The following is a 57,671-nucleotide window of genomic DNA, read 5'->3' as shown; positions in this document are numbered from 1 at the left end:
AAATCTTGTTTATAACGAGTTGACAGCTAATGAATTATGTATTGCATCACCATTAGCTCTACTCCACTCGCTCTCCCCACCCTTGGGGAGGAGTCGAGTGTGGGTAATATTAAATTGCATTGATGAAAGCTACGACAGCATCTCTATCGGCTTTCTTCAATTTATAGAACTTTTCAGCGGCAAAGTAGGCATCACTCTGCTTGCTATATGCATGCCACATGATAGCCTCTATTACGTTATGAGCGCGACAATCGTGTAATCTTGAGCCCTCACCTGTCTCTTGTGTCGACAAGCCGCGACCCCAAAGAGGTGTTGTTCTGCACCATCCTGTGCGGATATTATTAACCATGAAGAGGCGATGTTGCACCAAATCGGTGTATGGCCAGATAGTAGTGCCGCTATAATCTGGCAGACCATGGCCTATAGAAGCATATCTACGGCTGATAGGATCTACCCAACTGTTATCCTTTTTGATAGTCCATGAAGGACGATGGCAGGCAGTACAGCCCATTTGATAGAATAGTTCTTTTCCTCGTTGCACCTCTTTTGAGTCGAGGTTACGGGCCTGTGGCACACCAAGTCCCTTATGCCATACCGAAAAAGCATAGTAATCTTCGTCTTGCATCTCGTCCTGTCTGTTCCAAGGTGCCATATCTACGAAGTATTGTTTATACTTTTGTTTGTTTGCTTCGGTAGGAGTGTTGAGACTTAACAAGTCATTTACCAACTTCTTTATACCTGCTTTGGTGCCATCTCCATAGTAAGGATGAAGCAAAGATGACGGATTTTGGCCCTGCTCTTGTATCTCTTTGATAACACTTTCGTCTTCACTCATGGCCTTAGCCCATGCTGGTGTGGTGTAGAGATAGCGGCGATCACTGCGTGTAACGTTGGTGATGTTCCAGATAGCATTGGCACCTGGGCCGTCAAGTAGAGCCGCACGAGTCATCGCATAGGTAAACTTCTTGATGCGTTTTGTGCCATCTGCCAGCTTATACCATGCTGAAGCGGCCCAATCTTGGGCTGCAGTGTCCCACATACCCGGGTTGAGTTTCACGTGAGGATTGGCTGCTTCACGTGCATACTGCACCTTCATTGAATCTTGATCAATGGCATCAAGCAAGCCCGTTCCATACATACCAATCGTAGATTCAAGGCGTACCTCATAGTTGGTAGGCTTAGGATTGGTGTTGAAAGCACTCTGTTCGATGGTTACTTCGGGATAAGATAACTCATATTTCTCGCCATCAGGGAATTGAGTTGCAGACAAACCAGAAGGCATAGTGCCTGAAAGTTTCTTCCATTCTATGTGGATGCCGCGTTCGTCAACAGGTGCCTTGAAAGGATACATTGCCTTGGTTTGCGGCATACCTGTTACCTGACGGATGTATGAGTTGGCTGCATATTTCACGCCGTCAGGGTCGGTTCCTGCCGTTGGATGATAGATGACGAGCAGGTATCCATTGCCCATTTGGTCGGCATTATACTTGTTTTGGCGCTTGCCATGACCGTAAGAAGGGTGACAATACTCACAACCCGAACGCACATAAGCAGGACCTAAGCCCGCATAAGGACGTGTAAAGTAGGTGTAATTGTGCTCAAAGAAGGTTTCACCGCGCTTGAAAGTCTGGTATAATCCAGCTTCTTCTATCTCGGGAGATGGGTTACTATAGCAGCCCTCTTCATTCGAAGTAGTTCCCTTTTCGCCTCCAGGATACCACTCAGCCGAAGTAAAGTTGCCAATATTTTTACCGACATGATCATTTGGGTTGTAAGGCTTAGTACTATCATCTTCGCTACAAGCCGTTACCGCTAAAGCGATTGTGCCAAGCAGAAAAAGCCTTCCGAAATTCATTTTCATTATCATAAATATTTTTGTTTTACACATATTACGTTATAAAGCGATAAACACGGGCATGAAGAAAAGGCTCCTTCATGTCCGTATTACTTAGCGTCTGCCTCGGCAGAACTATCGTTTACTTATTGTTTTTGCCTATAAAGTCAGAGGCAGCAGTAAGTGCATCGTTCAGTTCTTTACATGCTTTGATTGCATTTGCGCACTGAGGATCCTTGATATTCTTAACGAATGGCACCTTGATTGCAGCGATTTGCTTCAATGCATTGGCTATAGCGTCTTCAACACGCTTACCAGTTGCAGCGTCATACTTCTTGAAATAGTTGCTGAAACTATATTGACTGCGCTTGCCTTGTACGCCACCATACCATACGTTTTCAATGCTATGGATGTTGTTTTGGAAGTCAGTTAGAGAGTTATAGCTATAAGGTGACTCGATATAACTTTCGTCTTTACCAGAGAATGGGTTATTAATCTTGGTATTACCAACCTCATCTGCAATACCAGCAGCACTATTATCACCACTCAATACTGAGCTAACAGCGATTTTAACTGTTGCATATTGGCTGTTAACTGGGTCGCCGGCATGCTTCATTTCATAGCCATACGAGTTACCTTTATCGGTAGTATAGCTCGTTTCCAACTCGTCAAGAACATCCTTATGTGCCTTAGTTGCATTCTCATTCCATGAGCATTCAAGACGATAAACGCTATTACGTAGGTCTTCAGCTACGGCTTTTGCATACTCAAGTTCTTGCGCTCCAGTGAAGATAGTGAAGTTGTTTGTACCATCATTATAGGTATCATGTCCATTCAGTTCAGCTGCTTTACGAGGTTGTCCGTCGCGGAAGAGGATGAATTCTATGCCATGGAAGCCGAGAATACTTTGGTCAGAGATCTTATATTTCTTATCAGCCTTGATATAGTTATAAAGTGATTGCAAATCGAGAGGCCATGAATCGATGTGTGGGTCGATAAGGAAGTGAGAGGCAGCACCAAGCAAGAAGGCCTCACTACGCTCGTAGTTACCGCGTGCTTCGAGGAAAGTCTTGCACACATCATTTACTTGTTGCTGTGTGATTGAACCCGGTTGAAGGGCTTCTAACTCTTTATAGAGCTTCTCACTCTCGTCAGCTAACGCCTTATATGTAGGGTTTACTGTGTTGTCTACATAGCTACTGAGTACTTGTTGAAGGTACTTGTCGCCCGCACTAAGCTCTCCTGACGGTTTAACATCATCGTCACTACTGCATGAAGTCATGCTCGTAGTCAGTGAACAAGCCATGGCAAATAGCATGGCATACTTGAAAATTTTCTTCATTTGTTTTTATTTTAAGTTAAGATTCCTTGTTATTCTTATCTAAATAGGTATATACCTACTTTATGATTCTTATCTTTTCTCATCCTTAAAGGAAGAAACCTTCGTAGGCAACTCCAAGAGAAACCGATGGCTCATTATTGTAAGCACTCTTCAAGAAGCGGTGAGAGTATTCGCCTTTCACTACGATTTGTTTGATTGGATAATAGTTGAAACCAAATGCAATGCGATTCTTTTCGGTATAAGGATACCTCAGTTGTGTGCCACTTGCCTTGTAAGAATTGTAATATTCGTAACGACCGAAGAGGTAAAAATGCTGTTGATCTTGACGAAGTTTAGCGATTTGAGAGAACAAATCCCAACCGGCTTCAATACCAGTAGCCATAGCTGTCTTGCTAACGGGGTCTGGATTGAATGGAGAAATCTTGGTTTGTCTTCCAGGAAGTAGCTGTACATGTTCTGCATCTCCTAAGTGTCCATAGTCAAAGCTACCACGAACTATCCAATTGAAACGATTGAATGTAAAGTCAATAGAGCCGATAGAAACGGCACCTTTGAGTTTAGAAGCTTTACCATTTGCATCGCGACCCAATGAATTATCAATGCTATGACCATAATATCCGCTTACACCGAGGCGCAAACCTGGTATAGAATAGTTGTCAATACGTAGGGCAACAGCATATTTATTGGCTGGTTCAAACTCGAAAGCAGAGCTTGCTCCCTTCTGAATCCAATTGTCACGACTAAAACTTAAGGCATTCAATCCAGCCAAGAATTGTAGTTGATACTTCCAATCTTGACCTACATGACCCCACAAACTAATACCCGTCTGGTGCCAAGTACAAGGAAGTATTGTTGCTTCTCCCTCTGGACGATAAACTGTAAAGAAGTTAAGTGGCTCATGATAAGCATTAGTCAAGCCAATAGGTACAACGATATGGCCGGCACGTAGATTGAACATGCGAGAGAAACTCTTTTGAATCCAAAACTGTTCCAACTCTACTTCTCCACCTTTCTCTACCTCGTGTTCCCATTCTCCGCTTTCTTCGTACTCCTTTTCATAGGCACTTCCGCTGCCACCATGCTCAAATTCAATCTCTGATCCCATAGTCCAGCCCTTGCCAAAGTCGTAACCTAAGTAGATTACTGCATGGGGAATATCAAACTTTCCATGACTCGGATCCTTCTTATATTTAGCAGCTTGGCTGTATTTATAAGGGTTATCACTGAAGAACTCGCGTGTATAGCCTACCTCACCATAGCCTCCTACGCTGAGTTTGTTACCCTTTACGTGGTTCATTACGGAATCAATGGCATTGACTTGTGCATGGGATTGCAATGTCAATCCTGCTAAAAGCACACCTGCCATTAGTCGAAACTTACAACTTTTCATTTATCTTTATTAATGTTTCTGTTCCTTTTATAATGAAAAGTGCAGACTATCTAATTGTGAACCCAGTCTCAAGAATCAGAAAAATGCCGAAAAACGGAATTCTCTTCTTTATGAATGATCCGGGAAAACAATTACCACTGCACTTATTCGACTGCAAAGTTATGAAATAATACGAGTGTATTCAATACCTAAAAATAGTGAAAATATCAAATCGTGTTTTTCATTCTTTTTAGGTATTGCACGGCATTCAAAAAGCAATTACTTTTGCAACCGAAACATATTAAACTCGAAAATGCTCTCGGGCATAATCAAAGAAAGGAATTAAAAATGAATAAAACTTGTGTGATTTACGGTTCATCAACCGGTACATGCCAAGACCTGGCTTCTCGTATTGCTTCTAAACTCGGTGTAGACAGCGCTGACGTATTTGATGTTTCTAAGGTATCTGCTGATCAGCTTGGTGCTTATCAAAACTTCATTCTTGGCACTTCAACTTGGGGAGCAGGTGATATGCAGGACGATTGGTTTGATGGTGTGAAGACATTAAAAGAGGCAGGACTCAGTGGAAAGACTGTAGCCATCTTTGGTTGTGGTGATTCTGAGAGCTACAGTGATACCTTCTGCAGCGGTATGAACGAGCTTTTCAACGCCGTAAAAGAGGCAGGTGCCAAGGTCGTTGGCCAGGTTTCTACAGATGGTTACACCTATGATGACTCTGAAGCTGTTGTTGATGATCACTTCGTTGGACTCGCTCTTGATGAGGTAAATGAGGATGATAAGACCGACGAAAGAATCGATGCATGGGTTAAAGAGATTCAACCTGAACTTTAATTCAATTGAAAATGCTACAGACTGAGGCTGTACCGACTGACTTAAGAGTGCTTTCCGAGCACATCTATCAATACAAGAAAGGTGTTAGAAACATGGTTCTTTACACCTTTCCTGAACGCTATCAACAGCAAGCAATCGGTAAACTTGAGCGCCAAGGGATTGATTATCTCATCCAGCCTGTAGGCAATAGACGCATTAATCTGTTCTTCGGAAGGAAGGAATGTATGGATGCTTTGCGAACGTTTGCAGGCCGTCCACTCAATAAACTCACGCCCGAAGAGGACTTCATTCTCGGCACATTGCTCGGTTATGACCTATGCAGTCAGTGCGAACGCTATTGCAAACGCAAGGCCTAAGCGCCTTGTTTATTTCAAAAGACTATAGTAACGATAGCGCTTGTCAACTTGAGAAAGCCCGACAAGGCCGTCATACAAGATATTAATTACCATTATCAATAAGAATAATCTTGTTCGCTACATAGATTTCATAATGTTTTTGTATAAAAGTAAAAGGGTTGTCGCGAGACAACTCTTTTTTCATTTTATGATGTCGAATGAAAGGAAACAAGAGGAAAAATGAATTATCATATAATTCAACAAAGCTGAAAAAATAACGGCAATAAAATCAAATTGTTTTATGCTTTGATAGAAATACGCGCATATTTTGAATCTTTCATAGTGCTATGACTACCAATATCTTATGACGATTTGGGGTTCATTAGCCTCCTTTTTTCATCGTTTTCCGTTGTGATATGACGCAAACAAGAGGCTAAAATGACGCAGATTACAAGGTGATATGGGGCAAATGCTGCTGCGTTTTGATAGGTTTCGTGATGCAAAATGTGGCATTTTGTATCATAAACTGCTGTTTTTCATGTGTTAACAAGCTTTTTCTTAACTTATTTCCTCCCACAAACGGCTCTCTTTTCTCTATTTGGTGAGGTCGTGAAGTGTTAAAAAACGGGATATAAAGTTTACAAAATAATAGTGTTTTCCATATCATCTGTTTTCCCACCGGAGCTTACATCATGTTATGTTTCCTATGAAATGAAAGCTTCAGGTGCAAAGCTTCATGTTGAGATTCACACCTTCTAATAAACGAAAAAGAGTAAAAGGAGCCCGCTTTTACCAAGCTTTGGCCCCTTTTACTCTTTTATTTCTTTATGTAATTATCAGCTTACAGCTCGAACTTATAACCTAATGTAAACTGGAATACGCTGTTCTTTGTGTTAACACCTTTGGCAATATTTGTTACACCGAAGTTGTAACGACCATCAAGAACGAAGTTGTTGTACTCGTAAGACAAACCAACTGGGATAGAAAGATCAAAGGTATTTGCTTTTAATTTGTCTTTAGCAACGCAGAAACCTGGCTGAACACCGAGCTTAACTGCAAGGTTTTTAACTACATAAACGTTAGCAACTACAGGAATGTTCAAGTAGCTTGGCGCCCAAGTTACAGAAGCTTTACCTAAAACAGGCAAGTCAACTGTCTGCTTATTACCCTGACTTGAGTAGAGAAGTCCTACTGCAATAGAGTAGATATCGCCTAATTGATATTCAGCTTCTGCACCAGCTGCCACACCAATTCTTGTGTCACCATGCGTCTTTGTGACATTAGAAACATTGAGACCCACCTTAGGTTGAATCGTCAATGCACCTACTTCGTGCTGTGCAAACATTGAAACAGATGAGAGCAACATAACAGCTGCCAATACAATCTTCTTCATAATTTTACCTTTTTAAATTTATATTTGATAATCTTTTCACTGTAAAAGCAGTGAGTTTTTTTATATTTTAGTCCTGATTACACTTGCAAAGATATGGTTTAAAAACATAATTTCAAAACTTTTCTTACTTATTTTTCGTTATGCTCTCTTTTTCTTTACTTTATGAGTTCTATTTCGTTCATAAATGATACGTATTTGGTGATGAAATCATAACAACGATATGCGCTTCGTTTTCCATTCTTTTTGTAATCTTTTCTCACACAAAGTTTTTTATCTTATCCACGAAAGCATCTTTCTTATCCCTATTGTTTATGAGCAAAAGTGTATTACATTCTTCCCTTTTATGCCTTGAAGGCTTGCGCATAAAGCCTCTCATAACCTTCACGCATGCTACGCATTGAAAAATGTTTTTCAGCAAATTGTCGTGCGATTGTCTGTATTTCGTGTCGATTGATGACGGGCAATACATTGTTAAACAGGTGCATATAGGTGTTTAAATCATTATGTTCCACACGCAGAGGCCAGTCATTTGGCAGTGTTTCATGCAGTCCTGGACACGCATTTATGATAGCCGGCAGTCCGTTGAAATTAGCTTCCAATGCAAGAATACTTAACCCTTCATGGCGCGAAGGCATAAGCAGGAAGTCGAAAGAAGCCAGAAATGAGGCCAAATTAAATAGGGGTTCGCAAATCGAAACATTAGTAAATCCACCCAATTCTGCCGTTAATAATGACGCCAAAGAACCTCCGCCAATGACATGAAAATGATAGATGGCACTGTCTTTTTGGCTTTTTATAATCTCAATCAGCGTGTCAATGCCCTTTTGTTCCTCAAATCTTCCAGCGAAAAGAATATTGATTTTCCCGGCTTTTAGTTGGGAATAAGGTTGCTGTTTGACGGGAGCCACACCATTATATATAATAGGTGGGCTGTCATGATAATGCTCTTGATAATTTGATTTGACGGCTTCTGAGATAGCAATATTGGCATTTTGCCGAATGAAAAAGGCCTCTATGCACCGTCCTGTGCGTTGCATGCCTGTCCAAAGTCGGGTGTTATGAATCGTTCTTACTATCTTACAACGCTTTAATGCCCATGGAAACAAACGAAAAAAACAATAGATTGACAGGTCGGGCATCTCGGTATGACTATGCAAAACCTGTGGTTTATATTTCAAAAAGAGCCATAAAAACCACAACGGAAAGGTCAAAGCAGCCAATCGTTCGAATAGATAGTGGAAATGAATCTCAGGAATCCAGCCCCTATGATAAGTGATATTGTGGTCTCGAAGCTCCTTTATGAGCACGTCTGTAAAGTCACTATGCGCCCTAATGAGTTCCACAACATGATACGCTATGCCTTCCGTTGGCGACTCAGCGATATTGATTGCAACCCGTTCTGCGCCTCCAACATCGAGGTGAGAGATAATATGAAAGACTATCTTTCGATGCATATTGCAAAATTAATGCTTTTCTTTTGAACTTCAATCAAATAGTCGTAATTTTGCGATTAAAACGAAATTAAAATGGCAGAGAACTTGAAAGAGAAGACCATTAAAGGGCTTTTCTGGGGTGCAATGAATAGTGGCACGACGCAATTACTTAACTTAGTCATTGGAATCTCACTCGGACGACTCATCGGTCCAGCTGAATATGGCATTGTTGGCGTGCTAAACATCTTCACGTTGATAGCGGGTAACCTGCAGAGTAGTGGCTTTTCACAAGGCTTAGTGAATCTAAAGTCGCCGCAAGCCAGCGATTATAATTCTGTCTTTTGGTTCAATATTCTCTCCAGTTTCGGCATTTACGCGGTGCTTTTCTTTGCTTCTCCGCTCATTGCGGCATACGTTCATGACCCTAATATGACAAAGCTTGCGCGCTTTGTCTTCTTGAGTTTCGTCATATCTTCATTCGGAATAGCCCACAATGCCTATATGACGAAGAACATGATGAATAGAGAACTCGCCATTGTTGGCGCCATTGCGCTCGTTTGTTCGGGCGGAGTTGCCATCACGTTAGCCTTTTTAGGCTTCTCCTATTGGAGCTTGGCATGGCAACAAATCATCTATATTGCGGTGTTGAATCTTGGTCGTTATTACTTCGTTTCATGGCATCCATCCCTCCATTTCACGTTCGAGCCCGTCAAACGCATGTTTAACTTCAGTGTGAAAGTACTCATTACAAACATCGTTAACACTGTAAGCAATAACATATTAACCTTGATTTTCGGTGGACTTTACCCCTTAAAGGTCGTCGGAGACTATTCCCAAGCCAACAAATGGAACACAATGGCCAACTCGTTTGTAGCCAATGCAGTCGGTCAAGTGGCTCAACCCGTGTTGGCTTCTGTAAATGAAGAGCGCGGAAGAGAAGTCAGAGTGTTTCGCAAGATGATGCGTTTCACGGCCTTTTTATCGTTCCCTGCCATGTTCGGCTTAGCCATTGTGTCACGTGAATTCATTCTCATCACCATCAAAGAAAAATGGATTGACGCCATTCCTCTATTGCAAATGCTTTGCATTGGCGGTGCTTTCGTGCCGTTTTATACCATGTATCAGAATGTAGCTTTAAGCAATGGACGCTCTGATATATATATGCGTTGCAACGTGATTCAAATCATCTTGCAACTTGCAATCATTGCTTTCTGCTATCGTTTAGGAATCAATGCCATGATAATGTTCTATACATTGTTCACGATTGCATGGCTTTTGGTGTGGCAATATGCCGCTCATCGCATCATCGGAATACGCTTATGGGAAGTCATCAAGGATGTAGTGCCAACGATGTTTGTAGCTGCTGGCGTCATGATTCTCACCTATTTTGCCACTGCTTTCATTTCTTCCTTACTCTTGTTACTGCTTGCTCGCATCATTGTTGCCACCTTATTATATATAGGAGTGACTAAGATGTTACACATGGAAATATTGGAAGAGGCTATCATCTGGCTGAAAAAGAAACGCAAATAACCGCTATCATGCCTTTCAAATCAAAAGAAACGATAGGCTAAACATACATCATTGAAGCTTCGTTGGCCATAAAGCAGGAGTAGATGTGCACTATCCTATGATGAGAAAGCATCGTCATCAATCGGTCATTTCCTTAACACCACTCCCACATCTTTCTGTAAACGCGATACAATATGTCGCTAATCTTTAAGGGAAGCCATGTGATCATAGCCCGCAAAAACATTCTGTTTCTACGCTTCAATGGCTTGAAAGAGCAGTAGGTTGCTATCTCGTTGGCTCGCATTCCATTTCTCATTGCATCACGATACATGTTTAACAAGCCCATGTCGAGGGCCTGATGATAGCGTCCTTCCACATCATTCCGTCTGTAGAAATCAATCACAACAGCATTTGCTTTGACCATAGAGATGAGACTACGACGTGAGATTTGGTGGGTGTAGGAAGTGATATTGTCTATCCGATAGCCATAAACGAGGGCATCAGTTGTCGTGAAACGAGCTGTAAAAAAGGCACGAGCAATGACCGTATAGTCCTCACAATAGTTGATGCCTGACTTGAAATCAATGCCTTGTTCCTGTAAAAAGGCACGACGATAGAGGCGTGCCCACAGGTTGTTTTTCACCTTGTTTTGACATAACAACAGGCTAACATAACGCTCACGAGGCATAGTTGGGGGAAGATTTACAGCCCCTTCGCTATGGTTTTCATACGTGGTATATGCGCCAGTTACTATGTCATAGTTTCCTGTTTGCATGGTTTCGACAAGAGCAGACACGGCATGTGGTGGCATGACATCATCACTATCGGCGTGCATAATGGCTTCACCTGTGGCATGCTCAAATGCAGTTTGCCGCGCAGCCCCTACCCCTTTGTTCTGTTCGTGGCGTATAATCTTCACCTGATTTGCCCGCTCTGGGAATGCAGTCAGCACCTCTTTCAACACCGAAATACTGTTATCGGGCGAACAATCATCTACAAAAATATACTCTAAGTCACGATAATCCTGCCCAAAAAGTGACTGTGCACATTCGGCGATATAGGCCTCAACAGCATAAACAGGAACGAGAATTGAAACTTTCATAGGCTGTTAGTGTAACATGAAATGAATGAAAAGCTGCCCATTATGAACCAACATGAAGACGCAAATCAATAGGAGCAGAACGCGCAAAGCCCTTTGTAGAGAAGGCCATTGCAGACGTTTCAGCAGATAGGCAGCAGCAATAGGCAAGATGAAAGCCCAGTGGGCAGCCATGATATAGACTTCGTTCAGTCCAAAACCAAGCACTAAGTGCAACACCATATCAAGCCCAAACCACGATAAGCAGAGTTGCATGAAGCGCAACCGAAAGGCCGTGACAAGGCCACCTACAAGGAATAACATCATCACTACACTGACAACATAACACCATGTGTTATGATAGGCCACGAAAATAGGGCGTTCTTTATTGACATCTTGCAGTAAATGGTCTTCGTGAAGCATGAAAGACTCGCCAAAAAGGTTTTCAATGATGCTGTGACCGCGTGATAATTGTGTGTCAGTCCAACGGAAAGAGTCTCCCTTAGTGATAGCATTGGCTTGAAGATGTCTGTTCTTTTCGGCCTGCTCTGCATAGGTTTTACGAAACGTTGCGTCTTTCTTCAGTCGCTCATTCACCGTGTGTGTGCGTCGCTGTTGTTCGGGTTTCTGCACCCATTCGTTAAAAGCCATATAAGAAACGCCCAATAACAACATCGGCAACACTATGGAAATGGCAAACGATTTAGGGCTAAAAAAACGCTTTCCGTTGGCAAACCACGCTGCAAGTCCTATCTTTACGCAGTTGGTTGTTGTCACTCCAGTGGATAAAAAGAGCAGAATGGCGGTTTTCCATGCCGCTAATGGTCGGCGCTCACACATCGCTTTACCGGCAACATAGAGTGTAAACAGCAAGAAAAACAACGATAAAGCAAAGTGATCGGGCGCCACAACAGCGACCATAATGTGTGCAAACGTTAGAAAGAATGCCGTGAGTAACAAGCTATCTTGATAGCCAATGCCCACTATTTCGCGTAAGATTCTGAATAGAAATAACGTGGAATAAAGCGATAAAATGATGAGTACGGCTGCCCAAATAAACACGGCACAGTTCATGCCTGTTAGCCCCATGAGCCATTGATTGACTTGCGTGAGGGGATAGATGAAGACAGAAAGCAACGGATGTCGCTCCAAACTATAAAGTGGACGCCATTCAGAGAGCGTGATATATGTAAAAGGATCGTAGCCCGAAAGGCCGAAATCCTTCATAAAATGCATGTAATATCCGCCCTTAAGTGCATGAGTAAACTCCTCAAAGTGTTGTGAAATAGCAAGGGCGTTTAAGCCAATCAAATAGAGAAAGACGACCAAAGCAGGCCATCGTTCGTCTTTTCTGATGCGGAATAGGCATAGTGGATTTCTCATCGTTTGCGGTTGTTATAACTGCAAATGTACGCATAATTTATCACATTTCGGCATGATAGGTGGACAAAACGCAGCCTCATCATAAAGCAGATAGAGTGATAAGCGATTGTCAGTAAAATGGATGAATGACATAAAATGCGAGGAGAGGTTTTGTCATTCCAGAAATACCAGTCCATGATTTGCATCATTTCGTCGCGTAATCTCTGTCATTTCACCGCGTGAAATGCGTCAAATTACCCAGTCGTTTGCGTCAAATCATTGGGTGAAATGATGCAAATGATGAGGTGAGGTGATTTCTCCCACATTATTCTTCCGTGATGAAGGCAGGAGAATGGGGCACGAAATGTATCTTGATGTCTATTAGAATGGCTTGTAAACTATTGATTATCAGGAAACAAACCTTATAAGAACATCCCTTCTAATCATTCTTTTTTGGAGCTAACAAAGACCTATTCTATTCATACACGAAACCATTCCATCGGCAGTATCGCTTTTATTCATCTCCTAAAATCTCACCATCTTTCATGTGAATGGTACGGTCTGTGATAGCCGCTAAGCCCTCATCATGGGTTACAATGACGAAAGTTTGGCCGAATTTATCACGTAAATCGAAGAAAAGTTGATGCAGTTCGGCTTTGTTTTTGCTATCAAGACTGCCCGAAGGTTCGTCAGCTAAGATAACAGCGGGCTTGTTAACAAGAGCTCGAGCCACAGCAACACGCTGCTTTTCTCCACCAGAAAGTTCGGCAGGTTTATGGTTTGCACGGTCTGAAAGCCCCATAAACTCAAGCAATTCCAAGGCACGTTGTTTCGCTTCACTATTGCTTTTACCGGCGATATAGGCTGGAATCATGACATTTTCTAAGGCAGTAAACTCAGGAAGAAGCTGGTGAAATTGGAACACAAAGCCTATATGTTGGTTGCGAAAATCGCTGAGTTTGCGCGTTGAAAGCTTGTTTACATCGATTCCATCAAGGCAGATTGTACCAGAATCAGGCTTATCCAAGGTGCCAATAATTTGCAGAAGAGTCGTTTTTCCGGCTCCCGATGGTCCGACAATACTAACGACTTCGCCTTTGTTTATATGCAAGTTGATGTCTTTTAGCACTTGAAGATTACCGAAACTCTTTGTAATATTTTTGATGTCAATCATTGTTTTATTTGTTTTTAGATAACATTTTGCGACGCTTGTCAATCCATCTTGCGAGCGATTCCCATGCACTTCGTTCCTCCGTATGTTGCGATTGAGAGTATGTCATGACTTCTTGATCGCCGTATTGATCGGGGAAAATGATGACCAAGTTCTTGCCATTGAAATAGCGTTGGATTTCATCGGGCAGATATTCTAATGCATTTTTATAAGAGACGGTGCCCTTTCGAGCAGTCACAATGACGAAAAGATGGTCGTCGGCCACATCATTTGCCAGCTTAGGAAGCTCGTTCCAATGGTCCATATTGCTGTAATCGGCACGCACTTGTGGGTGTCGATTCTTGATATATTCATTCACTAAGGAAAGCGTTTCGGTGCGTCCGTGGAACTGAATGCGGCACTCTAAGTTACCCGCTATACGCGATAAGCGTTCTAACCAGCGGTAGAATCCGGGCTCAAATTCAGCGCGTGAGGGCACCGCTACTTGGATTCTGCGAATCGTGTTGAGTGGTTGTGCGAGACGAGCTATCGTGATTTGTTGGTTCAATCCGTTAAATAAGCTCTGATGAAACTCGCCCCAAAACTTCGTGGATACTTCCTTATGAGTGTGCATTCCGATAAGAATCTCGGTGGCTTGGAACTCTTTAAAGGCATGTTTAATGCCGTTAGCGATGTTGGCAGCAATGCGAGTTTGCGTTTGAATCTGTATGTCAGAACCAGCACAATACTGTGTCATCTGTTCGAGAAGTCGGTTTCCTTGTTCCATGTTTCGGTGCATATGCTCTCCGTCATAGACTACATTCAGGGCGACAAGCCCTCGTGTTTGCTTTCGGTTTAGCATGAGAATAGCCATGTTCATGAGTCGTTCTGCGTACTCAGGATACTTCACTGGAACGAGTATTCGCTGGTCGTTTGCCTTACGATGTGCCTCTACTGGCAACTCCTTGTCACGTAGAATGATGCGCTGAGCAGACTGTTCTGTGATGACACTTGATATGATACAAGTGAACAAAATCATAACAATGACGGCATTAAGCATTTGTGCACTGACCAAAGGGGCACCGTCTTCGCCTAACAAATTCATGCCAACCATCACCATAGCAATGGCTCCTGCCGCATGAGCCGACGTCATTCCAAACATCATGTGGCCTGAACTTATTGGCATTCTAAAGCCAAAACATGCCGCGTATGCCGCGATTGCTTTTCCCAATGTGCCAAAAAGCGTGATACAGATAACGGCCCAAAGGATGCCACCGCCAGTGAAAAGGAGCCGCACATTGATAAGCATTCCGACACCAATCAAGAAGTATGGGATGAAAACTGCATTGCCAATAAACTCCAATCTGTTCTTTAATGGTGAGACAGAAGGGATGTATCGGTTGAGGATTAAGCCTGAAAGAAAGGCGCCAAAGATGCCTTCTAATCCGATGGCAGCACTCAAAGCAGCGCACAAAAAGAGTGAAGCCAGGACGAAAATAAACTGCATTACGGCGTCACTATAACGTCGAAGGAACCACCGAGTGAGGCGAGGCAGCAGGAAAATAGCAGCTGCACAATAGATAACGAACTTTGAAACAAAGAACAACCAAAAGCCAATGCTTCCCTCACCTTTATTAGATGCGACGATAGCTGCTAACATAATAAGGGAGAAAATCAATGAAATGATGCTCGAACCCACACTTAATGTGACGCTGGGTTTACGCTGAAGACCATACCGACTGACGATAGGGTAAGCGACAAGCGTATTACTTGCCATGATACAACCTAACAGAAGAGAAGCTGTAATGCCGTAATTGAGCAGATGAATCCCCATGAAGTAGGTCAGCAGTAAAGGCACTGTGAAAGTCAATAAGGCGAAAATGAGCAAACGATTCCTATTCTTTCGGATGCTCTCCATATCCATTTCGAGGGCTGCAAGGAACATAATGTAGTAGAGACCTACACGTCCAAAGAGCTCAAAAGAGTTATCCCTTACGAGAATGTTTAAGCCATATTTGCCGACAACTACCCCCGCAAGTACCATCCCAATGATATGAGGGATGCGCAGTTTTCCCATGATAATCGGTGCAAGAAGGATTATCAGTAACACCACAAAGAATGTAAGCGTGGGGTCAGTAATGGGAAAGTATTGGGCAAGGTGTATCATATTCTTGGGCAAAGTTACACAAAAAAAAGAAAAATACCACACTTGATATCGGGTAAAGTGAGTTTTATGCGCTCATAAGTTAAATGTAGTCTCATCATGTTCTCAGGCTTTCCATGCTGTAATCAACCTTTTTTACTTTTTTATTCTCATCCTTTTTTGCTTTTCACAAATATGTGTTAACTTTGCAATATGATGTTTGTTAACTCATAATTTCATGTTACAGTTAGATCAATTTTATAAAGCTCGTTACGTATTAAGCACTGTTTTGCGTAAGACAGAGCTTGTACATGCCAAGAAAATCAACCCAGATGTCGACGTATATCTAAAGCCAGAATGTCTTCAACTGACTGGTTCTTTCAAACTTCGCGGTGCATATTTCAAGATTTCTCAACTCTCAGAAGAAGAGAAAGCAAAAGGAGTCATCGCCTGTTCTGCAGGCAATCACGCCCAAGGTGTAGCCTTAGGAGCTACTGCAATGGGCGTAAAGAGTCTTATTTGTCTACCCGAAGGAGCGCCTATTTCGAAAGTAGAAGCGACACGAAAGCTTGGTGCTGATGTGATGCTTGTACCCGGAGTATACGATGACGCCTATCAAATGGCGTTGCAATTACGCGATGAACGAGGTTACAGTTTCGTGCATCCCTTCGATGATGAGAACGTGATTGCAGGGCAAGGAACGATAGGACTTGAACTCTTGGAACAGCTTCCTGACCTCGATGCTGTAGTCGTTCCAGTCGGTGGAGGAGGTCTAATCTCGGGCGTAGCCTTTGCTATTAAGAGCCTAAACCCACATGTAAAGATCTATGGAGTACAGGCAGAAGGCGCTCCAAGTATGGTCAATAGTATACATGATCACACGATAGAACGTCTTACGAATGTATCGACTATAGCCGATGGAATCGCTGTAAAGGAGCCGGGAAAACTAACGTTTGACACCTGTTCTTCCTATGTAGATGAGATTGTAACTGTTACAGAAGACGAGATTTGTGCAGCCATTTTAAAACTTATCGAAAGTGAAAAGATGGTGGCAGAAGGTGCTGGTGCCACGAGTGTTGCAGCCGTAATGTTTAACAAAGTGCCTGTAAAGGGAAAGAAAACGGTATGTATTGTCAGTGGTGGAAACATTGATGTGACCATCTTAAATCGCGTGATTAACCGTGGACTTGTTAAGAGTGGACGCCTTTGTACGCTTGATCTTGAGTTGGATGATCAGCCTGGTAAGCTCCTCGATGTATGCACTGTGATTGCTCAGAAGGGGGCAAATGTGACAGGAGTGCACCATGATCGTTCGGCCAACCGCAAGAAAGTGAACGCTTGTTTGCTGCGTGTGACGATGGAAACTAAGAACCAACAGCACATAGAAGCAATCATAAAGGCGTTGGAAGACAAAGGATTTGCAATATTTAATAACCCAAACTTAAAATAATTTATATGAAAACGATTCACACAAACAACGCTCCTGCGGCTATAGGTCCATATAGCCAAGCTATCGAAGTCAATGGTTTTATCTTTGCATCTGGCCAGATTCCTATCGATCCTTCGACTGGAAACTTCGTTGAAGGCGGTATTAAAGAGCAGACAAAACAGGCCATTACCAACGCTAAAAACATTCTTAAAGAGGCCGGAATTGACCTTACACACGTGGTAAAAACTACTGTTTATTTGGCAAACATGGCTGATTTCGCTGCGATGAATGAGGTATATGCCACCTTCTTCCAGCAGCCTTTCCCAGCTCGTTCGGCTGTTGCTGTGAAAGATTTACCTAAGGGTGCTCTCGTCGAAGTAGAGGTTTTAGCATATAAAGGCTAAGAAGAGAAGAAACCGAATAGGTTGAAAAATAACATAATTATGAAAGGGTAAGAAAGTCAAAAGACGCTCCTTGAACAATAAGTCAAGTGAAGTCTTTTGCCATTCTTACCCTTTTTCTGTCGTATTTCTCTATTATTTTTTCGATTTTACCAGGTATTCTGCAATCTGAACAGCGTTTAATGCAGCGCCTTTTCTAATCTGATCGCCTGTCAACCATAGAGTGTTGCCATTGTCATCTGCCAAGTCTTTGCGCACACGACCAACGAAAATATTGTCTTTTCCCGCACTTTCTAATGGCATAGGATATACATAATGTTGCGGATCGTCTACCAAAGTAACTCCTGGAGCGGCTGCCAACGCTTTGCGAATCTCGTCAACCGACAATGGCTTTTCAGTCTCAAACCACACACTTTCAGAGTGAGAACGAAGCGAACTCACACGTACACACGTTGCACTTGTACGCACATCGCTGTGCATTATCTTACGCGTTTCGTTGAACATCTTCATCTCTTCCTTTGTATAGTCATTCGAAGTCATCTTGTCTATCTGTGGAATGACGTTGTAAGCCAACTGATGTGGAAACTTATCTATAGTCTTAACAGCACCTTCTTCGATAAGTTCTTTATACTGTTTCTCCAGTTCTTGCATCGCAGCTGCACCTGCTCCGCTCGCACTCTGATAGCTGGCGATATGTATTTTGCGTATATGACTGAGCTGATCTATGGGTTTCAACACCACAACCATCATGATAGTAGTGCAATTTGGATTAGCAATGATGCGACGAGGGCAGTCTAACGCGTCCGCAGCATTCACCTCAGGAACGACCAAAGGCACATCATCGCACATACGAAATGCACTCGAATTGTCTATCATTACAGCGCCATATTTCGTTATTGTGTCTGCAAACTCCTCCGAAGTACTACCACCTGCCGAGGTAAAGGCTATGTCAACATCTTTGAAATCATCATTATGCTGCAGCAGTTTCACCTCATATTCCTTCTCCTTGAAGGTGTATTTGCGACCTGCACTGCGTGTAGAACCAAACAAAACCAAGTCATCCATCGGGAAGTTTCTTTCTGCAAGGATGCGTAAAAACTCTTGTCCCACAGCACCACTTGCGCCAACTATTGCTACTTTCATCTACGATTTATAATTTAATTCAATATACTATGTTGCAAATTTACATAATAATTTTCTAATTTAGCCTACAATATGATGATTTAATTTGGCTCTTTGTGTGAAATTGTAGCTAAAGAAACATCCTCTCATTCGATAGTATAATCCTCGCGAAACAAGTCAACCCGTCTTCCATATCTGGGCATAAGCGTTAATAAAATGATATACAAAACAAATGATTTTGTAAAATTTATTAGCGTGATTTGGTATTCATTCATACGTGCATTGTCGAAATTTATATCATGGAATAAACGTTTCAACGCCGTAGGTGTTGCGGTTTTTCGGCGTAAATTGCCATTAATTCAGGTGTATATTGACATTAATCATGTTATTAAATGCACGTTTCAACACCATCGGTGTTACGCTTTCTAAGCGTAATCCGATATTAATTACCTCACTATAACTATGCTTTTACAGAAAAAGCTCAACACCTATGGCGTTGAATCTCCTTGCAAATACTCACCCGGGGTAGGCTCGTTCCTCGCCAACCCCGGGCTATCAAAGACACAACTCGTACCGAGTTGCACCATAAGGGCATTTATAATGTTAAACACATTCATCGAGTAATCATCATCATACACACGATGTTGCGGGTTGGAAACATTCATAATGGCAAATACGTTCATTAGAAGATTGACACAACACCTACTGCGTTGCGTCATTACAACATCCGCAATAGTGGATGTATTCATTGGAATATTGGCACGTTTTGCTATTTATTTATTCGCATGTTGGTAGCAATTATATTATAAAATGGATGTTTCAACGCCGTAGGTGTTGCGCTTTTGATAGCCCAGGGTTGCCAAACGATAGTGCAGGCTACCCTGGGTTAGGATGTGTTGTGTGGGGAACAACGCCGTAGGTGTTGCGCTTTTTCGGATTAATCCGCCATAAAAGGGTTCATCGTAAGTGTGACTTCACAGAAAAAGCTCAACACCTACGGCGTTGAATCTCCTTGCGGATGTTTACCCGGGGTAGGCTCGTTCCTCGCCAACCCCGGGCTATCAAAAGAACAACTCGTACCGAGTTGCACCATAAGGGCAGTCACAATGTTAAACACATTCATCGAGTAATCATCATCATACACACGATGTTGCGGGTTGGAAACATTCATAATGGCAAATACGCTCATTAGAAGAGTGATATAATACCTACTGCGTTGCGTCATTACAACATTCGCAATAGTGGATGTATTCATTGGAATATTGGCACATTTTGCTATTTATTTATTCGCATGTTGGTAGCAATTATATTATAAAATGGATGTTTCAACGCCGTAGGTGTTGTGCTTTTGATAGCCCAGGGTTGCCAAACGATAGTGCAGGCTACCCTGGGTTAGGGTATGTTGTGTGGGGAACAACGCCGTAGGTGTTGCGCTTTTGATAGCCCAGGGTTGCCAAACGATAGTGCAGGCTACCCTGGGTTAACGTATGGTTTGTGTGGAACAACGCCGTAGGTGTTGCGCTTTTTCGGCATAACCCGCCATTAAAGGATTCATTATAGGCATGCCTTCACAGAAAAAGCTCAACACCGATGGCGTTGAATCTCCTTGCGAATGTTTACCCGGGGTAGGCTCGTTCCTCGCCAACCCCGGGCTATCAAAGACACAACTCGTACCGAGTTGCACCATGAGGGCATTTATAATTTAGAGCACCTTTATCGAGAAAATATCACAATACCAATGCAGTTGCGTGTTGAAAACATTCATAATGGCAAATACGTTCATTAGAAGATTGATATAATACCTACTGCGTTGTGTCATTACGACATTCGCAATAGTGGATGTATTCATTGGAATATTGGCATATTTTGCTATTTATTTATTCGCATGTTGCCATCAATTGTATTACAAAATGCATGTTTCAACGCCGTAGGTGTTGTGCTTTTGATAGCCCAGGGTTGCCAAACGATAGTGCAGGCTACCCTGGGTTAGGGTATGTTGTGTGGGGAACAACGCCGTAGGTGTTGCGCTTTTTTTGATTAATCCACCGTCAAAGGTTTAATGGTAAGCGTGACTTCATAGAAAAAGCTCAACACCTATGGCGTTGAATCCCCATGCTAACGTTGCCCCGGGGTAGGCTCGTTCCTCGCCAACCCCGGGCTATCAAAGACACAACTCGTACCGAGTTGCGAGATGAAATAATTGTAGTGACGATAATGTTGATAATAAAACGTAAAATGATTTGCGTCATTTCATCGTGTAAAATACGGCAAATCATGCGATCATTTGACGCTCATCACGCGGTCGTTTGCATCAAATCATTTTACGTTCTACGCCACATCATCATATAAAAAGCACCGAGGCACATCACTAATGCGCATCGGTGGTTTATTTTTTCCTTTAGAATGTTGAGCGGAAGTAGTTTATTAGAAGGTCCACTTTGCGGCAACTGTCGGTAAAGCATAAAAGCGATTGTGCTCTCCTCGCTTGTTCCACACAAAATTGTTACTAAGTTCTACCTCGCTTCCGAGACTCAAGTTGACACCCTGCATGCCTTTCAACGTGTTTAGATTGAACCAGAACTGCGGCTCACTCAATAGGATCAGTTTGCCATTTACATTGGGATTATACCACAAATCGCAAAAACCGCTGAAGGTACATAAGCCTTTTGCAAACGTCGTACTCCACACTTCGGTCAACTGAAAGCCACTAAATGGGTGGGCACCATAGTGTTTATTCTTGAAATAATACTTGTACATAGCTTGCACAGAGAAGGTCTTTGAGAAGTCAGCACTATGCCAATTCCATGCACCTCCAAGCAAAACAGCGTGCTGAAAGCGGTTAGCTTGCCAGGTATCTTCGTCAGAAGACAAGCCGCCATTATACTCAATGTGAGCTGCCCACTGCTTGTTTTTGGTGAGATTAAACTCGCGTGATATCTCCCAATAAGCCCCAGCGACGCCTTCTCTCTGATAGTCTATGTCGGTAAACATAAAGGTTGAGCCCCACTTATCAGGCTTAAACATTTCTACAGTGGTAGTAACTGACGGACGATTGGTAAGATCTTTGTAAAGCGAATGACCCAAGTCATAGTGCAATTGCACGTTTTGTGCTGTTGCTCCTAAGGTTAAAAGCAACAACAAAAGCATAATAAAAGATTTCTTCATTGTGATAGTTTATGATATAAAAGATATGTATTAAAGTTGTTCCTCCAATTGTTTCACAGCGCTTTTCATGTCATCTGCAAAAGAAGAGTGCGTCAACAGGAAGCCTTCTTTGCCTTGTGCAAGGGCCTCATAGAGCGCTGGGCTCATCTCGTTGACATACTCACTGATGGCATATTCGATGTCATCTTTCTGACGCTCACTATGAGAAAAGGCATAGACCTGCCATTTCTGATGAAAGAAACAATAGGCTGCCTCGATGCTGTCTTTGGTAAATTGCGTTTTGTTCATAGGCTTAATACCACTGCACGGCATTGCTGTAACCGCTCCGTTTGTCATATTTCAACGCGTCGGTCAAGGTGCTTGCATTACAGCGGAAAGTGAAATTATAGCTTGTATAAGGTGCCAATACGACCTGACAACTCATGTTAAAGCAGTGAAGGTCACGCTGCAAACTGGCTGTTGTCATACTCATGGCGTGATGATCAAAGTCATATCCAGATGAGAAACTAATGTTCCAACCGTCACTTATGCGTATGTTTCCACTGAAGTTCAAGGTTTGTGTGAACATGTATGGATAGCGCATGGTGTGATAATTGAACTTATTGATGTCGGTATTCTCACGCATTGTGATGCCATAACCAAAGGTAATAGACCATGGCATGTTGAAAGTCATGTAACCATCATCATCAGTTTTCGCCTTGTTACTACCTCGTTTACTGCGTGCATTGCGTTGACCTTCAATCATATCATCGTCAACATTCGACTCAATATTGGTGTCAATACCTTCTGCATTGGGGTCGTTGCGCTTGCCTTTTGAGTTATTCTCGTCACTGCCTCCACCGAAAAGCTTCTTTATTTTCTCTGGAGTGAGTGTGTAAGAGATATTTTGTGACATACCTTGGAAACGTCCAATCTTTCCCATTCCCCAATAGGTGTGGTTGCCAACATAAGGCCTTCCATGACTATCGAGCTCGTAAGCATAAGATGCAAAGACTGCGTTGAGGTTGAAAGTATAGTTTTTCCACCACTTCAAACGCAAGTCGACACTGAGGTCACTCCATGGTTTCTCTTTGGCAGCCATGTTATATGACATTCTGAAACCAAGGTTATCAATGATGCTTAACTTGCGGATGCCCGTAGAATCTTTGTCAGATTTAATCTTCATCTCAACGTTATTGTCAAATGAGAAGCTAACACTTCCCATCTTACCACGGCCGGGAACGCTGTAAAGACCATTGGAATAAGGTGAATAGTCAACGAGTTCAACGCTGCCGTCGGCATTGGTTCGCTGATAAGTGCTGTAGTAACCATAGCGTGATGCACCGAAATCGGGGGCATAACTAAAACTTACCGATGGCGTGATGACATGGCGAATGGCTTGAATTTTGTCGCCAAAGAGCTTGCGGTTAGGAATGAACATTCCATAAAGTTTAGTGCTTGCACTGATGCTAAAGTCCCAGTTGTAGATGTTATGGAAGCCATATGTGGTGTCAGCAACCTCCTTTTGAGTGGCCGTATTCCATGACCTTGTCACCTTATTGGTGTACATGCGGTCGGTGAAATTAAACGAAGGATTTACATTAATATAATTAAACAGCGTGAAACTCCCGCTGATTGGGATGCGGTGTTGCATGCCATTGCGCCAGTCTTTGATGAGATTTGAATGGAAAAGTCGGTCTTCCTTCGTGTTGATAGAATTGCTTATTTGTCCTGTATAGCTTACCGCAATCTTCTCATACCAGCGTTCTGCCCCGACAGCATGACGTCGTTTGAACGGATAAAAACGGCTCAAACTGATGTTCAAGTCAGGCAAAGTGAGAGCTATACTCGAATCACTCATGTTCTGATTCAAGTTGGCTGTGGCACTGAGTGATAGTCCGATGCTTGAAAAATTGGTGCCCCAGCTGACCGAAGATGTACGAGTTGTCTGCGAGAGTGTTTGCGGATTGTAAAGACTATTGAGGTTGTTGCGCTCATAACTTGACGTAGCAAAGTTTACGCTTGCAGCCAAAGAGCTGTATGGGTTGGCTTTAGGATCCTGGCGATGGCTCCATTGTATCTTGAAGCTTTGCTGCCGACTGAAGTCTGGCATGCCTTTATCTCCGGTCTTAGTATCTTGATAACTGCCATAGAAACTGCCACTATAACGATAGCGTTTGCGGTAGTTTGTGGCCGCACTCAAGCCCCATGAGCCTTTGGTATATATCTCTCCAAGGAGTTTTAAGTCCCATTTGTCGTTGATAGCAAAGTAATATCCCCCGTCACGTAGGTAGAAACCACGTGTATTTTCGTCACCATAAGTAGGCATGATAAAGCCGCTTGAATACTTCTTTGAGAATGGAAAGAAGCCATAAGGAATGGCAAGTGGCAGAGGAACATCAGCCACAACAAGATATGCTGGGCCAAAAACAACATCCTTACCTGGGCGTACTTTCGCTCTCGAAAGCGCTATATAGAAGTCTGGATGCTCTTTATCGCAAGTGGTATATCGGCCATGTTTTAAGAAGATCTCACCATCAGCATTACGCTTGGAGAGTTCACTTGAGAGATAACCTTCTTCTTGTTGTGTCTTAACATTATCGATAAGACCTTTCTTAGTCTTAAAGTTGAATGCCATAGTATCACTCTCATAGTTGTCTGATCCCAATGTAAAGACCGGCGTACCTGTTAGTCCTTTTGTCGCCGTATCACGCACTCCGGTGGCATGAACAAGGCTACTGTCCATGTTTAGTGTAATGCGTTCGCTCTTAAGGTCCATGTTTTCATACTTCACACTCGATGTACCATAGAGGAAAGCCGTCTTATTTTGTGCGTCGTATACCATAGAATCATTGGCCGAAAAGTTCACAGGAGCGTCTATTCCGTTCTTCTTTTGCCGGTTCAATGAGTCAAGTCGGATGGAGTCGTCAATGAGTTTGTTGTGATGATAGATAGCCAACTGCAACGAATCCATCTGAGTTGTGTCGATGGGTTGACGGTTGGCAGAGTCAGTTTTCAGGGTTTTGTTTATAGCAACACTATCGTTAGGAGCACTCTTATGCCTCTTTCGGAACTGATAGTCGACATTGGCCATCACAAAAAGGACGGCACATAGCAACATGACTATAAACGAATATCTTCTCATTTAGTGTGCAAAGATAGTGATAAATCACTGAAACACGCTTGTTTACAGCGTTAAAAGTTATTTTTATTCGAATAGCTTCTCCCACAATTTGAATCGCTCTACGCCATCTTCTCCAAAGCGTTTAAGACTCCGTTCGGCTTGTTCTATGGTCTTTTCTACTTCTGGATGCGTTTTAGAATAAAACTTATCAGCATAGCAAATGACTTTCTCTTCCATGGTTTCGGGTAGGAAATCTTTGTGAGGAAGAGGCAGATTGAGTTTTATTATCTCTTCTTTTGTGATGCCAGCCCCCGTGTGTCGCTCACATACTCTGGCGTGTTTTGGGAAGCCTTCTGCCCGTAACAACTCTGCACCTATACGTCCGTGGATGAGATAAGGCTCGCTTCCGAAGCAATAAATACCTGGTGCATCACATTTGAAGATACCGATATCATGGAGCATTGCCGCTTCAATGACAAACTGACGATCAAGAGAAAGCTCAGGATGTAGGTCGCAAATGCGCACAGCACGCTTAGTAACAAGCGTGCTGTGTGTCATGAATATATACCGAAGTTGATTGTCTTCGGGATAGTATTTGTCAATAATCTGCTGATAATCCATGGCTTATTCTGCCGTGGGACGTTGGATATAAGCTATCACATCGCCTTTATTTACCTTGTCACCTTGCTTTGCTTTAATCTCAACAAGCTTGCCTCCGAGTGCTGCTGGGATAGCTTCGAACTCGCCCCAAGACGTGCAAATATAACAGAAAGTGTCGCCTTCTTTGTACTCTTTACCAATGAATGGTTCAACAGCGGGAGCTGCTTCACCGTCTCCTTGGAACTCCCAGAAGATCTGACCTTTAACAGGTGATACGATAGCATCAGCCATTGCATGCTTGAATGCGGTTGCTTCTTCAACACTAACCTTTGCTCCAAGCTTTGCATCTTTGGCCTTTTGAAGATCTTCTAAGAAGTTCTTCTTGGCCTGACCACTCTTATAATTGCGATACTGTTCAGGGTGCATAGCCAGTTCAAAGAGTTCTTCGTCGTCCTGACCATAGTCCCATCCATTCTCGTCCATTTCCTTTTTAAAGTCTTCCAAGGCATCCGTTAGGAGCGTACGAGGGTCAACATCCGTAAACTCTCGACCTTGTTTCTTTGCCAATTCAACAAGAACGGGGTCAATCTTTCCTGGTACTTTTCCGCTCTTTCCAAGGATCATACCCCACATAGACTCGTCCATCATGACAAAACGACCCTTTCCTTGCTCCATTGTTAGCAAGTTCATGAGTGCTATATTCTTAGTATATTGGCTGAAAGGTGTTACCAATGGTGGATAACCTACACGTGGCCAAACATACTCAACCTCATTGAACAACTTCACAAGCATATCGTCCATAGAGAGTTCTTCCTCACCTTTCTTCTTACGAAGGTTATTGATTGTCTGACGGATTCCACCGAGATCGGCCATCATTGAGCCCATCATTCCACCAGGAAGTCCGCAACCTAACAACAAGGAAGACATGATTTTGTTCGATGGATTGATAAAGTATCCGAGCCATTCATCAATGAATTCCTGAGTAAGTGCACGTGCCTTCATGTAGGCATTCATATTGATTTCTGGCACATCGAAGCCCTCATTACGCAACATACTCAATACAGATATGATGTCGGGATGAACCTTTCCCCAAGACAAAGGCTCTATAGCTGTGTCGATAATATCGGCACCATTCTTGCAAACTTCAAGGATAGAAGCCATCGAAAGGCCTGGACCTGAGTGACCATGATACTCAATTAATATGTCAGGATGCTTAGTCTTTATGGCCTTAGTCAGCTTACCTAAGAAGGCAGGTTGACCGATTCCAGCCATGTCTTTGAGGCAAATCTCTTCAGCACCAGCTTCAATCAATTCGTCAGCAAGGTTCGTATAGTATTCCAAAGTGTGTACAGGCGACGTTGTAATACATAGTGCCGTCTGTGCAGTCATACCTGCTTCTTTTGCCCATTTGATTGAAGGCTTGATATTTCGAACGTCATTTAAGCCGTCAAAAATACGAGTAATGTCTGTTCCTTGCGCATGTTTTACACGATACATCATTGCGCGAACATCGTCTGGAACAGGGTACATACGGAGAGCATTTAAGCCTCGATCCAACATGTGTGTTTTGATTCCGGCCTCCTTTAAGGGTTTACAGAAAGCACGAACAGCCTCATTTGGGTTCTCACCGGCAAGGAGATTGACTTGCTCAAAGGCACCACCATTGGTCTCAACTCGTGCAAAACAGCCCATCTCTACAAATAAAGGAGCGATGCGTTCCAATTGATCTTTGCGTGGTTGGAACTTGCCAGAACTCTGCCACATGTCTCGATATACGAGACTGAATTGAATTTTCTTTCCCATTATGTAACTATAAATTGTATTTGATATCCTTAAAATAAAACTGGTTCTTGCCTGTAGTCTACTTATGATTACAATGCTATCAGAACCTATCGGCCTGCAAAATTAGGTAAAAAATCCCAAAAACGACATTACAATATGTATTTTTTGCAATTATTGCTTTATATTTGCACAAAATTAAACTCAAATGAAAGTAAAGACAATTCTCTTTTTTTTCTGTCTCACTTGGCTTGTAGTGGCGTGCGAAGAAAAGGCTAAAGATAACGCGAAACCAAAGGAATCGCAGACAACATCATACAAACTCAAGGGCGATAGCACGATATATGGCTTGGCATGTGAGGGTTGTAATGATTCCACTATAGTGCTTTTACCGATGGATGGCAGTGATCCTGTGCGCTATGATGTCATAGATGCACACCGCAACGGGCGTGTAGTGGGCAACATTCAGATAGGAGATTGGATTGGTGTTGTAGCCAACAAACAAGATAAACACACGGCAGATGAGGTCATCAATCTCGACGAAATAAAAGGCATTTGGTGTTATGTTGTCATGCCGAAAATGCGCGATTACGAGAAAATGAGCAAAAGATTGCAGAAGAAAATGATGCGAGATATACCCGATTCTATAAAGCAAACCTATCTCATTCCACGCGAATATGGCTTTTGGTTGCGTCGACAATGGACGGCACAAAGCGTGGGTTATGTCAGCGAACAATCTTCTTTAGAGCAAGAAAGCCCTGTAGTCTATCCGCAATTAGGCTTCTTTACGGGCTGGCATATATGGAATGGGAAGCTCGTTATAGAAAGCGCCACACCACGATATAATGCAGATAACACCATCACAATAACCAATCCCGTTAAAGATACGTGTATAATCGTCTATTTAGGAAAGGATTCTCTCGTGCTCAGTGACGGCATTGAGTCGCGCAGTTACTACCGAAAGAAGAATATTAATGACGTGAATGTAAAAGCTCGTTTCATTGCGGATAAACTCAAAAGAGAGGCATTAAAGAAGGCTATGCAACAGCAATAACAACATAACATCAGTGTCATTGACCGCTAACACGATTTTCATTTACAAACAATCCTCATGTTGTGGCGGTTCATTATCACCGACTCCATTTCTCCAATGCTAACAGATGATATAACCACCTGATAATAAACCCATTACAATTCACCTCATTTTACGTGGTGATTTGGTTCATATCGCCGTGTGATCTCCGTCATTTCACTGCGCGAAATGCTTCAAATCATTTTCTTATTTAATATAAACAACACCAGCATCCCCTATCAACCCATTTGCGGTTACAAATATCCTGATATGCAACGCCGTAGGTGTTATATCAAGATTCATATTTTTTCGCGTTTGAATTTAGGATGTATTGTGCCGAAAAAGCGCAACACCTACGGCGTTGGTCCACGCAAACCATACGTTAACCCAGGGTAGCCTGCACTATCGTTTGGCAACCCTGGGCTATCAAAAGCGCAACACCTACGGCGTTGAAAAATTTACATTGATTCATTATTCGTAGCGTAATTCATAGTAATATAAATTATAACGTATCATATTTGATTCATTAACACAAACCAATGAATTGTTTATTAATCACCGACGCTGTAGAATTTATGCCATTATTCCAATGAATGTATATTCCATTATGAATACCCTCATGGTGCAACTCGGTACGAGTTGTTCTTTTGATAGCCCGGGGTTGGCGAGGAACGAGCCTACCCCGGGTAAACGTTCGCAAGGAGATTCAACGCCATAGGTGTTGAGCTTTTTTTGAGAAAGCACGCTTATAATGACACCTTTTATGGCAGATTAATCAAAAAAAACGCAACAACTACGACGTTGTTCCCCACACATCATACGCTAACCCAGGATAGCCTACACTATCGTTTAGCAATCTCGGGTAATCAAAACAAGTTTCATCTATCCACATTGACATTCAAAGAGGAACTTCAATACACGCATTACACATTGTGCTTTTATGAAAAAAATATGTATATTTGCACCAAACAATTCATCAAGGTATGAGCAACGAGTGGGAAAAGATGCTGAATATGACCACAAAACAGACTTGAAACAATACGAAAAATAAAACTCATAAACTTTCAAAAACAAATAAAACATGAAACTAAAGAACTTTTGTTTACTCGCACTTTGTTTGCTATGTGCAAATCATCGGGCTTTCGCCGACGACAAAGATGAGCCTGTTCAGCGTTGGGCTATACAGGCAGGATTCGGTGGAACGACGCTCTATGATAACACACCAGACGGACAAGACTTCTATATGGGTGATGAAGAAGGAAACTATTTCTCGCTTTCGGCCGACTATTTTCTAAATGATCGTCTTGCACTGACTGGCGGTTTATACTATGCACAAGAAGGAATTGCCACCTATCTTGCCTCAGGAATAGGACTGAAGAAAGTCAATATGCTGGGTGTTGAAGGGGGAATCAAGTGGTATTTCTTCCCCAAAAAGTGGATTGTTCAACCGCATATTGGTGCCTTGTTACAAACCAATTGTTTAAACCTTGGACGCATGCGAGGCAGTGAACGCCATGAACTTAGTTCGGCATATCCAGGGAGTCATGTGCAAATGGACTATGATGTGCAGTGTCCTGCCTTAGCTTTCAAGCCACGTATTGGCGCAGACATACACCTGTTTAGTACGGTTTCGCTCTGTGTTGCCTATGATCTCAGCTTCGGTTTTGGGGGACATCATCGTGCAGACATGCGCTTTCTCGACCTTCCTTTGACGGGACAAGTGTGCCATTATAAGACAGACAACATGCGCTCTACTATCAGTTTGGGAGTGAAAGTCGACTTCCCGACAAAGTCAATCAGCCAAAAAACCTTCAACAACCTGCTTTACATCTTAAGCACTTGGATTGAATCGAAGGCACGTCATTAAGCTTTTTATCCGCATGTCTCACTTTGATTCCGACACGTTTCGACAGGAAGTCATCGACATTGTGCGTCAGATTCCGCGCGGACGAGTGCTTACCTATGGACTGATTGCACGCCTTGCAGGCTATCCTTTGCATGCCCGTCATGTGGGAAAAGCCTTGCATGGGGTTGAAGATAAAGCCATTCCGTGTCATCGTGTGGTGAACAGTGTGGGAAGAACTGCACCAGATTGGCCCGAACAACGACTGCTCCTTGAAAAAGAAGGAGTGTATTTCAAGTCGAATGGCAACGTCGATTTACGACACACTTTGTGGGAGATTGCGTCACACTTAGAAGCATAACATGGCGTTTTATTTTGCTTGTTTCGCATTTTTTTGTAGCTTTGTAGCAATAAACTTAAAAGGAAAAGAGAGATATGGATAACCCTTATAGTAAGCAATTTCCTTCATTGATGAAGGGGAAAAAAGTGATGTATGTGCATGGTTTCCTTTCTTCGGCACAGAGCGGAACCGTTAAAATGCTGCAAGAACTTATGCCTTCAGCAACTATTTTGGCTGAAGATATCCCCGTACATCCTACAGATGCCATGACAATGTTACACAAAATGGCTGATGAAGAGCAACCCAATCTCATCATAGGTACGTCAATGGGGGGCATGTATACAGAGATGTTACATGGTTTCGACCGTATACTTGTGAACCCAGCCTTTGCAATGGGCGACACAATGAGCAGCATGACAGGACATCAAGTGTTTCAAAACCCTCGCAAAGATGGCGTTCAAGAACTGATGGTCACCAAGGGGTTGATTAAAGAATACAAGGATATCACAACGCAATGTTTTGCCAATGTTGATGCCGAAGAACGTAAACGGGTCTATGGTCTCTTTGGAGATAATGACCCGGTAGTGCATACTTTCGACCTGTTTCAACATCATTATCCCAATGCTATCTATTTCCATGGCGAACATCGACTAATAGATAAGGTGGCACTTCATTATCTTATACCCGTCATTCGATGGATAGATGATCAGCAGAATGGCACAGAACGCCCGATAGTTTACCTGCACTACGACGCTTTACACGATAGTTTTGGTAAGCCGTTAAGCAGTATGCACAAGGCATACGAACTACTATTAGAGAACTATCAGGTTTATATTGTTGCGCCAGCACCTACAAACAACCACGCTTTTACAGACGAAGTGCAACGTTGGGCAGAGGAGTTTTTCTCAGCATCTGCCTATAATCATCTCATCTTTACCAATCAAAAGAATCTCCTTTATGGTGATTATTTCATTGATCCACAGCCAAATCCCGACTTCATGGGTACGACAATAGCCTTTGGAAGCGATGAATTTAAGACGTGGGAAGAGGTAATTACCTTCTTCGAACGGCTGGGAGGACAGTAAAAAGGGACTTCTTTCATCTCTTCTACCACGCGATAAAATAGGCTGAAGAAAGGCTGATGAGGCGATTATCTGATGCGATTAATGCACAAAAATTATTGGAAACGTTTGCTTTTGCAACATTAAATACGTATTTTTGTCGCAGATTTTGCGACGATATTCAATGTATAATGTCGCATCTTCTATGATTATTTACACTCAAAACAGCTATCATGTATATTCACGAAAGAGAGAACTGGACTGATTTTCAGTGGGAAAATAGTGCTATAGATGCACTGATTGAGCTGGCAAGTCGTAAGATTGGATTGCTTTATGGCAGGCTAAATAACCTTGGTTTCGATAATAAACTACGAGCCATGGCAGAGAATCTTACTTATGATGTAGTACAATCATCAGAGATAGAAGGAATTCGTTTGAACACAGAAGAGGTCCGTTCATCCATTGCACGCCATTTAGGTATCGACAACTTAAAGTACACTGCACCTTCACACTATGTTGAATCAGTAGTTAAAGTGATGCTTGATGCGATAGAACACTATATGCAACCACTGACAAAAGAGACGCTATGTAGATGGCAAAGTGCTTTCTTTCCAACGGGATTTAGTGATGGTTTTCCTATCGAAGTGGGCTGTTATCGAACGCATGAAGAGCACATTGTGTCGGGAATATTCGGCAAAGAACGTATTCACTACATTGCACCTGCACCACAACTTGTAGAGAACGAAATGGCAAACTTCATTCAATGGTTCAATCAACCACCGTCAACATCCAGCATAGTTCAATCGGGAATAGCACACCTTTGGTTTGTTTCTATTCATCCATTTGAAGATGGAAACGGACGATTAGCACGCATATTGTCTGATATTCTCTTGGCAAAAAGCGATAAAAATGAGTTTCGTTTCTATAACATTTCAGCAGAAATCAATCGTAATAAGAAACAATATTACAGCATTCTTGAGCAAACTCAACACGGAAATGGTGACATTACACCATGGCTAACATGGTATATCAAAACACTAATAGCTTCAGTTGAAGACGCAGAAACAAGCGTTAATAGCATCCTTAACAAGAGTTTCTTCTGGCAAAGAAATGCAAGTGTAATCATGACAGACCGCCAAACACAGATTATAAACATGTTTCTTGATGGCTATGAAGCCAAGATTACCTCGAAGACATGGGCCGCATTAGGTAATTGTTCAAAAGATACTGCCATACGAGATATACAGGATTTGGTGGCAAAAGGGGTGCTACGTGAGGAATTTCCAGGGGCAAAAAGACCTTGTTATGCCATTGTTTACGATCCCGAAGACCTCACTTCATGGTTTTCTGACACCCAAATAGAAGAGGAAAATGGCACATTCTATCTGCTGACTACATACAAAGGCAAGCAGAAAGTGCGCAATAGACTTCTCCGACTTGACGCAGAACGCTATATGAAAGGTGACCTTTCACAGCAGTCTTTACTGAATAAATATTGCGCATATCTTATGGATAATCCGAAATAATAAGGCGTATTAGGCAATAGAAAGAAATATTAGACACTACAATGGCAAACGAAATAGTATATGGTTTCGCTGAAACTCCGTTTGGAACAATCATCGTTGCGCGCACGATTGATGGCATTTGTGACCTCCAATTCTTAGGATGGAATCGCATGGAAGTTATCCATGAGCTTGCAAGTTATTGGGGAGTATACACTCCAACGACACAAAACGATGTGATGGCTGACACAGTTAAGCGCGTAATCTTTGACAACTACGACCACCATTTGAAACTCGACATGCAGGGAACTGACTTTCAAAAGCGTGTATGGAATGAGTTGTTGAAGACTAAAAAAGGCGAAACGCTCTCTTATCAAGAGTTGGCTGAGCGCGTTGGTCAACCCAAAGCAGTGCGTGCAGTGGCTTCAGCGGTGGCCGAAAATCGTATTGCTATGCTCATCCCTTGCCACAGAATTATCCATAAAGACGGTACAACGGGTGAGTATCATTGGGGCCGTGAGCTCAAGAAACAACTCTTGGAATGGGAAAAAGAATAATCAACCATGCCTAATTTCATCTCTGCTGACGAACTTTTTCAACGCATTTCATACATCATTGAGGCTGAAAACACAGCCCCAGTTAACAAGCTTTTGCATGAAACTTTGGTGCTAACTTGCACGGAAGGACTGGCAGGAAGTAACCTCGTTTTCGGCAACTTGTTTGCTCAAGTGGACTTCCTTTGCAAGAAAAACCGTGTGAATGGTAATGACACAAGAGCCATTCAACACATGAGAAGAGCCAGTAACAGGGCCGAAAGTATGGCACATGACGAACTGATGTATGCTTGCAGAGCACTTGCTTTGTTTGTTTCTGCGGTCTTTAATGTCGACATTCCATCTTACCTTGTGGGGCAAATCCCAGTGGAAGATAAGCCACAACAGGAGTTCAAACACATCGACTACCGCTATATTCGAGGCCTTGTCAACGAGGTTACCGAAGACACTTTTACCGTCAATATCGACCAAGATACCACCGAAAAGCAGCTGACCATACACCTCAAACCTCATCAGGAATATCTCAAGAACCTACTCCAGATAGGCTCACAGGTCAATCTTATCGATGTAGATACAGCCAAAGAAGCCGCTATAATCATATATGAGCCCGACTATCTCATTGATATCAGCAGCATTGCCCGATGCTTTTCAGACTATGGTCACCACCCTTTTACCTACCTTGTTAACGCCATGTCACCGGCTGCTAACAGTCAAGCCATCTTGCTTGGAAACTTTGCTGGCACTGCATTGGACGACATAATTAAAGGCAACGGGCATTATAACTGGCAAGAATCACTTAAAAAGAATTTTAAGGATAAAGCCTTGGAATACTGCACTTGCAGTGACTTGAACCGCAAAGAAGACTTTCGTGTGGCGGCCATTCGACAGACACAGAACATCCAACAGATTGTTGCTGAACTCTTCGGAGACTTTCATTGCGACCTCATGCAATTGCAAACCAACGTCACTTTCAGTCGAGAGAAAGCCATTCTTGAACCATCTTTCGTCTGCGAACAACTGGGGTTGCAAGGTCGAGTCGACCTTATGACGACGGATTTCAAGTTACTTGTTGAGCAGAAGTCAGGCAGTAACTTCAACATTCAAAGGCAAATGCCCAACGAATATGGTAGCTTTCAGAAGGAAGAACACTATGTACAGTTGTTGCTTTATTATGGAGTTCTGCGGCAGAACTTCAATATTTCAAGTAGCAAAATCGATATGCGTTTGCTCTATTCTAAATACCCATTGCCGGGCGGATTGGTTGTAGTTAATTTCTATCAAAAGCTCTTTCATGAGGCCATTAGCCTGCGCAACCGCATCGTTGCCAATGAATTTAGCTTCGCAATTGACGGATTTGGCAACATAACGGATAAGCTTTCTGTCGACACAATCAACGAAAATCAGCTCAACACTCCATTCTTTTTTAAATATATTCAGCCACGACTTGAGGAAATTATCCAGCCACTTCATCATCTCACTCCACTTGAAAAGGCCTACTATGAACGTATGATGACGTTTGTTTTTCGTGAGCAATTAGCTGCCAAAGTAGGTGGAAAAGAGGGCTTAAACAACTGTACTGCCGACCTATGGAACATGCCATTGGCAAGTAAAAAGGAGGCAGGCAACATCTATACAGACCTTACTATCAGTGCAAAAGCAAAGAGTAAAGATATCAATGGATATGATATCATTACGCTAAATATACCTGATCAGGGAGAGGAATTCCTGCCAAACTTCCGTTTAGGCGACTTAGTTTATCTCTATTCTTACGCTCCCGAAGAGGAACCGGATGTCAGAAAGTCATTGCTTTTCAAAGGAAACATCATCAAACTGCATACTAACAGCATCACAATAAAGACCGTAAATCCGATTCCTAACGAGGGAACGATGTGGGCAGTAGAGCATAGTGGCAGCGACATTGGAGGCACTTCAGCCATTCGTTCGCTGCATCAGTTCATCACTTCTGCTCCAAAATGCAGGCAATTGTTACTCGCACAACGCGCTCCCAAGCGTGACCTCACACTGCAACTGACCCAAAGTTATCACCCCACTTACGACCCATTGTTGCTGAAAGCCTTTCAAGCCAAAGACTACTTTCTATTGGTTGGTCCACCGGGAACAGGCAAAACGAGTATGGCTTTGCAATATATGGTGCGCGAAGCCTTAGCAAAAGGCGAGTCAATATTACTCATGAGTTACACCAATCGCGCTGTAGATGAGATCTGTGGAATGCTTTCTGACAATGTAATCGACTATATTCGCATTGGTAACGAATATAGTTGTGACGAACGATATCGCTCTCATTTACTTAGCGAATATATCGAAAACAATCCTAAACTCACTGCTATTCGCGAACGAATCATGGGTACTCGCGTCATTGTTGGTACGACAAGTACGCTTCAAAGCAAGTCTTATTTGTTTGAACTCAAGTCATTCTCCATGGCCATTATTGACGAAGCGAGTCAGATTCTCGAGCCAAACCTTGTGGGATTGCTGTCTAAACTGCCGAAATTTATTCTCATTGGAGACCACAAACAGCTACCAGCTGTAGTACAACAAGAGGTTAACGACTCTGCAGTGCACGACAAAAGATTGCATGATATCAAACTAACAAATTGTAGAAACTCGTTGTTTGAAAGACTCATCCGTGTGGAAGAAGCGGCTAAACGAACAGACTTTGTGGGGGTATTACGCGTGCAAGGACGCATGCATCCGGCGGTTGCTGCATTCCCAAATCGCATGTTTTATTTCAAAGAATGCCTGAAACCAGTGCCTCTTTCTCATCAAAAAGAAACGCGACTTCACTATGAACTGCCCTCTCAAGACACGCTCGATGACGCATTAAAAACTAATCGAATGCTCTTCATTCCTTCCAAAACATGCCATCATTCGCAGCTATCTGATAAGGTAAATCCCGATGAAGCCCACATCGTTGCTATCCTCTTGGGACGCATCTACCGTTTTTATGGCAACTCATTTGATGCAGACAAGACCATCGGTGTAATTGTTCCTTACCGCAATCAGATAGCCATGATTCGTAAAGAGATAGAGAAACTCGGCATCAAAGCACTCGAAAGGATTAGCATTGACACTGTAGAACGCTATCAAGGGAGCCAACGTGATGTCATCATTTACTCCTTTACGGTGCAACATCGCTATCAGTTGGACTTCCTAACAGCGAATTGTTTTGAGGAAAATGGCCATATTATTGACCGCAAACTCAATGTAGCCGTCACGCGAGCAAGGAAACAAATGATTATCACGGGTAACGAAATGGTGTTAAATCAAGACCCAATCTTCAAGGAACTCATAGCGAGTTGCGAATTAGGCCATTTGTAATGGTAAAAGGGTTGATTGGGGATGTTGGCATAGTTTATATTAAAAGAAAAAATGAGTTGACGCAAACGACCGGGTAATTTGACGCATTTTAGACGGTGAAATGACGGAGATTACGCAATAAAATGATAGAAATTACTTCGGAGGTAGATGTGATTTATGGCAACTTTCTATAAAAAGCGTGTAATCATTTGATATACAAAGGTTTGTATATCGAATATATTTGAAATATATCTACAATAAAAAGGTGGAGCATTTCAAGTTTGTGTATTCATCGAAAGCGATTGTAAGGCTATTTAAAACACAAATCCCCACACCTTAACGCTAAAAGATGTGGGGAGAGCATTAAAAGTTTTCGTGTTACAAGATGCACTAACTCGTAAACCAAAGTCTTTATTTCTTCATGATGCTGATAGCGAAACCACCACTTGGAGCCAAATGAATTGGCAGCACAGTTGTGTGGTCTATCGTCATCTGATCTATCACCATAGGGTATGGATTGCCTTTATACGTAGCGTCAGGGCCATCGCGATAGATGATAGCATGATATTTAGCATCCTTATCAAGGAAGTCAAATCGCATCGTCAAATCACGCGCATCAGCGTCTGTCATGCCTCCAACAAACCAGTTTTCACTATCTCGATCTTTGCGAGCAGTAACGATATATTTTCCAATCTCAGCCTGTAAGACGTGTGACTCCTGCCAGTTTGTGGGCACTTGTTCTATGAATGCGAATGCAGGTTGGCCTTTATAGTTCTCTATTTCGTCTGCCGCCATCTGCCAAGGCGCATAAAGCGTGACATAAGTAGCCAGTTGTTTGGCGAGTGTTGTTTGTGGATGAGTTTGTGGATGCACTCTACCTTCGATGCGGAAGATGCCCGGTGTGAAGTCAAGTGGGCCTGCTAAGACACGTGTAAAAGGTAAGATACAGAGATGATATGGTGGATTTCCTCCGTCTTCTGACCATGCATTATACTCTTGTCCGCGTGCTCCTTCGCCCGAAACCAAGTTCGGATAGGTGCGTTGTAGCCCTGTTGGCATCGCTGGTTCATGGTTAATGATCATGAGATGATACTTTGCTGCGATCTCAATAACCTTGCGATAATGACGCACTCCATATTGAGAGTGTTGCAGTTCTTTGTTATCTAATTTTGCATTTACATATCCCGTTTTAACCACACGGATACCTAATCGCTCATAAAGTGCAAAGGCACTATCGAGTTGTTGCTCATAGTTTGCTGCGGCACCACCTGTTTCATTGTGGGCAATCATACGCACTCCTTTCGATAACGCATATCTTTGTAGTCCCTCAAGATCATAGTCAGGATAAGGTTTTGTGAATGAAAACTTGTCGCCTTCACGCCCCCAATCGTTATCCCAACCATAGTTCCAACCTTCCACAAGCACTCCTTTCATGCCGTGATCTGCAGCGAAGTCGATGTAACGTCGAGTGTTTTCAGTCGTTGCTCCGTGTTTCTTTCCTTGCGACCAAGTCATGTCATTCATGTGCATTCCCCACCATATTCCAACATACTTACCCGTCTCTAACCATGAGGTATCTTTGATTTTGCAAGGTTCATTGAGGTTAAGTATCAAACGAGATGCCACAAGATCGGCAGGTTTATGCCCCACAATGATTATTCGCCAGGGTGAAACAAATGGTGCTTTTGCAAAGACCAGTTCACCCGTTGACCATGGAACAAGTTCTGCTTTAACGGTTGTTGTTCCCTTTGCTGCAGCAATCGGCTTAAGATTTAGTGAAGAATAATCCGTCAGATTGGCTTCGTGTACGACAAGATAAAGGTCATTGTCAACCTCCATTGTTATCGGAGTAGACACCTCTGGCTTGCGACTGAGTGGGTCGGCTGTCCACAATGCCTCATAATAATTAGTGCCTTCTGTCGGCATAGCCCAAGTTTTTGCATCAAAAGGAAAAGCAAACTGCGTCTCTTCATCCATGATAGCGAAGTCAGAAAGATGCGGTTGACGTGGGAATTCATAGCGAAACCCGAGTCCATCATTAAACAATCGGAAAACAATCGTCAGCAAACGACCTTGTGCACCGCGTTGTTGCAGCCGCATGGTGAGTTCATTATAATGGTTGCGCACACTCGTTTCTTCACCCCATGGCTGTTGCCACGTTTCGTCTTTTGTACCCGAAGAGAAACCAACTATACGGAAATCCTTGTCCAAACTGCCATCCCGAAGCTTCATTCCAAGCAATGATGGGCATAAAATGGCACGCTTGCCACGCCACAACTCATAATAAGGCTGCCCCTTTTCATTAACACCTACAGACAAAGTGAGCGTCCCATCAGGGGACGCTACCTTTTGTTTCTGCTTGCCATTCACAAAAGAGGTGAACAATAAGGCACACACAATACAAATCAACCTAATAAATTTCATATACTATTTATTTTAATATTTCTTTAGCTTTTGCTACATCCAAACGCACAAGTGCATCGTAAGCCTGCTGTGTACGAGGGCTATTTGGCTCAGCAACACGCAGCTGATACCAACGATATATTAGCTCTAAATCAGCTTGTATGTAGCTAACTCCCATGAATTTTTGTAGCATTGTCAGATATTTATAGCCATATTCAAGCGTTGGTTCGATAGTTGTTCCCTCGCCATAATCGTTCCATGTGCTAATCTGTAGCCATTTAAGACCAGACATTTTGGCTGCATCAAGCTGACGTTGGAACAGCGCTCCATTCTCAGCATCATAGGAAGTGTAACCATTTCCGGCTCCACCTTCTTTATAATAGTCCTTGAATCCCGGCATTGCTCCAGCGATATACATCTTGAATTTGCTTGCAACGCTATAATCAGGCGTAGGATTTACCCATGAGAACTCACCATCAGCATTGGTGTAACCATCACCATTTGCCCGCCCAGAATGCCCGTTTAGACAGAGAAACATGGGTTTAGTTTTGAGGACAGAGAACACACGATACCAGTCTTTTCCAGTCAAAAGCTGCTATGGCCCAAATATCATCAGCAGTGGACGACCCTCTACTTTCACGTAAAAGTCCTTATGAAAGAAGGCCTCGGCAAGGTAACGAACATCTTGTCTGGCTTGACTAACCTTGTCAGAGACGTCAGCAAGCGGCGAATCTTCATAGACAATAGCCATTTTCAAGCCAGCTTTTGCAAAGGCTTTTGCCAATGCTTCTGTGTTTGATTTATGCTTAGCGATGTCATTATCACTATTGATTCCATACCAGTCTACCATCACTCCATCTACTCCGCAGTACTTCATTAGAAGACATTGATAGTCGAGTATGGCTGCATCTCCCGATGCATAAGGACCTGTAAGTGGGTAATAATGCGATGCAATCTGACGCTTTCCTGTTACATCAACAACGTTGGGATCACGCGTGTTCATCGTCCAATGGAACGGCCATTTGCCGTTATTGGTCTTGTCAGTCTCAAACCATGGCATGAAATGTACATAGACATTCATGTTGTTAGTCTTACTAACGGTCTTGGCTTCAGCGTTCTCCTCTTTTGTATTTTGTTTCTTTTCAGGTGCATTTGGATAGCTTTCACCACAGCTATTCAACACCATTAAGCTGCTAAGGAGCAATAAAGGAAGAATAAATTTTCTCATAATTAATGAATTAAAGCCTCTCTTCTAATCCCTATTTCGATAAGGGAGGGGAGCAGGATGCAACTAAACTACATAATAATCATATTCTTTTTAAACAATAACCTAAATGAAATGCGTATATATTTTTATTCTCTTCATAAGGCACTTTTACTCCCCTCCCGCTTCGAAAAGGGGCTTGTGGAGAGGCTTTTTGTTAGCATATAGGGGTTAATATCCCTCATTCTGCACTAAGTTTCCATTCTTTTCTATCTCCACTTTTGGTATTGGAAAGACTCCAGTATGCTTGTCTGCATCTGCAGGTTTATTCCACCACGCTTTAAAAAACGTACCAAATCGTATATTTGTTGTACGGCGAAGACCTTCAAAAACAAATTCATGCTTCCACTCATTGTCTAATGCATCCTCATCAAGTGAAGTCAAGTCAGCGAGTCCTGCACGTTTTCTTATCTGATTAATATAGGTCAACGCGTTCTGCATATAGCCCAAACGGTAGTTTGCTTCGGCTTGCATCATGAGCACTTCTGCATAGCGCATGAGCACCCAATCATTGTCTCGTTCCCATGAATCAGTAGCACTCCACTCATATTTATCAAGTCGTGCGCCTTCATTTTGAGCGGCTTTCGTAAAATTTTGGATATCTTCGGTGTAGTTTAATGGCTCTCCATTGTCCATCAATACCTCAGCTCCAGTTGCTGCATTGTATTGCTGACCGATCAAAAGACTATTGCGTCGCACATCGTTTGCTTCGAAAGAAGAGTATAATCCAGGTTGAGCACAGATACCATTTCCGCACCATTGGTAGACACCAGCAGGGTCAAAAGCATACTTTTGATTATAATGATAGGTCATAGAAGCTAAGTAATTGCCTACAGTTCCTTGCTTATGGTCATAAGGTATGGCAAAGATAATCTCTGGAGAAGTTTCATTTTTGATGGCGAAGTTGGCTTTATAATTAGGTGTAAGCGAATAACCCTTCACCTTATCACAGGCATCCAAGCAGTCTTGTCAACGTAGTTTTCCTGTGTAAACTTCAGCATTTAGGTAGAGACGTGCAAGCAAAGTATAACCCACATTCTGTGTAAACCTGCCATATTGTATGCCTATTGGCAATAAAGGTAGTACCTCTTTGAGTTCCTTTTCAATGAAGTTAAAGACCTCAGCTCGTGGCGAATTCTTTGGTAAAACCTGTGTAGTAAAGTCAGTAGAGATAGGTACATTTCCAAAATTATCAATCAGATTATAATAAAAGTAGGCACGAAGACCACGCAATTCTGCCTCTACTTCCTTTTCTAAATCATCTGAAAGTTCACTCTTTTCAACCTGATAGATGATGCCATTAACCTTGGAAACGCCTGTGAAATTATAGCGCCAAAGAGATAAAACACCTGTATTGTCGGCATCCCAAGTATGATATTGAAACTGTTGATAACGTCCTCCATCATACCAATCTGTGCCTCGTGTCGGGATGCATACCTCGTCACTGGAACACTCTGAGGTAAAGAACACATACTCACATGTAGGATAACAGTTCACATTATTGCCTTCAGGAGTGTTCGAACCATAGCCTCTTAACGTCGCGTAGGCACCTCCAACAATCGTCGAAATCTCGCTTTCGTTCTTACCATAATTGTCCATCGACACTTTATCATAAAGCTTTTCATTTAGATCTGTGCATGAAACCATCATAGCACTTGCCATGAGAATTGTCGATAAAATGTATTTCGTTTTCATTTTTTCTCAATATTATTGGTTAACCTTTTCAGAAACTTATATTCACGCCTACAGAGAAAGTACGTGGTCTTGGATAAGAGTTAAAGAACTCAATACCCGGAGATTCAAGTACATTGTCAGGCACTGCAACCTCTGGATCCATACCTTTATATCTGGTGATACAGAAGATATTCTCGCCCGTTACATAGAAACGAAGTCGAGAAAGCCCCAATTTCTCTGGATGAGCCAAACTATATCCCAATGTGAGTGCTTGCAAACGGAAGAATGATCCATTCTCTATGAAGTAATCACTATAGGTGGGATTGTCAGTGATTCCACTCTTCATAAAGTCATCAAGAATGTTCTGTGATGGGAAACGCGTAGGATCATACATTGCCATTCGTGTGCAATTGAGAACCTTTTGGCCAAACATGCCATAACCAGAAGCTACAAAATCAAAGTTGCGCCAAGTGGCATTGATAGATAAACCAATATTCCATTTCGGCTGAGCACTACCTAAATAACGCTCAACAACTTTGCCGTCAGCATCTTTTGTCAAGATATACTTGCCGTCTTCACTAATTCCTTCGCAATGAGGTCCCCAGAAAGCACCGGCAGGATAGCCTTCAAGGATGACTTGAGAATAGGTGTTTGACATACCGCGCAGATTGTGCAAAGAGCCTGCCTGCAATCCAACGGCCTGATATTGATCGTTAGAGAGTTTCGTGATTTCCTGGTGGTTATAAGCTAAACTCATATTCGCATCGAGTGTCCAATCCTTTGTTCGCAAGATATTTGCACCCAAAGAAAGTTCAAATCCCTTATTAACCAAGTCACCAACATTGGCTAACATTGTTCCAACAAGATAGGGAGGTGCGGTACAGGATAAGTTCAAAGTAAGTCAGAGGTCTTCTTGTGATAGAGCTCTAAGGTTCCATTGATACGATTAAAGATTGAAAAGTCGAGACCAAAGTTCCATTGTAACGTGCTCTCCCACTTCAAATCAGGATTCACATTCTGGCTTTGTGTATAGGCATTCTTCCATGTTTGTGTTGCAGCATCATAGTAAGCGGCTCCTGAAGCCGATAGAATGGAGAGACTCTTATACTCTCCAATACCATTCTGATTGCCTGTAACACCAAAGCCAAGTCTTACTTTCAAATTGTCAAGCCAAGACGAAGTGCACTTCATAAAAGGCTCATCTGAAAGACGCCAAGCCAAAGATATCGATGGGAAAGTACCCCATTTATGATTCTCTCCGAATCTACTTGAGCCGTCTTGCCTTAGCGTTGCTGTAATCATATAACGGTTAAGATAACTATAATTGGCTCTACCAAAGAATGAAACCAACGTAGATTCTCCTTTAAAAGAATAGACATCACCTTGTCGAAAGTCTGTTCCTGCACCAAGATTATTATATCCAAAGGCGTTCGTATCATATCCACTTCTCATGGAACCAAAGCCTTCATAGACATTATTTAGATAGGAATAGCCCCTAATATATTAAGGTGGTGGTCCTTTCCAAACATGCGATCATAAGTCAAATAGAGTTCTATTTGCTTATTTGTATAGTCAGAATAGGTGCGCTGTCCCCATCCTTTTTCACTTTGTCCCCCCATTCTTGCGTAGCTGGGCTTATAGATTCCTCCGACAACAGAATTCTGTTCATAAGAAGTATTGACTGTACCTTTCAAACCATCTATAACATTCAATTCCATCTTTAGATAGCCTAAAAAGCGATGACGCTTTTGATCATCTGTACGATTATTGTTAATTTCGACAGGATTCTCTGTGTTTGTACCATTAAGTTGGGCATAACTTCCATCAGGATTATATACAGGGAATGTTGGCTGGAGATTGACCATGCGCTCAAAGATACGTGTATCAATGGGATGCCACCGGTCGAAATTGGCATTAATTCCTTCGTCTAAGCGAAGTCGTCCCTGCCAAGCTGTTTGATAAGCTGTAAGAGATCCCGCGAGACGATTCATGTTATTACGTTTTATAATGCCTTGATTGTTGTTGTAAGTTGCCGATGCTCGGTAGCCATGCTCCTTCTTACTACTTGAGAAAAGAATATTATGTGAATGCGAAATTGCCGTGCGTTCTAATTCCTTTTGCCAATCAGTTGAAGCACCATAGTCTAATGCACTCGCCACATTCTGACTGCGAACATATCCTCTCCACTGGTTTGCTGAGAGCACATCCATGTTCTTTGCCACTTACACGAGAAGGAAACAGCGAAAAAACTGGGTTAGGATAGGGCACCGCCATACCTGTCTTTTGCATCTGATCGCCACTATTTGCCCCCCACTGATTAGCTCCAGCAGCATCACGAATGACGGTAACGACGAGATAATTCATGTTCTCCAATTCGAAAGCGGCTTTCTTATCTGGGTCTGCTAAGGCTGTAGGCACACGACTACCTGCGTCATCTAAGGTATATGAATAATATTCAGATGGCACACCAACATCCCATGCATAGAGGCCATTTGAAAGCTTTCTAACTTTTGTTTTCCTTAGACAGGCAGGACGCCAAACGTCAAGTGACTGCAAAACATTCCAGTCGTTAAGTCCTGAATGCACTCCAAACTGAACGAAGTTTGCATCGTTTGAAATCTCGGTTAGTGTCCTTCCACCTAATTTATATACGTCAGGATTAAAGACAATGGTCAAGGGTTCATCGAGTGTGAACTTATCCGTGAAGCCCGAACTCTTCTTTCCTGAGAAGAACTGAACACCTTTTCCACTTTCTTTAAACTCCTTAAACTCTGAGCGACTATCAGGAGCTTGGAACACCGAACTCCATTTACTGCCGTCTTTTGTCTTTAATCTTGACCAGAAACCAGGCCAATCATCTGACTCAAAAGCACTGATATTGGTATTGAAATACTGTGTCGGAATCATCTTCTTACAATAGATGTTGTTTCCCAAGTATTCCAATTTAGCAAACGAAGAAGAGTTATCGCCGTGGCCAGCATCAGGTTCTGTCGGCGTCCATGCCCACAAATAAAGGTCTACTCCAGCAGGAAACTTCACGTCAGTCATATCATAATAGAAGGTCACTTCCTCATCACAAGTGAACACTGCAGGCACAGTCCACACCTTGGGTACACCCAAATCGGTCTCCTCCGCCATTGTCATGAGAGGACATAATAGGCCTATCAACGTCAATATATAATACTTAAAATCTTTCATGTTGTGTTGTTTTATCATTATTTAGATATTGTTTCTCCACCACAAATCATACACTTGGTGCTTATTCTGCCTGCATAAGGTTATAAGTATAAGAAACAAATGGTTTGCCATTCACTTGTCGTATGAGCTTAAACTCTAACGTTTTATTTGCACCTGGAATTGTAGTGATGGTGAGAGGTTGTTCTCCCGACTCACTCTTCAATAAGAGTTTAGATGCCATTCCGTCTGATTTTACAAACGGATTATCCATTGTCCATGTACCTTTTACAGGTAACAACTCGGGCGCATTCCCCTCTACTGAGAAGGTTGTTGGCTCTCCTTTGCTGTCTTGGTCCAAATGAATCACGAAGGTATCGAAGTCGAGCAGACTGGTGAGTACCATGGTCTTGGCATTCGTTTCATCGGTCTGCGTCACACTATTCAATACCCATTTACCACCAATCTTCTCGTAAAGTCGGATTGGATCAACGTAGCTTCCGTCATCAACTGTGCTACACGAACAGAGTCCCATTACTGATATTGCGATCAATAACAGAGAAATTAAAAGGTTGTTCTTTGTCCTCATAGTAATAATGGTATTAATATTGTATTCTATTTCTTATGCGAACAAAATTAGAATAAAATCATTACAAGATGAAGTTTCATAAAAAATATATAACAAGAAAATTGGAAACAAATTTTCATTTAACTGATTATCAAGAACTTATCGTATCGTGTTTTCGTGAAATGTATTATCATTATATTGATGATTCTCAACAAATATAATGCTCTTTTAAGGCTAAACGTTGGTCAAAATCCAACTTTTCACATCACCATGGCAGTCAAAATATCTTTTTTCTAAGACCTATTTGTCGTTGTTATTCCTGTGCCCTAAAAACATCACTTCTATGATTTCTTTGCATCACATCCTACTAAAAACCAAATGATATCATCCAAACGAGCCTTCAACAACAGCTGTTTCCGGCTGTAAAATCCCTATATCAGATTTGCTTCCTCATAGCAATAACACCATAATTGAGGAATTTTTTCAACACATCTCCACTCTTTTTACACAATAAAGAACATTCTATATTTCCATGATTCGCGCCTCAAACTGATCATTATCGACCCAAGATTTGTTCTTAACTCGCGTCTTATAGGTGTTGATTGTATGGATACTATAATTCAGAAACTTAGCAATGCGCTCCGAATCTGTTATTCCCAAGCGGATGAGTGCAAAGATTCTCATCTCTGTTGTCAATGACTTCTGCTTGTCATTTGCCTTTGTTTCGCCCTCGATAAACAGGCTGTTATACCGCTCAATAAAGTTTGGAAAGAGGTTCAAAAAAGTCTTATCAAAGTCCGAAAACATAGATTTTCGTTCGGCAATCAATTCACTTTCTTTCAACGATAACCGCAAATCATGATATTGTCGGGCTGCAATCTTTTGGTCAATTGTGCGATATAGCTTCTCAACATGATTGATATATTCGGCATTTGCATAAAAGGACTGCCCGATATATTCGTCTTTTATCGTGTTCACTTCACGCAAACGACCATTCATTTCCTCAAGTTCTGCCTTGCGGTTTGCAATGACATTACGCGCTTGTTTCAGCTTTTTCATCTGCTTACGCACAAACCAAGTGAACACAAGAAGAGCCAAAACAAAGAGCAAAGCGACAACCGTGGCCATAGCCAAAGCATTGCGTTGTCCCTCCATCACGCTATATCGGTCTTGCTCTATGATAGGAAGAATACCACTAACCTCTATCACACGCTGACGAGCGCCATAGAAATTGGCATTCTCAAGCGATTGTCTTACATATTCAGTTGCCCGTTGTATGTCGCCCTTTTGATAGAGTAGTCGAGCCAATGTGCAAAGGGCCGTGGTCTCACGCGTAACCGATTGGTTGTCACAGATAGCCGCTTGGGCCAAATAACCAATAGCCTCCTCATCATGTTTCTTATATAAACTCATCCAACCAAGACTCGAACTAACAATCGCCCGCATGTGATTATCGACATCTTTCCTTGCCAATAACTGCTTGAAATACATGCTACAACGATCATAATGCCTTAGTTTCATCTCCTTCATCCCCACAGCATAGAGCCAATCCCGACTGCCCCGAGTCAGATATTGAAGTAGAGAGTCCGTGTAAACACAGCCTTTTTCAATGTAGCGATCCATGTAAGGATTGGCATGAGTGAAGTCGGCCATGTCAAAATAACACCGAGATGCCGTTGTGAAATAAAGCTTTCGAGAGGCTAATGAGGCGCGATGAATGTCAATAGAATCAAGGGTTTCGGAGGCCTCATTAAACAAACCAGCCGACAAAAGACAAAAAACGATGTTACATTGTCCCTCAACTTGCGCGTTGATATCATGCAATTCATGCGCCAAATGGTTCATCTTTTGTGCATAGACATACGCCGAATCATATTGTTAAGAGGCATATTGCGCATAGAGTTTCCGTAGTAAATTGAAGTGAGTATAAGCCGAGTGTTTCCATGTTAGTGCACGTTTCAGCGAGTCAATCGACTTTTGTTTTTTCATCTCATATTGCGATTTATGTGACAAATCAACATCAAGTTCGTCTAAAATTGCCACAGAATTCCTCCGCACCGAAGCCCCCATGGTCGACAAACTCAATGACCATAGGAAACAAAACAATAGCTAAACACGTGTATTTCTCTTCATTGGTAAGAATTAGTTCTGTTCTTTTGACTAACTTTTTCAAGCTACTCTTACCTGCAAAGATAGGATTTTTATTTCAAAAATACAAACAAAAATGATGAAAAAGAACTTCACTTATAACGTTAATTCATATCACCCAATGTCGCAGATAATGTTTATTCCCGCAAAACATACCAATGATTCATGTTGTAAGACAAAATTAATCACATCGGAAAATACACGTTTCAACGCCGTAGGTGTTGCGCTTTTGATAGCCCAGGGTTGTCAAGCGATAGCGCAGGCTACCCTGGGTTAACGTATTGTTTGTGGAAAACAACGCCGTAGGTGTTGCGCTTTTTTTGATTAATCCGCCATGAAAGGTTTCATTGTAGGCGTGCCTTCACAGAAAAAGCTCAACACCTATGGCGTTGAATCTCCTTGCGAATGTTTACCCGGGGTAGGCTCGTTCCTCGCCAACCCCGGGCTATCAAAAGAACAACTCGTACCGAGTTGCGCAATGAGGGAATTTATATTGTAAAATACATTCATTGAAATACCGACATAACACACACGGCGTTGCGTGATTATAACATTCATAATGGAAAATATATTCATTGCCATATGGTATAACACATACGGCGTTGCACCATGAGGGCATTTATATTGCGAAATTCATCCATTGGAATAATAGCGCAATACCGACGCAGTTGCGAGATGAAATAATTATGAGTGTGGCGTGGTTGATAATTAAAGGTGAAATCGTGTAAGGCATACGAAGCCTCACCCCCAGCCCTTTGCTTTCCTCGTTTCGCAGGTTTCACGAACAGCGACCTATGATTCTCCGAAGAGGGAGGGGAGTGATTAGGCATGAAAATGGAGCAATTTGTTTGAAGGTTAAAAGGTGGTGCTGACGTAGTTGATAATAAAGGGTAAAATAATTTGCCATATTTCACTCGATGAAATGGCGCAGATCAAGCGGTAAAACCATAGAGATTACTCGGTCATTTGCGTCATTTCAAAAAACAAGTTCTATCCCCTTGGCTTCTAAGGAGAAATGAATGTATACACCAAACGGATGAAATGGGCTCTCAACCTCACGCTCTCCCTGCTAAAAGGGCTTAGAGATGAGCCTCCCTTTTCCTTGCAATCACAACATAACTTGCCTTTTTCTTGCACGTTTGGGAATTTATAACGAACTTTGTATTCCATTATTTAACAATATCATCAATGAAGATTTTCGCCGTAGACACGAACTATCTGCAACACAATAAAACGCTGTCGAGCTCGTTTTCTAAACCAGAAGCCCCTGTCATTTTTACCAAATGTGACACCGCTTTGCTGAAAGATGGTAAACCTTTCTTTATTCCCGACACGCTTGGGAACATTGAATATGAAACCGAACTCGTTGTACGCATCTGCAAATTAGGGAAGACTATCCCCACAAGATTTGCCTCACGATACTATGATGCCGTAACAGTTGGCGTGGATTTCACGGCGCGTGACCTGCAAAAACGATTGCAAGAGCAAGGTCTTCCGTGGGAACTTTGCAAGGGATTTGATGGTGCTGCCGCGCTCGGAACTTTCGTTCCGTTAGACAAAGTGAAACCCATTCAGTGCCTTCGCTTTAGACTTGACATCAACGGCACTACGGTTCAAGAGGGCTTTTCAGGCGATATGCTCTTCAAAGTCGATGAAATCATCTCGTATATCAGCCAGTATTTCACACTGCGTACAGGCGATTTGCTTTACACTGGCTGTCCAACGGGGTGCGCACCTGTAAGGATTAACGACCATCTTGAAGGCTATATTGAAGAACAAAAGGTATTGGAATTTAATTGCAAATAACGCTGATTGCATCATAAAACAAGAGAGAATCGGTCTTCATGAAACTTTCTTTCAGATACATTATCATAGGCCTTGTGTTGTCGTTGAGCTTACATCTTCATGCCACGCAACGCTTTTTTAACCTCACTTACGAACAGGTGAGGATTGATTCTGTATTACCTCGTTTCACCTACCGCCTTCCTTTGCAGGGAGATTATCGTGATTCTGTCTATCGTGTCAGCATCGTTTACCCCGAATTTGCAGCCATGCCACAACGTGATATCCTTCGATATCAACAACTTTCTCAGTCTACTTTGCCTGCAATGCCAGTCATTCAGCAGACGATTGTCATGAATCGGCGGCATCCCGAATTGCTCATCACATTCTTTCCATTAGTCAATCGCGATGGGAAATATCAGTTTTTAGCCAGTTTTATGCTGAAAATTGAAGCCTCAGCAGTGGCAAAAGCCAAGATGTTTCAACGACAGATGGTGACGCGTTCTGGCCCTGCTGAGCGCTATACAAGGCAGTCGGTATTGGCCAATGGCCGTTGGGTGAAGATACGTGTACCATCATCTGGTGTTTACGAACTCAGCGAATCACTGATTCGGAAGGCAGGTTTTACGGATATAAACAAGGTGCATGTCTATGGCTATGGAGGCAATTTGCAAAATGAAAAGCTTGTGGAGGCCGACCTCATACAAGGAGATGATCTCCACGAAAGCCCTCAAACAATAGTGAATGGCAAACATCTTTTCTATGCACGAGGGCCTGTTTCATGGACAGATAAAGCCGCTTTACGGCGCACTCGCAATCCATATTCCGACTATGGATACTACTTTCTCACACAGACGGAAGCCACTTCGTCGCCTGTTGACACAACAAACTTCTTACAAACTTTCTATCCTTCACCCGATGATTACCATTCCCTTTATGAGCGAGATGGCTTTGCTTGGTTTCAAGGCGGACGCAATTTATTTGATTCTGAGGCCATTATGGTGGGGAAAACAAAGGCATTGAAGCTCACAAAACCTCAAGTTTCAGGTGGTGGAAAGCTTTGTGTTGGAGTGAGCGCAGGGTCAAACAGTGAGGTGGAACTCTACATAGGAAGTCGTCTTTTGGGGCAACTCACCATACGATTAGGCGATTATGACAAGGGGAACTCACGTCGAGGAGCCTATCCTTTTGCGTCAGTTGATGAGCTTGATACACTGAAAATAAAGGTTGTTTCGGGTGGTCCCGTGCGGTTGGATGACGTTTCAATAACGTGGGATAACGCCCTTCCTGCACCATGGTTAGCAGCAAATAAGTTTGCCATTCCAGAGCTTGTAGGTGTTGTTCGCAATCAAAACAGACACGCAGATGACCAAGCTGACATGGTAATCATTGTGCCATCATCGGGAAAACTCACTGCAGAAGCAATGCGTTTGAAAGAATTTCATGAGAAGAATGATGGTCTTCGAGTTAATCTTGTGCCTGCAAACGAACTCTATAATGAGTTTTCAAGTGGTACGCCTGACGTCAATGCTTATCGCCGTTACCTGAAGATGCTCTATGATCGGGCGTTATCTTCCAACGATATGCCACGCTATTTGTTGCTCTTTGGGGATGGCATTTGGGACAATCGCCTATTGACCGACGCCACGAAAGGACTCAATCCAGATGATTATTTGTTGTGCTATGAGAGTGAGAACTCATTCAATGAAGTCGAATGTTACACTGATGATAACTTCGTTGGGCTATTAGATGACGGCGAGGGAGCAGACCTTTTGACACACGACCTGCCTGATATTGCGGTGGGACGCTTCCCTGTTTCTACCGCCGAAGAAGCCAAAGTGATGGTTGATAAAACGATAAATTACGCCGTAAACACTAACGCTGGAGCTTGGCAAAACACGCTAATGTTCATGGGAGATGACGGAAACGACAATGTATATATGGTTGATGCGAACGATGCCGCCGAGCAGATTGCGTCACAACTCCCAGGATATGTCGTCAAGAAAGTGATGTGGGATGCGTATAAACGAGAGACTTCTGCAACGGGAAATACCTATCCTGACGTGAGGAAAGCTATCATTCGACAACAAAATCAGGGTGCACTCGTGATGGATTATATAGGACATGGTTCTGAAATTCAAATCTCTCATGAAGGAGTTTTGAAGCTCAAGGACTTTGCATCTTTTACAAATCGCAACCTGCCGCTATGGATAACAGCCTCTTGTGACATAATGCCTTTCGATGGAACTGCCACAACTATCGGTGAGACGGCATTGCTTAATCCTCATGGAGGGGCTGTAGCTTGCTTTGGAACTACGCGTACTGTCTACACATATTACAACAAACCGATGAACATGGCCTATCTAAAGTATGTGATGGGAACGACAAATGGTCGTGCAAACACACTTGGAGAAGCCTCTCGTTTGGCGCAAGTGGAGATGATAACTACAGGTCAAGACCTCACATCTAATAAGTTTCAGTATGCTCTTCTCGGTGATCCTGCATTGCGATTAAACCAACCTAAGCCCATGGTTACTGTCGATTCAATCAATGGAATGGCTGTAAATGGAGCACAATTACCCGTCATAAAAGCTGGTGAAATCGTGCGAGTTGTGGGCCATGTCAACGTGGAAACACCTTACAATGGCATAGCAACGATGACGGTAAGAGACTCTCGTGAGCAAATCACTTGTAGGCGTAATGACCCTCAAGAGGCTGAAACGGCATTCCAATATTATGATCATCCGTCGACCATCTATGTGGGATCAGACAGTGTGAAGGCTGGAAAGTTCTGCTTTTCTTTTGCTGTTCCACGCGACATTAACTACACACAAGGCAATGGACTCATTAATATCTATGCCATTAACGATAGTCGTTCGCTTGCTGTTAACGGCTCGTGTGACCGCTTTTTGGTGGGAGGTACCTCGTCATTAGCAAGTGATTCCATTGGTCCTTCAGTCTTTTGTTATCTTAATTCGCCCTCGTTTGAGAATGGAGGAAACGTGAACAGCACGCCCTATTTCGTCGCTCAACTTCGTGATAAGGATGGAATTAACGTCTCAGGAAGCAGTATTGGACACAATCTTGAACTCATTATCGACGATGATATGAATAAAACCTATGTGCTGAATGATAACTTTCAATACGACTTTGGTAGCTATACAAGTGGTACAACCTATTATAATATACCCGAACTTGCACCAGGTAAGCACCGATTACAATTCAAAGCGTGGGATGTTTTGAATAATTCTTCGACCACATGGCTTGACTTTGAGGTCGTGAAGAACCTGACTCCAACGCTCTTTAGCGTAGCCGTTACAAAGAATCCAGCACAGACTGACACACAGTTTATCATCAATCACGACCGTGTTGGCAGTCAGATGGATGTTGAAATTGAAGTCTTTGATACCGCAGGCCGATTGCTTTGGCGTCATAAAGAGCAAGGCGTTTCTATGTCAAATGCCTATACTGTTGACTGGAATCTATGTACTGACGGCGGAGGAAGACTGCAAACAGGCGTCTATCTCTATCGTGTGAAAGTGTCGAGTGACGGAAGTAAGCAAGCAAGTAAAGCACAGAAACTCGTTGTTGTGAGCAATAATTAGGCATCACAAGCGTTAATTTAGCAGATAAAAAACAGAAAAAGACAAGATGAAGAAACTGACTTTTATTCTCCTACCAATGCTGATGATATCACTTTCTGCATCAGCCCAGGTGGACAAGAAAGACATATTCAATCCCGTTTACACAGCGGTTACCTCGCAAACTATTGCCCCTGATGCACGTGCAGCAGGCCTAAGTGACGTAGGAGTAGCTACAGATCCCGACGTAAACTCACAATACTGGAACCCTGCTAAGTATCCTTTTACGATTAGTAGAGCAGGAGTTTCCATCAGTTATACACCCTGGTTACGTCAAATAGTCAATGATATGTACATGGCAAATCTTGTCGGATATTATCGTATTGGGGATTATAGTGCGGTGTCAACTTCACTCCGTTACTTCAACATGGGAGAGGTTCCATTGAGCAGTTCGGTAGGAAGCAGCAACGACATGACAATTAATCCCTATGAGATGTCATTCGATGCAGCCTACTCTTTGATGCTAAGTGAGAAGTTTTCTATTGCTGCTGGTGTGAGATGGATATACTCAGATCTCACTTACGACTATTCTTCTGAGACCACACCAGGTAGTGCTTTCGCTGCAGATATAGCCGCTTATTATCAAAACTACATTAATATTGGCCAACGAGAGTGCCAACTTGGTGTCGGCTTAAACATCTCAAATATTGGTAGTAAGATTAACTTTGGGAGCGATGACAATAGTGAATTCATCCCAACGAATATGCGTTTGGGAGCTGCTCTGATGATTCCTGTTGACCAATTCAACCGCTTCACCATCGCTGTTGATGCCAATAAGTTGCTTGTTCCAACGCGACCCATTCAGAAAGAGAACGAAACTGACGAGGACTATAATGTGCGTTTGCAGAAAGACTACTATGATATTTCGAGCATAGGAGGCATATTTAAGAGCTTCGGTGATGCCCCTGGAGGCTTTAAAGAAGAGCTACAAGAGGTGAGTTGGAGCCTTGGTGGCGAGTATGTTTATAACGATAAGTTTGCTATTCGGGCTGGATATCACCATGAAAGTGAAACAAAAGGCAACCGAAAATACTTCACTGTAGGAGCTGGTTTCAAGATGAGTGCGTTCTCACTTGATGCGGGTTACGTTATTGCTACAGCCAAAAGTAACCCCCTTGACCAGACACTTCGCTTCACGCTTTCCTTTGATATGGATGGCTTAAAAGACCTTTTCAAGAAGTAGAAGGCTTGTAAGCATGATTTAATTCCACTTTAACATTGACAGAAAAAGAATGATTCGAGTAGGTATGGGCTTTGATGTCCACAAGTTAGTTGAAGGCCGTGACCTTTGGTTGGGTGGCATAAAAATAGACCATTCCATGGGATTGTTGGGCCATAGTGACGCAGATGTGCTGCTACATGCAGTCAGTGATGCTCTCCTTGGGGCTGCAAACATGCGGGATATTGGCTTTCATTTCCCCGACACCAGCGACAAAACACTCGACATGGACAGTAAGATTATCTTGAAACGTGTCGTGGAATTGATTGGCGAAAAGGGCTATCGTGTGGGCAATATTGACGCAACTATCTGCGCCGAACGCCCCAAAATCAATCCTCATGTGCCTGCAATGAAGGCATGCATGGCCTCAGTTATGGGCATAGATGAAGACCAAATATCCATCAAAGCCACGACAACTGAGCGTCTCGGATTTACGGGAAGAGAAGAAGGAATGTCTGCATACGCCGTCTGTTTGATTGAAAAATAGGAGCTGCTTTGCCTGTTTTCTTGCTTTATTCTCCAACAAATAGTAATGCCATTCCACTGCACCAATGAGCAGAATACAATGATTTGCCTGCATCAGAACCATAGTTTTATTCCACAACTACACACAAACCTTCAATAAATGAAAAGGATTTTTGGAATCTTTAAGATTAAAACCGAAGAGCGATGGCCAGCACTTGTCATGCTCGTTTATACGTTGTTGCTCAATGGTTTGGTGATTCATAAATACTTTAATAAGTTTTCTGAGCTTGCAACCAACTATCATGAAGTGTTTGTTCGCACGTTCCACATCTCGGGTTTCGATGCACTAAGCTATGAGGTTGTATCGAGTTGGGACACTGCTTACAATATTTATCGCCATCCGTTGCTGGCGTTCTTCATGTTCATTCCTAATCAAATCAATCAAGGTTTGATGCTACTCACGGGCTTAAACTGCACCCAATTTGTTATGGCGGCATTACTTGTGTGCTGTGGTTTCTATAGTTTCATCTTCCTTTATCGCATTCTTCGCGAAGTCATAGCATTGCCAAGATTCGATAGTTTGCTGCTCTCGGCCTTATTCTTCAGTTTTGGTTACATCATGGTCACCATCAGTGTACCCGACCATTTTGCACTTTCCATGTTGCTGTTACTATTGACACTCTATGTGGCAGGCAAGAAAATGAAGTGCAATCAGCCGTTTACAAAGTGGCAAACCATTGTGTTTTTCATCCTCACGGCAGGCATTTCATTAAACAATGGCATAAAGGTTTTCCTTGCAAACTGGTTCACAAATGGTCGTCGTTTCTGGCGTCCAGCCAATCTGTTGCTGGCTATTCTCTTGCCATCGGCTGTCATTTGGGGCTTTGCACGCATGGAATGGAACCACTATGAACTGCCTAATTTCGTGGCAAGACAACAGGCAAAAGCGGCTAAAGTGGAACGCGAGCACGCACAACTTGCACGTGCTTTCCGCGACACTACACAGCTGAAAGACTCTATTGCGATTGAAAAGGGCATCAAACTACTCATTAAACAGAAGGCAAGAGAGAAGTATATAGCCGACCATAAGCAACCATGGAACATGCATACTGGCAAGCCTTTGGCCAAAGGGGAGTTCAGTCAATGGACTGATATCACTACACCGCGCGTGCCAAGTATTATAGAAAATCTCTTCGGTGAAACCATTCAGTTACACCAAGACCATCTACTTCAGGACACATTACGCGCCCGTCCGCTCATTGTTCATTACAGATATGCCCTTAATTACATCGTTGAGGCGTTAGTTGTGCTGTTGTTTCTGGGTGGAATATGGTTTGGACGGCGTGCCCGTTTGATGTGGCTCGCCCTGTCGTTCTGGGCTTTCGACATGGCCATTCATGTCGTTCTCGGCTTTGGTTTGAATGAAGTCTACATCATGGGAGCGCATTGGCTCAGTCCGCTTCCCGTCATCATGGCCTATGGTTTCAGTGCATTTCAACGTCGAAGAGCAGCCCTCTACACCCTGCGTGCAATCACATTAGCCCTCTGTCTGTTCCTTTTCGCGTGGAATTTCATGCTATATTCTAACTATTTATGGGGCTAAAATAATAACACTTCCCCTCTTCTCATTATTTTTATTGCTATAAAGAATAATGTGATTCGCATGTTTCAACATCGTGAGTGTTATATGTTTCCACACCATATTTCACCAAATTATACTGAGGATTATATAGCACAACGCTGTAAACGTAGTATATTCTCTATATAATTTGCCATTAAATCATGCGTGAATTGCCGTAAACCAGGCTATGATATGAACATTTCAACGCCGTAGGTGTTGCGCTTTTGATAGCCCAGGGTTGCCAAACGATAGTGCAGGCAACCCTGGGTTAGGGTATGGTTGGTGTGGAACAACGCCGTAGGTGTTGAGCTTTTTCGGCGTAATCCGCCATAAAAGGTTTCATTGTTAGCGTGACTTCATAGAAAAAGCTCAACACCTATGGCGTTGAATCTCCTTGCGGATGCTCACCCGGGGTAGGCTCGTTCCTCGCCAACCCCGGGCTATCAAAAGAACAACTCGTACCGAGTTGCGTGGTGAGAACATTTATATTGCGAAATTCATCCATTGGGATAATAGCGCAATACCAACGCAGCTGCGAGATGAAACAATTGTGAGCATGGCGTGGTTGATAATTAAAGGTGAAATAATGTAAGGCAAATTGTCGCGCGAAATGATGGAGA

General features: G+C 42.7%; 49 protein-coding genes and 3 pseudogenes. 22 read left to right on the top strand and 30 right to left on the bottom strand.

Features of this window, described 5'->3' with window-relative positions:
• Positions 1-109: 109 nt before the first annotated feature.
• The 3 genes from HMPREF9145_RS09670 to HMPREF9145_RS09660 all read right to left on the bottom strand — a co-directional run bounded on the left by HMPREF9145_RS09670 (position 110) and on the right by HMPREF9145_RS09660 (position 4,566).
• The gene (locus HMPREF9145_RS09670; protein ID WP_021826162.1) at positions 110-1,867 is read right to left on the bottom strand and encodes a di-heme oxidoredictase family protein; all 1,758 of its coding nucleotides are present in this window, start codon (positions 1,865-1,867) and stop codon (positions 110-112) included.
• Positions 1,868-1,976: 109 nt separating this feature from the next.
• Positions 1,977-3,176 carry an imelysin family protein gene (locus HMPREF9145_RS09665; protein WP_021826202.1) on the bottom strand — a complete coding sequence of 400 codons (1,200 nt, stop codon included), beginning with the start codon at positions 3,174-3,176 and terminating at the stop codon, positions 1,977-1,979.
• An 85-nt stretch (positions 3,177-3,261) separates the two neighbouring features.
• Positions 3,262-4,566, bottom strand: coding sequence for a hypothetical protein (locus HMPREF9145_RS09660; RefSeq protein ID WP_021826155.1), 1,305 nt, complete (start codon positions 4,564-4,566; stop codon positions 3,262-3,264).
• Positions 4,567-4,893: 327 nt separating this feature from the next.
• On the opposite strand from HMPREF9145_RS09660, the gene fldA reads away from it, so the two are divergent.
• The gene (fldA, locus tag HMPREF9145_RS09655) at positions 4,894-5,397 is read left to right on the top strand and encodes a flavodoxin FldA (RefSeq protein ID WP_036907322.1); all 504 of its coding nucleotides are present in this window, start codon (positions 4,894-4,896) and stop codon (positions 5,395-5,397) included.
• 11 nt (positions 5,398-5,408) lie between these two features.
• Entirely contained in the window at positions 5,409-5,753 is a 345-nt protein-coding gene (locus HMPREF9145_RS09650) for a DUF2023 family protein (RefSeq protein WP_007135368.1), read from the top strand.
• 820 nt (positions 5,754-6,573) lie between these two features.
• Here the strand turns inward: HMPREF9145_RS09650 and HMPREF9145_RS09645 are convergent.
• Both HMPREF9145_RS09645 and HMPREF9145_RS09640 read right to left on the bottom strand, forming a co-directional pair.
• A complete protein-coding gene (locus HMPREF9145_RS09645; RefSeq protein WP_021826201.1) occupies positions 6,574-7,125 on the bottom strand; it encodes a porin family protein in 552 nt (183 codons plus the stop codon).
• 341 nt (positions 7,126-7,466) lie between these two features.
• Positions 7,467-8,579: a glycosyltransferase gene (locus HMPREF9145_RS09640; RefSeq protein ID WP_021826210.1), complete on the bottom strand. Its 1,113-nt coding sequence runs from the start codon at positions 8,577-8,579 to the stop codon at positions 7,467-7,469.
• A 72-nt stretch (positions 8,580-8,651) separates the two neighbouring features.
• Here HMPREF9145_RS09640 and HMPREF9145_RS09635 point away from each other — a divergent pair, with 72 nt between their 5' ends.
• On the top strand, positions 8,652-10,091 hold the full coding sequence (locus tag HMPREF9145_RS09635) for a lipopolysaccharide biosynthesis protein (RefSeq protein WP_021826212.1): 1,440 nt from the start codon (positions 8,652-8,654) through the stop codon (positions 10,089-10,091).
• Between the two features lie 133 nt (positions 10,092-10,224).
• Here HMPREF9145_RS09635 and HMPREF9145_RS09630 read toward each other — a convergent pair whose 3' ends face one another.
• The 4 genes from HMPREF9145_RS09630 to HMPREF9145_RS09615 form a co-directional block, all read right to left on the bottom strand.
• Positions 10,225-11,172, bottom strand: a complete 948-nt coding sequence (locus tag HMPREF9145_RS09630; RefSeq protein ID WP_021826157.1) for a glycosyltransferase family 2 protein — start codon at positions 11,170-11,172, stop codon at positions 10,225-10,227.
• A 6-nt stretch (positions 11,173-11,178) separates the two neighbouring features.
• Complete coding sequence (locus HMPREF9145_RS09625) at positions 11,179-12,531, bottom strand: DUF6080 domain-containing protein (RefSeq protein WP_021826142.1); 1,353 nt, start codon at positions 12,529-12,531, stop codon at positions 11,179-11,181.
• Between the two features lie 493 nt (positions 12,532-13,024).
• Positions 13,025-13,684 (bottom strand): ABC transporter ATP-binding protein, encoded by a 660-nt coding sequence (locus HMPREF9145_RS09620; protein WP_021826187.1) that lies wholly within the window; start codon positions 13,682-13,684, stop codon positions 13,025-13,027.
• A 4-nt stretch (positions 13,685-13,688) separates the two neighbouring features.
• A complete protein-coding gene (locus HMPREF9145_RS09615; protein WP_021826206.1) occupies positions 13,689-15,827 on the bottom strand; it encodes a cation:proton antiporter in 2,139 nt (712 codons plus the stop codon).
• Between the two features lie 214 nt (positions 15,828-16,041).
• Here HMPREF9145_RS09615 and ilvA point away from each other — a divergent pair, with 214 nt between their 5' ends.
• Both ilvA and HMPREF9145_RS09605 read left to right on the top strand, forming a co-directional pair.
• Positions 16,042-17,253 (top strand): threonine ammonia-lyase, encoded by a 1,212-nt coding sequence (gene ilvA, locus HMPREF9145_RS09610; protein WP_036907300.1) that lies wholly within the window; start codon positions 16,042-16,044, stop codon positions 17,251-17,253.
• 5 nt (positions 17,254-17,258) lie between these two features.
• Positions 17,259-17,636 carry a RidA family protein gene (locus tag HMPREF9145_RS09605; protein ID WP_021826186.1) on the top strand — a complete coding sequence of 126 codons (378 nt, stop codon included), beginning with the start codon at positions 17,259-17,261 and terminating at the stop codon, positions 17,634-17,636.
• Positions 17,637-17,768: 132 nt separating this feature from the next.
• Here HMPREF9145_RS09605 and HMPREF9145_RS09600 read toward each other — a convergent pair whose 3' ends face one another.
• Both HMPREF9145_RS09600 and HMPREF9145_RS13105 read right to left on the bottom strand, forming a co-directional pair.
• Complete coding sequence (locus tag HMPREF9145_RS09600) at positions 17,769-18,776, bottom strand: aspartate-semialdehyde dehydrogenase (protein ID WP_021826188.1); 1,008 nt, start codon at positions 18,774-18,776, stop codon at positions 17,769-17,771.
• Positions 18,777-19,243: 467 nt separating this feature from the next.
• Complete coding sequence (locus HMPREF9145_RS13105) at positions 19,244-19,504, bottom strand: tetrahydrofolate synthase (protein WP_081697744.1); 261 nt, start codon at positions 19,502-19,504, stop codon at positions 19,244-19,246.
• 17 nt (positions 19,505-19,521) lie between these two features.
• Between HMPREF9145_RS13105 and HMPREF9145_RS13785 the strand changes: the two genes are divergently transcribed.
• Entirely contained in the window at positions 19,522-19,674 is a 153-nt protein-coding gene (locus HMPREF9145_RS13785) for a DNA-directed RNA polymerase (protein ID WP_196809768.1), read from the top strand.
• Positions 19,675-19,749: 75 nt separating this feature from the next.
• Here HMPREF9145_RS13785 and HMPREF9145_RS13100 read toward each other — a convergent pair whose 3' ends face one another.
• Positions 19,750-20,010: a tetrahydrofolate synthase gene (locus HMPREF9145_RS13100; protein WP_081697743.1), complete on the bottom strand. Its 261-nt coding sequence runs from the start codon at positions 20,008-20,010 to the stop codon at positions 19,750-19,752.
• Between the two features lie 17 nt (positions 20,011-20,027).
• Between HMPREF9145_RS13100 and HMPREF9145_RS13780 the strand changes: the two genes are divergently transcribed.
• Positions 20,028-20,180, top strand: a complete 153-nt coding sequence (locus HMPREF9145_RS13780; protein WP_196809767.1) for a DNA-directed RNA polymerase — start codon at positions 20,028-20,030, stop codon at positions 20,178-20,180.
• A 55-nt stretch (positions 20,181-20,235) separates the two neighbouring features.
• Here HMPREF9145_RS13780 and HMPREF9145_RS14265 read toward each other — a convergent pair whose 3' ends face one another.
• The 8 genes and pseudogenes from HMPREF9145_RS14265 to HMPREF9145_RS09575 all read right to left on the bottom strand — a co-directional run bounded on the left by HMPREF9145_RS14265 (position 20,236) and on the right by HMPREF9145_RS09575 (position 27,426).
• Positions 20,236-20,442: a hypothetical protein gene (locus HMPREF9145_RS14265; protein ID WP_316928792.1), complete on the bottom strand. Its 207-nt coding sequence runs from the start codon at positions 20,440-20,442 to the stop codon at positions 20,236-20,238.
• Between the two features lie 15 nt (positions 20,443-20,457).
• On the bottom strand, positions 20,458-20,604 hold the full coding sequence (locus tag HMPREF9145_RS14260; RefSeq protein ID WP_316928791.1) for a hypothetical protein: 147 nt from the start codon (positions 20,602-20,604) through the stop codon (positions 20,458-20,460).
• A 266-nt stretch (positions 20,605-20,870) separates the two neighbouring features.
• Positions 20,871-20,945: pseudogene (locus HMPREF9145_RS14255) on the bottom strand (tetrahydrofolate synthase); the annotation flags it as partial.
• Between the two features lie 234 nt (positions 20,946-21,179).
• Complete coding sequence (locus HMPREF9145_RS09595) at positions 21,180-21,920, bottom strand: nucleoside-specific channel-forming Tsx family protein (RefSeq protein WP_021826165.1); 741 nt, start codon at positions 21,918-21,920, stop codon at positions 21,180-21,182.
• A 30-nt stretch (positions 21,921-21,950) separates the two neighbouring features.
• Positions 21,951-22,208, bottom strand: a complete 258-nt coding sequence (locus HMPREF9145_RS09590; RefSeq protein WP_021826137.1) for a hypothetical protein — start codon at positions 22,206-22,208, stop codon at positions 21,951-21,953.
• 4 nt (positions 22,209-22,212) lie between these two features.
• Positions 22,213-25,044 carry a putative LPS assembly protein LptD gene (locus tag HMPREF9145_RS09585; protein ID WP_021826141.1) on the bottom strand — a complete coding sequence of 944 codons (2,832 nt, stop codon included), beginning with the start codon at positions 25,042-25,044 and terminating at the stop codon, positions 22,213-22,215.
• Positions 25,045-25,107: 63 nt separating this feature from the next.
• A complete protein-coding gene (locus HMPREF9145_RS09580) occupies positions 25,108-25,644 on the bottom strand; it encodes an HDIG domain-containing metalloprotein (protein ID WP_021826178.1) in 537 nt (178 codons plus the stop codon).
• A gap of 3 nt (positions 25,645-25,647) precedes the next feature.
• On the bottom strand, positions 25,648-27,426 hold the full coding sequence (locus HMPREF9145_RS09575; RefSeq protein ID WP_021826174.1) for a biotin/lipoyl-binding protein: 1,779 nt from the start codon (positions 27,424-27,426) through the stop codon (positions 25,648-25,650).
• A 184-nt stretch (positions 27,427-27,610) separates the two neighbouring features.
• Here HMPREF9145_RS09575 and HMPREF9145_RS09570 point away from each other — a divergent pair, with 184 nt between their 5' ends.
• The 9 genes from HMPREF9145_RS09570 (at position 27,611) to HMPREF9145_RS09535 (ending at position 37,113) form a co-directional block, all read left to right on the top strand.
• On the top strand, positions 27,611-28,456 hold the full coding sequence (locus HMPREF9145_RS09570) for a lipocalin-like domain-containing protein (RefSeq protein WP_021826209.1): 846 nt from the start codon (positions 27,611-27,613) through the stop codon (positions 28,454-28,456).
• A 207-nt stretch (positions 28,457-28,663) separates the two neighbouring features.
• On the top strand, positions 28,664-28,870 hold the full coding sequence (locus HMPREF9145_RS13775) for a hypothetical protein (protein ID WP_021826216.1): 207 nt from the start codon (positions 28,664-28,666) through the stop codon (positions 28,868-28,870).
• Between the two features lie 193 nt (positions 28,871-29,063).
• The gene (locus HMPREF9145_RS14180) at positions 29,064-29,192 is read left to right on the top strand and encodes a hypothetical protein (protein WP_257898607.1); all 129 of its coding nucleotides are present in this window, start codon (positions 29,064-29,066) and stop codon (positions 29,190-29,192) included.
• A 363-nt stretch (positions 29,193-29,555) separates the two neighbouring features.
• Positions 29,556-30,341, top strand: coding sequence for a hypothetical protein (locus HMPREF9145_RS09560; protein WP_021826175.1), 786 nt, complete (start codon positions 29,556-29,558; stop codon positions 30,339-30,341).
• 13 nt (positions 30,342-30,354) lie between these two features.
• Positions 30,355-30,678: an MGMT family protein gene (locus HMPREF9145_RS09555; RefSeq protein WP_021826177.1), complete on the top strand. Its 324-nt coding sequence runs from the start codon at positions 30,355-30,357 to the stop codon at positions 30,676-30,678.
• Positions 30,679-30,752: 74 nt separating this feature from the next.
• Positions 30,753-31,742: a YqiA/YcfP family alpha/beta fold hydrolase gene (locus HMPREF9145_RS09550; RefSeq protein ID WP_021826196.1), complete on the top strand. Its 990-nt coding sequence runs from the start codon at positions 30,753-30,755 to the stop codon at positions 31,740-31,742.
• A gap of 209 nt (positions 31,743-31,951) precedes the next feature.
• Positions 31,952-33,244, top strand: a complete 1,293-nt coding sequence (locus tag HMPREF9145_RS09545) for a Fic family protein (protein ID WP_021826190.1) — start codon at positions 31,952-31,954, stop codon at positions 33,242-33,244.
• Between the two features lie 41 nt (positions 33,245-33,285).
• Entirely contained in the window at positions 33,286-33,777 is a 492-nt protein-coding gene (locus tag HMPREF9145_RS09540; protein WP_007135341.1) for a methylated-DNA--[protein]-cysteine S-methyltransferase, read from the top strand.
• A gap of 6 nt (positions 33,778-33,783) precedes the next feature.
• Positions 33,784-37,113 carry an AAA domain-containing protein gene (locus HMPREF9145_RS09535; RefSeq protein ID WP_021826170.1) on the top strand — a complete coding sequence of 1,110 codons (3,330 nt, stop codon included), beginning with the start codon at positions 33,784-33,786 and terminating at the stop codon, positions 37,111-37,113.
• 390 nt (positions 37,114-37,503) lie between these two features.
• On the opposite strand, the gene HMPREF9145_RS09530 is transcribed toward HMPREF9145_RS09535, so the two are convergent.
• The 8 genes and pseudogenes from HMPREF9145_RS09530 to HMPREF9145_RS09500 all read right to left on the bottom strand — a co-directional run bounded on the left by HMPREF9145_RS09530 (position 37,504) and on the right by HMPREF9145_RS09500 (position 48,011).
• The gene (locus HMPREF9145_RS09530; protein ID WP_021826158.1) at positions 37,504-39,516 is read right to left on the bottom strand and encodes a glycoside hydrolase family 97 protein; all 2,013 of its coding nucleotides are present in this window, start codon (positions 39,514-39,516) and stop codon (positions 37,504-37,506) included.
• A gap of 7 nt (positions 39,517-39,523) precedes the next feature.
• A complete protein-coding gene (locus HMPREF9145_RS14250) occupies positions 39,524-40,033 on the bottom strand; it encodes a glycoside hydrolase family 71/99 protein (RefSeq protein ID WP_316928790.1) in 510 nt (169 codons plus the stop codon).
• Between the two features lie 57 nt (positions 40,034-40,090).
• Positions 40,091-40,723 (bottom strand): glycoside hydrolase family 71/99 protein, encoded by a 633-nt coding sequence (locus HMPREF9145_RS14245; RefSeq protein WP_316928789.1) that lies wholly within the window; start codon positions 40,721-40,723, stop codon positions 40,091-40,093.
• 207 nt (positions 40,724-40,930) lie between these two features.
• Positions 40,931-42,454, bottom strand: a pseudogene (locus HMPREF9145_RS09520) (RagB/SusD family nutrient uptake outer membrane protein).
• A gap of 28 nt (positions 42,455-42,482) precedes the next feature.
• Positions 42,483-44,652, bottom strand: a pseudogene (locus HMPREF9145_RS14240) (SusC/RagA family TonB-linked outer membrane protein); the annotation flags it as partial.
• Positions 44,558-45,631: a hypothetical protein gene (locus HMPREF9145_RS09510; RefSeq protein WP_021826148.1), complete on the bottom strand. Its 1,074-nt coding sequence runs from the start codon at positions 45,629-45,631 to the stop codon at positions 44,558-44,560. The gene HMPREF9145_RS09510 and the pseudogene HMPREF9145_RS14240, both read right to left, overlap by 95 nt.
• Positions 45,632-45,692: 61 nt before the next feature.
• On the bottom strand, positions 45,693-46,196 hold the full coding sequence (locus tag HMPREF9145_RS09505; protein ID WP_036907294.1) for a DUF5004 domain-containing protein: 504 nt from the start codon (positions 46,194-46,196) through the stop codon (positions 45,693-45,695).
• Between the two features lie 501 nt (positions 46,197-46,697).
• On the bottom strand, positions 46,698-48,011 hold the full coding sequence (locus HMPREF9145_RS09500; protein WP_231369786.1) for a DUF6377 domain-containing protein: 1,314 nt from the start codon (positions 48,009-48,011) through the stop codon (positions 46,698-46,700).
• Positions 48,012-48,399: 388 nt separating this feature from the next.
• Here HMPREF9145_RS09500 and HMPREF9145_RS13530 point away from each other — a divergent pair, with 388 nt between their 5' ends.
• The gene (locus tag HMPREF9145_RS13530; protein ID WP_021826207.1) at positions 48,400-48,600 is read left to right on the top strand and encodes a hypothetical protein; all 201 of its coding nucleotides are present in this window, start codon (positions 48,400-48,402) and stop codon (positions 48,598-48,600) included.
• Between the two features lie 104 nt (positions 48,601-48,704).
• Here HMPREF9145_RS13530 and HMPREF9145_RS13770 read toward each other — a convergent pair whose 3' ends face one another.
• Positions 48,705-48,881: a hypothetical protein gene (locus tag HMPREF9145_RS13770; RefSeq protein ID WP_081697740.1), complete on the bottom strand. Its 177-nt coding sequence runs from the start codon at positions 48,879-48,881 to the stop codon at positions 48,705-48,707.
• Between the two features lie 630 nt (positions 48,882-49,511).
• Between HMPREF9145_RS13770 and HMPREF9145_RS09490 the strand changes: the two genes are divergently transcribed.
• The 5 genes from HMPREF9145_RS09490 to HMPREF9145_RS09470 all read left to right on the top strand — a co-directional run bounded on the left by HMPREF9145_RS09490 (position 49,512) and on the right by HMPREF9145_RS09470 (position 57,033).
• Entirely contained in the window at positions 49,512-50,129 is a 618-nt protein-coding gene (locus HMPREF9145_RS09490; protein ID WP_021826205.1) for a fumarylacetoacetate hydrolase family protein, read from the top strand.
• Positions 50,130-50,167: 38 nt separating this feature from the next.
• Complete coding sequence (gene porU, locus HMPREF9145_RS09485; protein WP_021826203.1) at positions 50,168-53,710, top strand: type IX secretion system sortase PorU; 3,543 nt, start codon at positions 50,168-50,170, stop codon at positions 53,708-53,710.
• 46 nt (positions 53,711-53,756) lie between these two features.
• Positions 53,757-54,929: a type IX secretion system outer membrane channel protein PorV gene (gene porV / locus HMPREF9145_RS09480; protein WP_021826199.1), complete on the top strand. Its 1,173-nt coding sequence runs from the start codon at positions 53,757-53,759 to the stop codon at positions 54,927-54,929.
• A 49-nt stretch (positions 54,930-54,978) separates the two neighbouring features.
• Positions 54,979-55,452 (top strand): 2-C-methyl-D-erythritol 2,4-cyclodiphosphate synthase, encoded by a 474-nt coding sequence (gene ispF, locus HMPREF9145_RS09475; RefSeq protein WP_007135327.1) that lies wholly within the window; start codon positions 54,979-54,981, stop codon positions 55,450-55,452.
• A gap of 138 nt (positions 55,453-55,590) precedes the next feature.
• A complete protein-coding gene (locus HMPREF9145_RS09470; RefSeq protein WP_021826149.1) occupies positions 55,591-57,033 on the top strand; it encodes a DUF6080 domain-containing protein in 1,443 nt (480 codons plus the stop codon).
• Positions 57,034-57,427: 394 nt separating this feature from the next.
• Here the strand turns inward: HMPREF9145_RS09470 and HMPREF9145_RS13765 are convergent.
• A partial coding sequence (locus HMPREF9145_RS13765) for a hypothetical protein (RefSeq protein WP_196809770.1) occupies positions 57,428-57,671 on the bottom strand: 244 nt, incomplete at its 5' end.

The sequence above is a fragment of the Segatella salivae F0493 genome (assembly GCF_000477535.1).
GTDB lineage: Bacteria > Bacteroidota > Bacteroidia > Bacteroidales > Bacteroidaceae > Prevotella > Prevotella salivae.
This window is presented reverse-complemented; position numbering and strand designations above follow the sequence as displayed.

What these genes read in the sequence shown, in the direction of transcription:
- HMPREF9145_RS09530 (WP_021826158.1), bottom strand. Translation starts at nt 39,516, where the DNA reads ATGAAATTTATTAGGTTGATTTGTATTGTGTGTGCCTTATTGTTCACC.
- ispF (WP_007135327.1), top strand. Translation starts at nt 54,979, where the DNA reads ATGATTCGAGTAGGTATGGGCTTTGATGTCCACAAGTTAGTTGAAGGC.
- HMPREF9145_RS14260 (WP_316928791.1), bottom strand. Translation starts at nt 20,604, where the DNA reads ATGAATACATCCACTATTGCGAATGTCGTAATGACACAACGCAGTAGG.
- porV (WP_021826199.1), top strand. Translation starts at nt 53,757, where the DNA reads ATGAAGAAACTGACTTTTATTCTCCTACCAATGCTGATGATATCACTT.
- HMPREF9145_RS09600 (WP_021826188.1), bottom strand. Translation starts at nt 18,776, where the DNA reads ATGAAAGTAGCAATAGTTGGCGCAAGTGGTGCTGTGGGACAAGAGTTT.
- HMPREF9145_RS09510 (WP_021826148.1), bottom strand. Translation starts at nt 45,631, where the DNA reads ATGAAAGATTTTAAGTATTATATATTGACGTTGATAGGCCTATTATGT.
- HMPREF9145_RS09630 (WP_021826157.1), bottom strand. Translation starts at nt 11,172, where the DNA reads ATGAAAGTTTCAATTCTCGTTCCTGTTTATGCTGTTGAGGCCTATATC.
- HMPREF9145_RS09635 (WP_021826212.1), top strand. Translation starts at nt 8,652, where the DNA reads ATGGCAGAGAACTTGAAAGAGAAGACCATTAAAGGGCTTTTCTGGGGT.
- HMPREF9145_RS09585 (WP_021826141.1), bottom strand. Translation starts at nt 25,044, where the DNA reads ATGAGAAGATATTCGTTTATAGTCATGTTGCTATGTGCCGTCCTTTTT.
- HMPREF9145_RS14265 (WP_316928792.1), bottom strand. Translation starts at nt 20,442, where the DNA reads ATGGTGCAACTCGGTACGAGTTGTGTCTTTGATAGCCCGGGGTTGGCG.
- HMPREF9145_RS09605 (WP_021826186.1), top strand. Translation starts at nt 17,259, where the DNA reads ATGAAAACGATTCACACAAACAACGCTCCTGCGGCTATAGGTCCATAT.
- HMPREF9145_RS14250 (WP_316928790.1), bottom strand. Translation starts at nt 40,033, where the DNA reads ATGTTTCTCTGTCTAAACGGGCATTCTGGGCGGGCAAATGGTGATGGT.
- HMPREF9145_RS09575 (WP_021826174.1), bottom strand. Translation starts at nt 27,426, where the DNA reads ATGGGAAAGAAAATTCAATTCAGTCTCGTATATCGAGACATGTGGCAG.
- ilvA (WP_036907300.1), top strand. Translation starts at nt 16,042, where the DNA reads ATGTTACAGTTAGATCAATTTTATAAAGCTCGTTACGTATTAAGCACT.
- HMPREF9145_RS09660 (WP_021826155.1), bottom strand. Translation starts at nt 4,566, where the DNA reads ATGAAAAGTTGTAAGTTTCGACTAATGGCAGGTGTGCTTTTAGCAGGA.
- fldA (WP_036907322.1), top strand. Translation starts at nt 4,894, where the DNA reads ATGAATAAAACTTGTGTGATTTACGGTTCATCAACCGGTACATGCCAA.
- HMPREF9145_RS09540 (WP_007135341.1), top strand. Translation starts at nt 33,286, where the DNA reads ATGGCAAACGAAATAGTATATGGTTTCGCTGAAACTCCGTTTGGAACA.
- HMPREF9145_RS13100 (WP_081697743.1), bottom strand. Translation starts at nt 20,010, where the DNA reads ATGAATACATCCACTATTGCGAATGTTGTAATGACGCAACGCAGTAGG.
- HMPREF9145_RS13770 (WP_081697740.1), bottom strand. Translation starts at nt 48,881, where the DNA reads ATGAATGTTATAATCACGCAACGCCGTGTGTGTTATGTCGGTATTTCA.
- HMPREF9145_RS09560 (WP_021826175.1), top strand. Translation starts at nt 29,556, where the DNA reads ATGAAACTAAAGAACTTTTGTTTACTCGCACTTTGTTTGCTATGTGCA.
- HMPREF9145_RS09490 (WP_021826205.1), top strand. Translation starts at nt 49,512, where the DNA reads ATGAAGATTTTCGCCGTAGACACGAACTATCTGCAACACAATAAAACG.
- HMPREF9145_RS09670 (WP_021826162.1), bottom strand. Translation starts at nt 1,867, where the DNA reads ATGATAATGAAAATGAATTTCGGAAGGCTTTTTCTGCTTGGCACAATC.
- HMPREF9145_RS09640 (WP_021826210.1), bottom strand. Translation starts at nt 8,579, where the DNA reads ATGCATCGAAAGATAGTCTTTCATATTATCTCTCACCTCGATGTTGGA.
- HMPREF9145_RS14180 (WP_257898607.1), top strand. Translation starts at nt 29,064, where the DNA reads ATGAATGTATATTCCATTATGAATACCCTCATGGTGCAACTCGGTACG.
- HMPREF9145_RS09650 (WP_007135368.1), top strand. Translation starts at nt 5,409, where the DNA reads ATGCTACAGACTGAGGCTGTACCGACTGACTTAAGAGTGCTTTCCGAG.
- HMPREF9145_RS09665 (WP_021826202.1), bottom strand. Translation starts at nt 3,176, where the DNA reads ATGAAGAAAATTTTCAAGTATGCCATGCTATTTGCCATGGCTTGTTCA.
- HMPREF9145_RS09535 (WP_021826170.1), top strand. Translation starts at nt 33,784, where the DNA reads ATGCCTAATTTCATCTCTGCTGACGAACTTTTTCAACGCATTTCATAC.
- HMPREF9145_RS09505 (WP_036907294.1), bottom strand. Translation starts at nt 46,196, where the DNA reads ATGAGGACAAAGAACAACCTTTTAATTTCTCTGTTATTGATCGCAATA.
- HMPREF9145_RS13775 (WP_021826216.1), top strand. Translation starts at nt 28,664, where the DNA reads ATGCTTCAAATCATTTTCTTATTTAATATAAACAACACCAGCATCCCC.
- HMPREF9145_RS09620 (WP_021826187.1), bottom strand. Translation starts at nt 13,684, where the DNA reads ATGATTGACATCAAAAATATTACAAAGAGTTTCGGTAATCTTCAAGTG.
- HMPREF9145_RS09570 (WP_021826209.1), top strand. Translation starts at nt 27,611, where the DNA reads ATGAAAGTAAAGACAATTCTCTTTTTTTTCTGTCTCACTTGGCTTGTA.
- HMPREF9145_RS09470 (WP_021826149.1), top strand. Translation starts at nt 55,591, where the DNA reads ATGAAAAGGATTTTTGGAATCTTTAAGATTAAAACCGAAGAGCGATGG.
- HMPREF9145_RS09595 (WP_021826165.1), bottom strand. Translation starts at nt 21,920, where the DNA reads ATGAAGAAATCTTTTATTATGCTTTTGTTGTTGCTTTTAACCTTAGGA.
- HMPREF9145_RS09590 (WP_021826137.1), bottom strand. Translation starts at nt 22,208, where the DNA reads ATGAACAAAACGCAATTTACCAAAGACAGCATCGAGGCAGCCTATTGT.
- HMPREF9145_RS13530 (WP_021826207.1), top strand. Translation starts at nt 48,400, where the DNA reads ATGATGAAAAAGAACTTCACTTATAACGTTAATTCATATCACCCAATG.
- HMPREF9145_RS09545 (WP_021826190.1), top strand. Translation starts at nt 31,952, where the DNA reads ATGTATATTCACGAAAGAGAGAACTGGACTGATTTTCAGTGGGAAAAT.
- HMPREF9145_RS14245 (WP_316928789.1), bottom strand. Translation starts at nt 40,723, where the DNA reads ATGAGAAAATTTATTCTTCCTTTATTGCTCCTTAGCAGCTTAATGGTG.
- HMPREF9145_RS09615 (WP_021826206.1), bottom strand. Translation starts at nt 15,827, where the DNA reads ATGATACACCTTGCCCAATACTTTCCCATTACTGACCCCACGCTTACA.
- HMPREF9145_RS09555 (WP_021826177.1), top strand. Translation starts at nt 30,355, where the DNA reads ATGTCTCACTTTGATTCCGACACGTTTCGACAGGAAGTCATCGACATT.
- HMPREF9145_RS09580 (WP_021826178.1), bottom strand. Translation starts at nt 25,644, where the DNA reads ATGGATTATCAGCAGATTATTGACAAATACTATCCCGAAGACAATCAA.
- HMPREF9145_RS09645 (WP_021826201.1), bottom strand. Translation starts at nt 7,125, where the DNA reads ATGAAGAAGATTGTATTGGCAGCTGTTATGTTGCTCTCATCTGTTTCA.
- HMPREF9145_RS09625 (WP_021826142.1), bottom strand. Translation starts at nt 12,531, where the DNA reads ATGAGAAATCCACTATGCCTATTCCGCATCAGAAAAGACGAACGATGG.
- HMPREF9145_RS09550 (WP_021826196.1), top strand. Translation starts at nt 30,753, where the DNA reads ATGGATAACCCTTATAGTAAGCAATTTCCTTCATTGATGAAGGGGAAA.
- porU (WP_021826203.1), top strand. Translation starts at nt 50,168, where the DNA reads ATGAAACTTTCTTTCAGATACATTATCATAGGCCTTGTGTTGTCGTTG.
- HMPREF9145_RS13105 (WP_081697744.1), bottom strand. Translation starts at nt 19,504, where the DNA reads ATGAATACATCCACTATTGCGGATGTTGTAATGACGCAACGCAGTAGG.